The 57,671-nt window shown below is 56.9% G+C and carries 44 protein-coding genes and 2 pseudogenes (2 of these 46 running past the window's edge); 22 read left to right on the forward strand and 24 right to left on the reverse strand.

Features of this window, described 5'->3' with window-relative positions:
• Together ACYQ07_RS03450 and ACYQ07_RS03455 are read right to left on the reverse strand one after the other, a co-directional pair.
• On the reverse strand, positions 1-1,572 hold the 5' portion of the coding sequence (locus ACYQ07_RS03450; protein WP_459877396.1) for a type B DNA-directed DNA polymerase. It extends 630 nt beyond the left edge of the window; the window shows 1,572 of its 2,202 coding nt (coding positions 1-1,572); the start codon lies at positions 1,570-1,572; the stop codon falls past the left edge of the window.
• A 188-nt stretch (positions 1,573-1,760) separates the two neighbouring features.
• A pseudogene (locus ACYQ07_RS03455) lies at positions 1,761-2,924 on the reverse strand (ISH3 family transposase).
• Between the two features lie 387 nt (positions 2,925-3,311).
• Here ACYQ07_RS03455 and ACYQ07_RS03460 point away from each other — a divergent pair.
• Entirely contained in the window at positions 3,312-3,686 is a 375-nt protein-coding gene (locus ACYQ07_RS03460) for a hypothetical protein (RefSeq protein WP_459877399.1), read from the forward strand.
• Between the two features lie 446 nt (positions 3,687-4,132).
• On the opposite strand, the gene ACYQ07_RS03465 is transcribed toward ACYQ07_RS03460, so the two are convergent.
• Together ACYQ07_RS03465 and ACYQ07_RS03470 are read right to left on the reverse strand one after the other, a co-directional pair.
• Entirely contained in the window at positions 4,133-4,954 is an 822-nt protein-coding gene (locus ACYQ07_RS03465) for an IS5 family transposase (protein WP_459877402.1), read from the reverse strand.
• Between the two features lie 235 nt (positions 4,955-5,189).
• Positions 5,190-6,062: a hypothetical protein gene (locus ACYQ07_RS03470; RefSeq protein ID WP_459877405.1), complete on the reverse strand. Its 873-nt coding sequence runs from the start codon at positions 6,060-6,062 to the stop codon at positions 5,190-5,192.
• Between the two features lie 230 nt (positions 6,063-6,292).
• Between ACYQ07_RS03470 and ACYQ07_RS03475 the strand changes: the two genes are divergently transcribed.
• On the forward strand, positions 6,293-6,463 hold the full coding sequence (locus ACYQ07_RS03475) for a hypothetical protein (protein WP_459877408.1): 171 nt from the start codon (positions 6,293-6,295) through the stop codon (positions 6,461-6,463).
• A 230-nt stretch (positions 6,464-6,693) separates the two neighbouring features.
• On the opposite strand, the gene ACYQ07_RS03480 is transcribed toward ACYQ07_RS03475, so the two are convergent.
• Together ACYQ07_RS03480 and ACYQ07_RS03485 are read right to left on the reverse strand one after the other, a co-directional pair.
• A complete protein-coding gene (locus ACYQ07_RS03480) occupies positions 6,694-6,957 on the reverse strand; it encodes a DUF8156 family protein (protein WP_459877411.1) in 264 nt (87 codons plus the stop codon).
• Positions 6,957-7,652, reverse strand: coding sequence for a P-loop NTPase family protein (locus ACYQ07_RS03485; RefSeq protein WP_459877414.1), 696 nt, complete (start codon positions 7,650-7,652; stop codon positions 6,957-6,959). Before ACYQ07_RS03485 ends, ACYQ07_RS03480 begins: the two co-directional genes overlap by 1 nt.
• An 848-nt stretch (positions 7,653-8,500) precedes the next feature.
• Between ACYQ07_RS03485 and ACYQ07_RS03490 the strand changes: the two are divergent.
• Positions 8,501-9,129, forward strand: a pseudogene (locus tag ACYQ07_RS03490) (transposase domain-containing protein).
• A 31-nt stretch (positions 9,130-9,160) separates the two neighbouring features.
• On the opposite strand, the gene ACYQ07_RS03495 reads toward ACYQ07_RS03490, so the two are convergent.
• Entirely contained in the window at positions 9,161-10,525 is a 1,365-nt protein-coding gene (locus ACYQ07_RS03495) for an aminotransferase family protein (protein WP_459877417.1), read from the reverse strand.
• A 209-nt stretch (positions 10,526-10,734) separates the two neighbouring features.
• Between ACYQ07_RS03495 and icd the strand changes: the two genes are divergently transcribed.
• The 3 genes from icd (at position 10,735) to ACYQ07_RS03510 (ending at position 12,863) form a co-directional block, all read left to right on the forward strand.
• Positions 10,735-11,997, forward strand: a complete 1,263-nt coding sequence (gene icd, locus ACYQ07_RS03500; protein ID WP_459877420.1) for an isocitrate dehydrogenase (NADP(+)) — start codon at positions 10,735-10,737, stop codon at positions 11,995-11,997.
• Between the two features lie 141 nt (positions 11,998-12,138).
• Positions 12,139-12,537, forward strand: a complete 399-nt coding sequence (locus tag ACYQ07_RS03505) for a cupin domain-containing protein (RefSeq protein WP_459877423.1) — start codon at positions 12,139-12,141, stop codon at positions 12,535-12,537.
• A 143-nt stretch (positions 12,538-12,680) separates the two neighbouring features.
• Positions 12,681-12,863, forward strand: a complete 183-nt coding sequence (locus ACYQ07_RS03510) for a Rossmann-fold NAD(P)-binding domain-containing protein (protein ID WP_459877425.1) — start codon at positions 12,681-12,683, stop codon at positions 12,861-12,863.
• A 414-nt stretch (positions 12,864-13,277) separates the two neighbouring features.
• Here the strand turns inward: ACYQ07_RS03510 and ACYQ07_RS03515 are convergent, their stop codons facing one another.
• From ACYQ07_RS03515 to ACYQ07_RS03530, 4 genes are all read right to left on the reverse strand, one after another.
• Positions 13,278-14,075 (reverse strand): SDR family oxidoreductase, encoded by a 798-nt coding sequence (locus tag ACYQ07_RS03515; protein WP_459877428.1) that lies wholly within the window; start codon positions 14,073-14,075, stop codon positions 13,278-13,280.
• A 112-nt stretch (positions 14,076-14,187) separates the two neighbouring features.
• Positions 14,188-14,682 carry a redoxin domain-containing protein gene (locus ACYQ07_RS03520; protein ID WP_459877431.1) on the reverse strand — a complete coding sequence of 165 codons (495 nt, stop codon included), beginning with the start codon at positions 14,680-14,682 and terminating at the stop codon, positions 14,188-14,190.
• A gap of 424 nt (positions 14,683-15,106) precedes the next feature.
• Positions 15,107-16,075, reverse strand: coding sequence for an NAD(P)-dependent oxidoreductase (locus tag ACYQ07_RS03525; protein WP_459877434.1), 969 nt, complete (start codon positions 16,073-16,075; stop codon positions 15,107-15,109).
• On the reverse strand, positions 16,072-16,509 hold the full coding sequence (locus ACYQ07_RS03530; protein ID WP_459877437.1) for a universal stress protein: 438 nt from the start codon (positions 16,507-16,509) through the stop codon (positions 16,072-16,074). Before ACYQ07_RS03530 ends, ACYQ07_RS03525 begins: the two co-directional genes overlap by 4 nt.
• Before the next feature lie 152 nt (positions 16,510-16,661).
• On the opposite strand from ACYQ07_RS03530, the gene ACYQ07_RS03535 reads away from it, so the two are divergent.
• From ACYQ07_RS03535 to ACYQ07_RS03550, 4 genes are all read left to right on the forward strand, one after another.
• Positions 16,662-18,107 (forward strand): SLC13 family permease, encoded by a 1,446-nt coding sequence (locus ACYQ07_RS03535; RefSeq protein WP_459877440.1) that lies wholly within the window; start codon positions 16,662-16,664, stop codon positions 18,105-18,107.
• A gap of 172 nt (positions 18,108-18,279) precedes the next feature.
• The gene (locus ACYQ07_RS03540) at positions 18,280-19,362 is read left to right on the forward strand and encodes a Bug family tripartite tricarboxylate transporter substrate binding protein (protein ID WP_459877443.1); all 1,083 of its coding nucleotides are present in this window, start codon (positions 18,280-18,282) and stop codon (positions 19,360-19,362) included.
• A gap of 50 nt (positions 19,363-19,412) precedes the next feature.
• Positions 19,413-19,982, forward strand: coding sequence for a tripartite tricarboxylate transporter TctB family protein (locus ACYQ07_RS03545; protein ID WP_459877446.1), 570 nt, complete (start codon positions 19,413-19,415; stop codon positions 19,980-19,982).
• Positions 19,979-21,475, forward strand: a complete 1,497-nt coding sequence (locus ACYQ07_RS03550; RefSeq protein ID WP_459877449.1) for a tripartite tricarboxylate transporter permease — start codon at positions 19,979-19,981, stop codon at positions 21,473-21,475. Before ACYQ07_RS03545 ends, ACYQ07_RS03550 begins: the two co-directional genes overlap by 4 nt.
• Positions 21,476-21,770: 295 nt before the next feature.
• On the opposite strand, the gene ACYQ07_RS03555 is transcribed toward ACYQ07_RS03550, so the two are convergent.
• Positions 21,771-21,896 carry a hypothetical protein gene (locus ACYQ07_RS03555; RefSeq protein WP_459877451.1) on the reverse strand — a complete coding sequence of 42 codons (126 nt, stop codon included), beginning with the start codon at positions 21,894-21,896 and terminating at the stop codon, positions 21,771-21,773.
• A 481-nt stretch (positions 21,897-22,377) separates the two neighbouring features.
• Positions 22,378-23,355, reverse strand: a complete 978-nt coding sequence (locus ACYQ07_RS03560) for an aminopeptidase (RefSeq protein ID WP_459877454.1) — start codon at positions 23,353-23,355, stop codon at positions 22,378-22,380.
• Between the two features lie 219 nt (positions 23,356-23,574).
• Here ACYQ07_RS03560 and ACYQ07_RS03565 point away from each other — a divergent pair, with 219 nt between their 5' ends.
• Complete coding sequence (locus tag ACYQ07_RS03565) at positions 23,575-24,549, forward strand: aminopeptidase (protein WP_459877457.1); 975 nt, start codon at positions 23,575-23,577, stop codon at positions 24,547-24,549.
• Positions 24,550-25,313: 764 nt separating this feature from the next.
• Here the strand turns inward: ACYQ07_RS03565 and ACYQ07_RS03570 are convergent.
• Complete coding sequence (locus ACYQ07_RS03570; protein ID WP_459877459.1) at positions 25,314-26,423, reverse strand: zinc-dependent alcohol dehydrogenase; 1,110 nt, start codon at positions 26,421-26,423, stop codon at positions 25,314-25,316.
• Positions 26,424-26,546: 123 nt separating this feature from the next.
• Here ACYQ07_RS03570 and tcuA point away from each other — a divergent pair, with 123 nt between their 5' ends.
• The 6 genes from tcuA (at position 26,547) to ACYQ07_RS03600 (ending at position 34,111) form a co-directional block, all read left to right on the forward strand.
• Complete coding sequence (gene tcuA, locus ACYQ07_RS03575) at positions 26,547-27,992, forward strand: FAD-dependent tricarballylate dehydrogenase TcuA (RefSeq protein ID WP_459877462.1); 1,446 nt, start codon at positions 26,547-26,549, stop codon at positions 27,990-27,992.
• Positions 27,989-29,128 carry a 2-methylaconitate cis-trans isomerase PrpF family protein gene (locus tag ACYQ07_RS03580; RefSeq protein WP_459877465.1) on the forward strand — a complete coding sequence of 380 codons (1,140 nt, stop codon included), beginning with the start codon at positions 27,989-27,991 and terminating at the stop codon, positions 29,126-29,128. The genes tcuA and ACYQ07_RS03580 overlap by 4 nt, the downstream gene beginning before the upstream one ends.
• A gap of 51 nt (positions 29,129-29,179) precedes the next feature.
• Positions 29,180-29,932, forward strand: a complete 753-nt coding sequence (locus ACYQ07_RS03585) for an IclR family transcriptional regulator (RefSeq protein WP_459877468.1) — start codon at positions 29,180-29,182, stop codon at positions 29,930-29,932.
• 612 nt (positions 29,933-30,544) lie between these two features.
• A complete protein-coding gene (locus ACYQ07_RS03590; RefSeq protein ID WP_459877471.1) occupies positions 30,545-31,864 on the forward strand; it encodes a site-specific recombinase in 1,320 nt (439 codons plus the stop codon).
• Positions 31,865-32,753: 889 nt separating this feature from the next.
• Positions 32,754-33,635, forward strand: coding sequence for a ParA family protein (locus tag ACYQ07_RS03595; protein WP_459877474.1), 882 nt, complete (start codon positions 32,754-32,756; stop codon positions 33,633-33,635).
• A complete protein-coding gene (locus tag ACYQ07_RS03600; protein WP_459877477.1) occupies positions 33,635-34,111 on the forward strand; it encodes a DUF7970 domain-containing protein in 477 nt (158 codons plus the stop codon). Before ACYQ07_RS03595 ends, ACYQ07_RS03600 begins: the two co-directional genes overlap by 1 nt.
• A gap of 15 nt (positions 34,112-34,126) precedes the next feature.
• Here the strand turns inward: ACYQ07_RS03600 and ACYQ07_RS03605 are convergent, their stop codons facing one another.
• Both ACYQ07_RS03605 and ACYQ07_RS03610 read right to left on the reverse strand, forming a co-directional pair.
• Positions 34,127-35,518, reverse strand: a complete 1,392-nt coding sequence (locus tag ACYQ07_RS03605; RefSeq protein WP_459877479.1) for an ATP-binding protein — start codon at positions 35,516-35,518, stop codon at positions 34,127-34,129.
• A 116-nt stretch (positions 35,519-35,634) separates the two neighbouring features.
• Entirely contained in the window at positions 35,635-36,387 is a 753-nt protein-coding gene (locus ACYQ07_RS03610) for an aldehyde dehydrogenase family protein (RefSeq protein WP_459877482.1), read from the reverse strand.
• Between the two features lie 519 nt (positions 36,388-36,906).
• Here ACYQ07_RS03610 and ACYQ07_RS03615 point away from each other — a divergent pair.
• The 5 genes from ACYQ07_RS03615 to ACYQ07_RS03635 all read left to right on the forward strand — a co-directional run bounded on the left by ACYQ07_RS03615 (position 36,907) and on the right by ACYQ07_RS03635 (position 44,091).
• Positions 36,907-38,025: a hypothetical protein gene (locus ACYQ07_RS03615; RefSeq protein WP_459877484.1), complete on the forward strand. Its 1,119-nt coding sequence runs from the start codon at positions 36,907-36,909 to the stop codon at positions 38,023-38,025.
• A gap of 1 nt (position 38,026) precedes the next feature.
• Entirely contained in the window at positions 38,027-39,049 is a 1,023-nt protein-coding gene (locus ACYQ07_RS03620; RefSeq protein WP_459877487.1) for a hypothetical protein, read from the forward strand.
• A gap of 52 nt (positions 39,050-39,101) precedes the next feature.
• Positions 39,102-39,728, forward strand: coding sequence for a hypothetical protein (locus ACYQ07_RS03625; RefSeq protein WP_459877490.1), 627 nt, complete (start codon positions 39,102-39,104; stop codon positions 39,726-39,728).
• A gap of 155 nt (positions 39,729-39,883) precedes the next feature.
• Positions 39,884-41,344: an ATP-binding protein gene (locus ACYQ07_RS03630; RefSeq protein ID WP_459877493.1), complete on the forward strand. Its 1,461-nt coding sequence runs from the start codon at positions 39,884-39,886 to the stop codon at positions 41,342-41,344.
• Positions 41,341-44,091 carry an outer membrane protein assembly factor BamB family protein gene (locus ACYQ07_RS03635; RefSeq protein ID WP_459877496.1) on the forward strand — a complete coding sequence of 917 codons (2,751 nt, stop codon included), beginning with the start codon at positions 41,341-41,343 and terminating at the stop codon, positions 44,089-44,091. The genes ACYQ07_RS03630 and ACYQ07_RS03635 overlap by 4 nt, the downstream gene beginning before the upstream one ends.
• Positions 44,092-44,101: 10 nt before the next feature.
• Here ACYQ07_RS03635 and ACYQ07_RS03640 read toward each other — a convergent pair whose 3' ends face one another.
• From ACYQ07_RS03640 to ACYQ07_RS03675, 8 genes are all read right to left on the reverse strand, one after another.
• Positions 44,102-46,798, reverse strand: coding sequence for a COG1361 family protein (locus ACYQ07_RS03640; RefSeq protein WP_459877499.1), 2,697 nt, complete (start codon positions 46,796-46,798; stop codon positions 44,102-44,104).
• The gene (locus ACYQ07_RS03645; RefSeq protein ID WP_459877502.1) at positions 46,791-47,750 is read right to left on the reverse strand and encodes a hypothetical protein; all 960 of its coding nucleotides are present in this window, start codon (positions 47,748-47,750) and stop codon (positions 46,791-46,793) included. The genes ACYQ07_RS03640 and ACYQ07_RS03645 overlap by 8 nt, the downstream gene beginning before the upstream one ends.
• Before the next feature lie 20 nt (positions 47,751-47,770).
• Positions 47,771-50,440, reverse strand: a complete 2,670-nt coding sequence (locus ACYQ07_RS03650; protein ID WP_459877505.1) for a carboxypeptidase-like regulatory domain-containing protein — start codon at positions 50,438-50,440, stop codon at positions 47,771-47,773.
• A 56-nt stretch (positions 50,441-50,496) separates the two neighbouring features.
• The gene (locus ACYQ07_RS03655) at positions 50,497-51,717 is read right to left on the reverse strand and encodes an FtsZ/tubulin family protein (protein ID WP_459877508.1); all 1,221 of its coding nucleotides are present in this window, start codon (positions 51,715-51,717) and stop codon (positions 50,497-50,499) included.
• Position 51,718: 1 nt separating this feature from the next.
• Positions 51,719-53,788, reverse strand: a complete 2,070-nt coding sequence (locus ACYQ07_RS03660; RefSeq protein ID WP_459877511.1) for a hypothetical protein — start codon at positions 53,786-53,788, stop codon at positions 51,719-51,721.
• Positions 53,785-54,810 carry a hypothetical protein gene (locus ACYQ07_RS03665; RefSeq protein ID WP_459877514.1) on the reverse strand — a complete coding sequence of 342 codons (1,026 nt, stop codon included), beginning with the start codon at positions 54,808-54,810 and terminating at the stop codon, positions 53,785-53,787. The genes ACYQ07_RS03660 and ACYQ07_RS03665 overlap by 4 nt, the downstream gene beginning before the upstream one ends.
• A 246-nt stretch (positions 54,811-55,056) precedes the next feature.
• The gene (locus ACYQ07_RS03670; protein ID WP_459877516.1) at positions 55,057-56,229 is read right to left on the reverse strand and encodes an FtsZ/tubulin family protein; all 1,173 of its coding nucleotides are present in this window, start codon (positions 56,227-56,229) and stop codon (positions 55,057-55,059) included.
• A gap of 83 nt (positions 56,230-56,312) precedes the next feature.
• Positions 56,313-57,671 carry the 3' portion of a hypothetical protein gene (locus tag ACYQ07_RS03675; protein ID WP_459877519.1) on the reverse strand. Its footprint extends 9 nt past the window's final position, so the window shows 1,359 of its 1,368 coding nt (coding positions 10-1,368); its start codon lies off the right edge, out of view — the gene reads right to left on this strand; the stop codon is at positions 56,313-56,315.

A 57,671-nucleotide genomic window follows, 5' to 3' on the forward strand; every position in this document is an offset into this window, starting at 1 on the left:
CTCCAGTTCGATGCCGGCCGCAGCAGTAATCTCGGCGGCCACCTCCTCAAGTGGGCGCTGGTCACAACCGGGTGCCGGCGTCACCCAAATAGAGTCGACGATGCCGTGGACGACCCGCCACCCGGCGTCTTCGAGCGCTGCCTTCGCGTCGAGCAGCAGCTTCCGAGCAAAGGCGTTGATCGCCTCGTGACACTCGATCCGCCCGTATTTGGCGTTCGAGAAGCCCTGATAGCCGAAACACGACACGAGGATCCACTTGATGGCCGACGACGCAGCTTCGAGGCGCTCACGTTCGGCGTCGTCCTCGGTCGTCGCAATCTCCGCTTTGATGTCGCTCCGGGCGTCGATGAGCGGGCCGAGCACGTCGGGCAGATAGCCGTCTTCCTCACAGATCGTGTAGCCGAGCCCCGGCACGGCTTCATTCTCACAACACCCGCACCGAACGGTCTCGGGCGAGATGTTCCGCGTCCGAATAATGTTCGGATACAGGGAGGCAAAGTCGAGCTCGTGAACCTCCTCGTGGACGCCCACGTCGGGGGCGAACGTCGTCCCGCCACGGTCGGCGTCATCCAGCACGGCGGCGGGTTTGAAGAACTCCGGGCGCCACGCGTTCCAGGGGACGAGTACTCCCCGGGAGCGCGCCTCCCGGATCTGCATGGCCGTGAGCACGCGCCCGATAGAGGCCCATCCGAGTTCTTGGAGCGGGAGGCCGGCGCGCTCAACGAGGTCGAGACACCCCTCCAGCCCGGATTCGTGATAGAAGAAGGAGTTGGACTCGTCGATGATGACGCGCCCCGGGACCGAGTAGCGGGCAGGGGAGTGGCCCACCTGCCCGTACGACTCGTAGGTGGACTCGCCGGCCAGCTTGGTGTAGCCGGGCTCACGACCGAGTTGGAGTGAGACGCCGTACGCGTCGGCGGCCTCGTACAGCAACGGGATCAGGTCGGCACTTGACACCACGAGTACGTCCGGATCGCGCTCTTCGACGGTGGAGGCGACCGCCTCGACCACCTCGCGGGGCGTGGCTCCAACGCGGTCGCCGTCGACGGCGAGTTGTGGCAAGGAGTCGACACCCGACTCGTGACTCGGGAACTCCAACTGTAGCGTTCGGAGGTCACGCACCGACCGGTCGGGGCCGGCAGGCGTGTCTGTTTCGAGGCAAAAGCGGAGTTCTCTGGTCAGGTCGACGTTGTAGCAGGTGTACGCGTCGGGTGGCCCGAACGGCTGGACGCGCTTTGCGACCGAGTGGACGGCCTCGATGCTCGTCGCATTGACGCGGAGGACGGGCCGTGGCGACGTGCGGAACGTCTGGCGGTGATCCTCGACGCCGAGCGCGGCGACCGCCTCCTGCCCGTCGAGGAAGTCGCGGAGCTCGACGAGGACATCGGAGAGGGTCGGGCGGCTGGGTGGTTCGGGTGTTGGGCCGCCGTGCCGCCCGTAGAGGTCGCCGGCGGCGTCACCGACGTACAGTGTGGGCGTGTAGTCGTCGTGCGTGCTTCTGGTGGCGCCGTCCGGCGTGATCTGCCACGTGGAAACGCGCCCGTCGTCGAGATAGTCGACCGTGAGGGCCATGCTCAGTACCTCACAAAGTATCCTCGGCTAGCTGTTTCTGCGGTCTGAGTTCTGTGTCGAAGCGGTTGTACTGACGGTCTCGACGAGAGAATCACAGACGGATCGATGGAGAGCTGTCGCTGTCGGCGGCGGTTAGCCGCCGACGCGACAGCGTCGCCACTCACTCCGCTGGCTTGCTCGGTCGGTGGTTAGCGGTGGAATCGGTCGTCAGGTGGCCGATTCGCGGGGACGGCCCGACGCACCGCGAGGGCCGTCCACGCAGCTCGTCGAATCATATTGACGAACTCCTTGTACGGCCACTACCAGAGGCGACGCCCGCCTCGGCGGGGCGTCGCCACATATTCGTAGTGGAGGTACCGCCAGACGTTCTGTAAGATCAGGCTCACCACGACGTACAGCAGCCTTACCGTTGGATCTCGTGTTGTTGTCGCTATCGCTTGCTCAAACAAGCGATAGCTCGACTCGATACCGAACCGCTTGCTGTAGTGGTATCGTGCGTCTCGTGGTGAGTCGATGAACGGCGCGTCAGCGGCGTAGCCGTGACGCGCCACCCCGTTCTCGTCATACTTCCCGTTTAGGTACGTACAGTCGATGTAGACGGGAAACTCGACGGTCCAGTTGTGACTGTCGAGTTTCCCTGTCAGATCGTGCTGAATGACTCGGCTCCACCCTTTCGAGAGCTCTTGCTGAATCGTCTCACCCCACCGGATGATCGGGATCACGTACGCGTAATCGTGCGCTTGAAGCAGCGTGAGGCACTTACTGTCGTAGAATCCACGATCAAGGTAGACGGCCTTGACCTTGGTGTCAAGGCCGTCAAGGACACCGAGGAACTCAGCGAGGACGCTGCTGGCGGTATCGCCGTCTTCGAGACGGCGTACCGCCAGCGTGTAGCGTTTGTTCTTCACACGCGCGTAGAGTGTGGCGTAGGCGTGGAACGCGGTGGTTCCACGCTTTGCGACCGAATGATAGAGGCCGCCTGTGTCGTCTTCGTCACCGTAGTAGGGTCGCAGGTGGAGGTCTACGCAGACCTCCACCTGCTCGGGAAGTAGTTCATCGAGGTCCTTCCGAAGAAGCGTATTAGCGACTCGTTCGAGCCGATCCGGCTCGAACTTCGTCCGGAGATGGTAGAGGATCGTGTTCGCAGCGGGTGTGTTCTGGCTCGACGCACAGAGCGTAGAGACAGAGGTCCCGTCGGCGCACGCGCCGACGAGGACCTCATAGATGTCCTCAGCAGTGATTTCAGCATTATTCGCTAAGGAGAGCGGAACTTCCTCGTCAAGCCGGTTGACGAGAAAGTTAAGAAGCTGGTCCTCGTGGACCACACCGTCTGCTTGCTTGTTGGAGTGCACATCCTCAGCAAGCAGACGTTCTAACTAACCGGCTTTGTGAAGTACTGATGCTTGCTCTCGGATTCGGACGACGGAGTAAAGGGCGTGAGCCATGCGTGTACGGTGGAAGTGTTCCCCATGTTAATCACTTCCAGAAATAATGCAACGGGCTCTGTTGAAATCCCCCGAAAATGACAAGTTCTGCTCCGGCTGCAGTCTACACAGGATACCGATCTAACGCTGGCCACGCCAAACTATCACTAATTGGTAAGACTCTCGTGCAAGATATAGAGGATTCATCTATCACAATCCCATTTTTATTATCCACTTCCAGACTTCGCTACACAGATTATCGGAGATAACATTGGGAAAAGAATATCAACTTCCCTGACCTTGTGACAACAACTCATGGTTCTAGACAACTTGTTTGGCAAGAGTAGCCCTGAAGAGCTAACTGAGGATGAAATACTCGATAAGATCGCGGGAGAAGTATTTCCTCCCCTGAGTGACAATAAGAATGGCTCTTGGTACAGACGACTAGTTATAAAACGATTCAGAGACCTTGAGGGAATGCCACCAAAGCGGAAAGACGGGGAGGAATACCGAACTGAAGACCAGAGCAGGCTTGATGTAGCTCTGACGCAGGTAGCCGAAGCTAATGAGCGCTCTGAAATGAACATCCGCGCTCTGTGTATCCATGACGTATATGAAGGGGAAGACCAGACCGGGCAATTCTTAGAAGACCTCCTAGAAATTGAGCGTCGATTCAACGAAGTAGAATAGTTGAGTGATAATATAAACATCGTGACGGCTCTGTTGAAATCCTATTCTTCAGATATATTCTCGTCTGAAACAGCCGGTCGATGGGACCTGCGAACTGTGCGTTACTGACATCAGCTCTTGAGAAAAATATATGCTAAAATAGGTAGAATTTGACTACATGGCGTCAGGTCATGCACAAAGATTGCCGTCGTTGATAATTCCCGGTATAGTCTATTGTGTTTCCGCCCTAGCAATTGGTCTTCCCGTGTACATCGTTGTTTCCGTGATTTTTGTAGGATTACTCAATCTCTTTCAACTCAACTGGCTTGTTACCTCTGCCAACGGAATCATCGTCTATGCTGCAGCATTTCTAATCGCTGTGTGGGTCGCTGCGGAAGTCGCCGAACCTGTCGTCAACGTCCTCTCCTAAACAGCCCAACGATATGTACTTCCCCTGTATAGACCGATCAGAGCGACCGGTCGAGATTATGAACGAGACAGGCGATAGTGAGTTCACGGAACTGTTTCCACCAGCGTCGTGATCGGATGAACGCTCCGTACTTTCGCTTAAGCGTTGAGTTGACCGTCTCAGATTGACTCCGTTGGCCGTAGAGATCAGTGTCTAAGCGCGCGTTCCATGCTTTGTGGAGCGATGTGAACTCACGGTGTTTGATTAGTGGCCGAACCTCGTGTTGCCGGGCGAGTCGTCTGATTTTCTGATCGTCGTATCCTTTGTCACCGAGCAGAATATCGATGCTCTCGGGATTGCGTTTAATCAACGACGGTGCGATCTGGCTATCGTGTTTTCGTGTCGTCGTCACGTGTAGATCGAGGATTGCGTTTACCTTCGCATCGACCAATAGTCTCACTTTGAGCTGCTGAATCGTGAGTTCAGCTCGTTTCGTGTAGTGTTTTGAGGCATGACTGCGGTCGAACCCCGAAGCATCGACTCCAACGATTCCACTCGTCGGAAGGAGCGTCGCTGAGAGAGTCAATATAATACGCCATACAGCCATATCGAGCCGATTGAACGCCTTACAGAGCGTTGATGGCGTAGGAAGTTCGACTAAACCAAGAGCACGACGAATGCGTGGCATCTCGATCAACTCGTCGAGCAAACCACGGTAGGTAGTGTTCTTCCGAACTTTGAGACAGAGCAGAACGACGTGTTGCGGGAGTGTGTAGCGGTGTTTAGAGAACTTTGAAGAGTATCGAGAGACGGCTCGACGTGCCAGATGGATCGCCTTCTCAGTAAACCGGAGAATCTGTGACTTTGGGAGGGACTTCATCTCCGGGAATTACAGGACGAACATGTAACTCTCTGAGGATTTCAACAAAGCCATCGTGACCTATACGTGCCCTGCATCTTGCACCACACTCAGAACACGTCCTGAAACTGATAGCACACTCACGGTCAATTTGCAGTTCTCATCGACCGACTGTTTCAGACAGATATCTGTCTGAATATTAGGATTTCAACAGAGCCATGCAACGTAAACGGACTAGACAATTACACAGGCTAAATTAGTCCTCACACACCTCTACCTCTTCTGTGTAGTTTCGTTCAATTAGCACGTCCACATCTGTACCCTCAATCAGATCGCTAACACGGGTAAACTCCCACCTCCAATTTCCAGAAGTTATGTTTGCAGTGTTCACCCATCTAAAGTAATACTCGCCAGTCTCTGGTGCAGTGAATTTTCCATCAATAGTACTAGATACTGGTTCTTCTCTCATCACCGTTCCCCCTTCGTTCTCAATATATAATTTCGGTCGTGCGCCATCACCGAGTTGTCGGATGAAATATTCAACTGAATTCCCTTCTCGAAGTTCCAGCCAGCCATAATGGTAGCCACCCGCACCGACTTCACCATTATCTGACCAGAGCTCTGATTTGACTTCTCGTGTTGTTTCTGCTGCACTAGTTATACGAACGCTACTTCTCCCTGATTCTGTAATCTGGAACTCCCGACTTATTGAACGCGATTCCTCCGTAAAGATAGTTTCACCACCCGGAGATAGGAATTCTACATCGATTCCTTGCTGATTTGATGTGGACATCTCAATATTAATTGCATCGCCTTCTTCAACGGTGAATTCAGGGCCTTTTATAGGATTAACATATGGTCCAGGTTCGGATTGATCTGGAAAACTAATTTCTGTATCTCTGACCACCTCTTCTTTATCTCTCATTTCTTTTTCACACTGTTCTTCTGTTTGATTTTCTGACGGATCTGCTGTCTGGCTCTGGTCTTCGGTGTTATCGTCATTTTCCGACTGGCTACTAGACGTATCCCCAGTGGGTTCTTGCCCATCCTCGTCGAAATTCATTGATGTACATCCTGATAGTGCAATAGCTCCACTAACCCCAAACATCACGTCTCGACGTTTAACCATGTGCTATCTTGTGAGTATGAATGAATTATAAGTTCTGGTTCATCTATCACTCTTGATATCCAAACATGCAAATTTTATGTGGTTATTGAGGCTGTATCGAATATATTCTTTAGTGGCTTTGTTGAAATCCTATTCTTCAAATATATTATCGTCTGAAACAGCCGGTCGGTGGGGACTGTATATCAATTGGAGGAGGAACAGCTATACCAATTTAGAGGGACCGTTAATTGATGTTCATGTCTCTGCTAACGGTCTTCGCCTACAGTTTCGTTGCTGCTACTGCCGTCCTCCTCACTGCCAGCTTCCTTAGTGACCGTATTTCGGTGAAATACGCACTATTGACGGGAGCTGTTGTTGCGGCTGGTGTGGTGGTTGGGAACATAGCGCGGGGGACAGTGTGAGCAGGTACGCAGGTTAAATAGACCGTCTGTATCCACCGCACACCCGATCAGAACCTATCACTTTCTGAGGATTTCAACAGAGCCTCTTTAGTTACAATTAGGCAGACAGCCAAACATAGTCTGACTTTGTCCAATAAGTGGATCAACATATCCTGGTTTGCAACTCACGACCTCATTTTCGACTGAAATGGGATTAGAATATGTTTTGTAGCCAATCTCCAGATCATTCTTTAATCGGCAAGTTCTTTCTCACCCACCATCAGCTCCTCCAACTCCGCGATCCGTTTCTCTTGCTCCAAGCAGATCGACATGAGGATCGGTGCGAGTCGGTCTTCGTGGTTGAGCATTCCGGCGGCGTCGGCGTGGTCGCGTGCATGGACGAACAGGCGCTCGAAGTGCAGTTGGTCCTCGTGCCGGAGCACGCACCGGTAGTCGTCCCAGCGCTCCTCCTCGCTCCGTAACAAGTCCCTGAACGCCGGGTTCGTCCGCCCCATCACTGCACCCCGACGACACCAACAGTGCGTTCGAGCGTCGCGTCGTCGTGCATCCGGACACGGTGTTCGAGCACCTCACGCCAGTAGGCGAGCGTCGTCTGCATCCACCCGTCACCCGTGTGGTAGACGAGCGTCTCCGTCTCGCCGGCGTCATCCTCGAACCGCGGCCCGAAGGGCGTCTTTCGACACCGGAGGTGTGTCGCCGCAGCGTTCGCGAGCGGCGCAGAGAAGTCGTCTTCGCGACTCCGGGTGACGATGACGGGCAGGTCGTGGACACGGGCGATACGCGCGAGTGAGGTGAGTGCGCGTACCTGCATCGTCTCGGCCTCCTCTTGGGAGAGGTTGCCGTCGCGATACAGCCGGTCGACGCCGGTCGCCACGACGACAGCGGCGTCGTCGAGCGTGCTGTTCACCCGGTCGATCAGCGACGTGTGCTGGTAGGGCGTGAACCCGCGGGCGACGTGGATCCGCTCAAGCACGCGCTGGTCGGGCACGAGCTCGCGAAGGCGAGTGGTGCGGGCGGCGCCGACGGCATCCACCCAGTAGGCGTCGCCCTCGTTTCCGAGCACTTGGTCGATAAGCAACGCCTGGACGGGCGTGACGCCGAGGTCGTCGTCCACGTCGAGCAGCGTGACGCCGGCGCCGAACTCCGGCAGGCCGGCCGTCGGTCGCGATCTGGTCGGTCGAGGGTGCATGGACGGGTAGAGTGCGTCTCGGGATAAGGGCCTGAGCCATACCCCCAGAGCGGAACTAAAAGTGGTTCTGGGCTAAGAAAACGCTAAGTGACAGTCGGATGATGCCGACGTGTGCCAGCATCACAGGAGGTTTGGATTAGCGATTGAGTAACGGCAACTGTAGCTCCGAAAAATCCTCCTGATCCCGTTTATTGGAGCTACGACACCCCCACATTTGAGGTCACTATCTCTGTATCGGAAGATGCGGAATACAGTGTTGAGGAGGAGAGTTCGGTAAAACTCGTAGTTTTAGTGGATGATGCGTATAGCACAGAGAAATCAGTTGCATTCGGTGAAATTGATAGGGGCAAGCAAGAGACTGTAGAAATCACGTGCGACCCACTTACTTATAAGGGCCATGCAGTATGCGGGTTATCAACGGGACCTAATCGGGTAGAGGGAAATAAAATAACCGCTCTTGGGTAGAGGATTGTTGATGAGGACCCGTCAGTTCAGGTCAGTCCGAAGAAGCCACGGTTTAGCCGGGATCACGTCAGTTCTCGAAGAGTGGTGCAGGTGAGTTGGACTTTGTAAAACCGCAGGACGGCTCGCCACCAACAATCTACGCCACAAGAGCGTAAAATGACAATACGGGTAGGAGACTCACTCGATTATTCGCCGGCGTACTCGTTTAGCGTGTGGGACGAGTCACACTACGAGTCGAGTGTTCGGCGTCCGAAACACCTCCAATACGCACTTATCTTCACCTCACTCGTGCTAATCGCATTCGCAGGATACCAAATACACCTCTGCCTGTAGAAGTGGCGATGTTAACTTAAGCACGAGGCAGTTGGTAGTTCGAATGGTCTATGCCCGAACCCAACCGCCTCAATGGCTGTTCTGGATGGGTAGACTTGGAGTTTGTGGAGCGAGAGCGGACACCCCGTGAGGTCATTGAAGTGGGCATTCAGCTCCATCTTGCTGGACTATCACTTTCGAATACCAAGTAGGACCTTGATAGATCGGGTGTCAATCGGAGTCGAACAGCGACACATAACTGGTTCAGAAAATCTTATTTACAGTCATCTGGAGGCGCAAACACGAATTGCGTCGCGGTTGACGAGACGGCGATTCAGATAGACCCAGATCGACAATGCTGCTGTCGATTCGAAAAGGGACCAAGTTTTCCATGTAGACGTGTTTCTCGTACAGAATCAAGAATTCACTCTGGTGATTCTCCGTGGTCTTAGAGAGAAACACCGAGTCAAGGACGCGACCTTACTCGTTGATGCAGGTGGCCATTTCAGAGCTGCACTCTCGTGGACGGACCTCCGATTTCAAATCACTCGTCATGGAAATGAGAATACTGTCGAACGTATCTTTAGAGAGTAAAATGACGAATTCTTCTTTTTCAAATACGTTTAGAATCGCGGAGCTAACAGCGGCAGAAAGATGGCTCCGAGCCTTCGTTGCCTGCTGGAACCGATGCTTGAGTTAACATGACCTGCTACTACCTCTCACGACTTTGCTCATCGTTGAAATTTGCCTTCAATTGCTAGGCTATCTGCGACTTCCTTAACCGAATCAACTACTACCTCACCGATTGTATCAATTGATTCTTCACTGATTGTCAGTGGCGGCGTGAGCATTAGATGGTCGCCGGCGACGCCCTTAACTGAACCTGAGCCGGGGTAAGTGTAGACTCCTCGCCTCATCGCCTGTTCGTAGATTCGTTTATAAACATTCAAGTCGGGATCGAACGGCTCTTTGGTTTCCTTGTCCGCGACGAACTCTAGACCGATCATGGCGCCGGCTCGGCGAAAATCACCAACCATCGGGTGATCGCATAGGGGCTCGAGTGCTTCGGCTAGCTGTTTGCCCCGGTTGCGGCCTGTCTCGAGGACCTCGTTGGTATACTGCTTGAGGACATGCGAAGCGATCGCTGCCGACAGAGGATTGCCGCTGAACGTGTGGCCGTGGGCGAACGATGCGTTTTTGTCGGCTGCAAACATGTCCGCGATCTCTTCGTGGACTAGTGCCGCACTAATCGGTGTGTAACCTGCCGACATCCCTTTACCGACAGTCAACACATCCGGAACAACATTATATCGTTCCATAGCGAACAGGGGACCGGTTCGGCCGAACCCTGTCATAATCTCGTCGGCAATAAAAAGGACATTGTATTCATCGCAAATCTCCCGAATTTCTTGATAATAAACAGAATGCGGGTGGGCGGCCGGAATGCTTGACCCCGATACTGGTTCGGCGATGAACGCGGCAACCGTTTCCGCGCCCGCTTGTCTGATGGCAGTCTCGAGCTCGCGTGCGGCTGCAACCGCCTGTTCTTCGGGGGTTCCGTCGTATGTCCAGCGGTAAGGATAGGCTGGGGGTATGTGGTTCCAATCGTGGAGTAGCGGCTCGTAAGTCGTTCGGCGGGAGATGTTCCCGGAGGCCGACAATGCACCCAGCGTCGCGCCGTGATAGGATTGCCAACGGCCGATAATTTTGTACTTGTGCGGATCTCCTCGCTCGCGGTGGTACGCCCGAGCTAGTTTGATAGCGGACTCATTGGCTTCACTTCCCGAATTGGTGAGAAATGCGGCGTTTAGATTCCCAGGTGCCCGATCCGTAAGCTGCCTGGCGAGTTGTCGGGTTGCGTCGCTAGTAAAGTGTGAGGTGCTGATGTACGCGACATCGTCTAACTGGTCAGCGACGACTTTCTCGAGTCCAGGGACAGAGTGGCCAAGGTTGACGACGGCCGCACCTGCAGCGGCGTCGATCAGTTCTCGTCCGTCAGCAGTGACGAGGAACTCGTCGTACGCCCGGTCGATATCGGGAAGTTTGGGATCAATGCCGCTACCCCATTTGTAGAATACGTTGTCACTGGTTTCCATGCAAATGGGTGATTTTATCTAATTATAAAGACATCGGAACGTCAACTTCTCCACCTCTATATCTCCAAGATCTCCTGAGATTTACGGGGCTTAATGCCATTTTCATCTTGGACGAATATGTGAACCTATCCAGGCACCGCTACTATATTTTTGTCCTACAGCCGAACGAGCAACCTTTTTAGTACCCCGATTGGATATTCCAGCCGTTCATGAGCTACGACAAAGTCGAAGTCCCCGAGGATGGCGAGGCGATTACGCTTGCCAACGAGGAGACTGGGGAGCTGAACGTCCCGTCTAACCCGATCATCCCGATCATTCACGGCGATGGGATCGGCACGGATGTCGGTCCTGCTGCCCAGCAGGTGCTTGACGCCGCTGCCGAAGCGACGGATCGGTCCATCGCTTGGATGCGCGTGTACGCCGGATCGTCTGCCCGTGACAAATACGACGAGAATCTTCCCGATGACACTGTTTCAGCGATCCGCAACCACCGCGTTGCGATCAAGGGGCCGCTGACGACGCCCGTGGGATCTGGCTTCCGATCACTAAACGTTGCACTCCGCAAAACTCTCGATCTGTACGCAAACGTCCGGCCGACCTACCACCTTGATGGCGTCCCGTCACCCGTCAAGAATCCCGAAAAAATGGACATGGTCACCTTCCGAGAGAATACGGAAGACGTCTACGCCGGTATCGAGTGGGAAGCCGAAACCGATGAGTCGGAGAAGGTCCGCGAATTCGTTGAGTCCGAAATGGGGATCGATGATATCATTCACGACGGGCCTGTCGGAATCGGGATCAAACCGATCAGCGAATATGGTTCCAAGCGGCTCATCCGCGAAGCAATCAACTACGCACTCGAAAACGATCGCGACTCCGTCACCCTCGTGCACAAAGGGAATATCATGAAGTTCACTGAGGGGGCCTTCCGTGATTGGGGCTACGAGCTGGCTGACGACGAATACGGCGACGAGGTTCTCGGTGAGGACGAGCTGTGGGAGGAGCATGATGGCGACCAGCCAGAAGGGACCGTTGTCGTCAAGGACCGAATCGCCGACAATATGCTCCAGCAAGTGCTGACTCGGACTGACGAGTACGATGTCGTCGCGACGATGAACCTGAACGGCGACTACTTCTCAGACGCCGCCGGTGCACAGATCGGTGGTCTCGGTATCGCTCCCGGAATCAACCGCGGGCACGGTCGTGCACTGGCCGAGCCGGTTCACGGCTCCGCACCCAAATACGCCGGCGAGGACAAGGTGAATCCCACCGCGATGATCCTCTCGGGCCGCGAAATGCTCGATTACCTCGGCTGGTCCGACGCCGCCGACCTCGTGCGTGACGCCGTCGAGGAGACGATCTCCTCCGGCAAGGTCACCTACGATCTCCACCGGCAGATCGAGGGAGGCGAGAAGCTCGCCACGAGCGAGTTCGCCGACGCCGTCGTCGAGAACGTCGAAAAACTGTCGTAGACAGTTTTTCGTGCCTCTGGAAATGGTGATTTTTGGAAATATTGTGAAGCTCTCATAGAGAGGTTCGTTTGATTGACGTTTTGGTTGAGGGTCATCTATATCGACCTACGATTTTAAGCCGCTATCGTCGAATAGTTCGATGTGGTACGTAATTACAACGCATCTGAGATACCGTCGGTGTACAATCTCGACGAGGTGCCAGTCGCCAAGAAAGGAGTCGGATTCGAGCAGGTGGTTTTCCGCGGAATCGACCAGATGGTTGGGATGACCACCATCAGACCTGATAGGGAAGATAACCCTCCGCACACACATCCGTGGGAGCAGACAAACGTGGTAATGGATGGAGAGGTTGATTTCATTGTGGGAGATGAGCGCGTTTCGCTTTCCAGACACGACGCGCTGACGATTCCGCCGGAGGTACCACACACTTCACGTGCAGTGTCGGACGAACCGGCCACTCTGCTCGCATTTTGGCCGCTTCGGGAGGATCGCCTCGATTCAACTGACTACCAGACGGAGTTCAATGACTACCGACGGTGACTTCGATAATCTTGGCGGAAGTCCGCGCTCGACATCGGGTCAAGCCGAAACATCGGACGGGCGACTTCGATTCGTCTCGCGGGGTCGGGCGCGGATGTCACGCTCACTGCTAGGGGAGAGGAGGGTTGTGGCGAGTCATCGTGATGAGTCCGAGAGACAGAGAGAAGGCCGAAATCAAGCTTGGCGACACCGGTGACCCAGACAACATCAACGAATTGGTCGAGACGGTACGCGATCGACTTCGATCGACCGGCGTGCTCGTCACCCACACGACGTCTCGTCCCTCGAAGCCGTTTCTCGGAACCGAGCCCGATGTCATTTTCTGAGGAGTACTCTTCACGGCGCAGGCCGTCGTTTCTGATATGTGCGAGCGAAGCACACGATTGTGAATCAGATCGGCACGATGATGTACTTCGGCAAACACGGGCAATCACACTCCTACGGTTCGAAGTCGGTCTTGAGGACCACATTTGATAGCTGTCGGTGGGTACGTATTAACGGTGTTTCTCTCGGGATCATTGATATCAACCGCACTTGAGCCGGAGAGTGAGAGCGGAGCCAGCAGGAGGTAATCCGATCGATTTCCCTTAGACGGCTCGGCGTGGTGAAAGGGATCCGGATGCGTGTTTATTTTTCGTGCCGGATGTGTCGTTGTTCGTTACTGGACAGGTGCTCCACGTCAACAGGGTAACTATCCGACACCGACGCTGGTGCCGGGAGAGTAGACGATGTTGTGGATTTTATAACAGTCGGTCACTCCAGCCCCCATCAACTGGGAGAACTGACCCTGTAATGTAGGATGCAGCGGGCGAGGAGACGAACGCAACAGCCTTCCCAAACTCTTCTGTCGTTCCCATTTCGGGGACCGGAAGTTCCTCAACACGGAGCTCACGGACTCTTTCTTCCGTTAATCCCTCTCTTTCGGCACGTGCAGTAATCTTCGATTCAATGCGGTCTGAGAGCACACCACGCGGCGCGACACAATTTGAACGGACTTCATTTTCTCCTTCTTCGTTGGCTAGCGTCTTCGACAGAGCGTAGATTCCAGGCCGGAACACGTTCCCAACCGTACCGTGGAGATTGGGTTCTGCTGCCGATGCAGCTACGAGGTGAGTAATCGCGCCGCCACCATCTCTCAGCGCCGGTAGTGCTGCTTTACACTGGACCACGGTGCTACGGAGCACATTATTATACCCCTCATCGAACGCCGAAAGAGAGGTATCTTCGAAGGCTGCATTGTTTGGCCCGCCGTGATTGGTAACGAGAACGTCAAGACCGCCGAAAGCTTCGACAGCTTCCTTGACGCCTTCTTCAATATCTGCTTGGTTCTCCAGATCCATCTTCACGGTCAGCACTGCATCCTCGGTGCAACTGGTTTTGTTCAGTATTGATTGGCGGGCGTTCTCAAGATTTTCAGCACTTCGAGAAGCAATCGTTACGTTTGCCCCCTCCGCTGCGAATTGTGTGGCTGCGCCTAGGCCGAGTCCCTTACTCGCCGCGGATACAAATACTGACTGACCGCTGAGTCCAAGCTCCATGTAACATTAATTATGTGGATGGATCATAATGGTTCTGGTCGCGGCACGCAGGACCAGTTTATGAGACGGCCAAGCGGCACGGCACCATTGATTGTGTCTGATACAAAGACTGCTATCGGCATGCCTCCTCGACTCGGAGTTGTAGGTCAGAAACAAACGCGTCAAAATCAGGATTATCGTTCTCTCGAACCCAACGGTGAGTCACGATCCCTTCATCATCAATGACAAACACGCTTCGTTCGGCAGACGTGATCGACCCGTACATATTGTTGTACACGACATCGTATGCGTGGATCAGTTCGTGATTCCAGTCAGAGAGCATCGGAATATCAAATCCTGCTTCTTGGATCCAAACATTCTGTGCGAACGGAAGATCAACGCTTACTCCGTATACTGAGGCACCATATGCTTCGAACTCATCTAGTTCGCGACCAAGTGTGGTCATTTCTTCGGTACAGCCACCTGTAAATGCACCAGGAACGAACGCAAGAACCACGGGTCCGTTGCCGATCGTGTCTGAAAGAGTAAATTCGGAGACATCGTCATATCCGTCGCCACCGGCCAGGGGTACCGTGAAATCAGGTGCCATCTCTCCTTCAGAGAGCATGAAAGTTACTTGCTCGTCACCGACGTAATACTATCGACAACAGGACCTTTCCAAACTTGGTTATCTGGCACTATAAGTAGTTCAATAAATGCCTGTGAATGAGTAATCCCCCACGGCGCGTGGCTGTGAACCACGTTAGTGCGCCGCTGGGCCAGGGGTAAGGGGAGCGCCGGGAATTTCGTGTACCGTAAGCGCTGATGGTTGGCTGTTAGATGGTGACGTGGCCCACCTTGACATGTAACCACTACAAAGTTAAAGTTTCACGTACATGCAAATCATTCTTGTGAATGTAGATATACTAACCCAGCGGTACGGTACCTCGGGAACCTTCTCCTCTCAAGACGGGGAGGATATCAATAGTTGGATGACCTTGCTGAGCGTCACAAAGTTAGAATGGAGATGCGTGACGTATCCCGCTCTGTCACTAACTGACAGCAACGAACCTCTCGGGCGGTCTGTCACCGTCAAGGACCGTGAACGTGCAGTCGACAAGTGTCTCAATAATTGCTGAACGCGCGCGGACAGAGGATGCTGCAATGTGTGGCGTTGTAACGACATTCTCGAAGTCATGGAGGGGTGAATTAGATGGTAGGGGCTCGGTCTCGAATACATCGAGACCTGCACCCGCGATCTTCTCTTTCCGGATCGCGTCGACCAACGCATCCGTGTCAACGATAGGTCCACGTGCTGTATTGACGAGCACTGCATTATCGTCCATCATTGCTAGCGCCTCGGCGTCAATCATCCCTCTTGTTTCGGCGGTGTGTTCGGCAGTGACGATGACCGATTCGGGCGTTGAGAGGGTTGTTTCGAGATCGGTTAATGTTGCTCCTGTGATCTCAGTGTCGATCTCGTGGATGTACGGGTCGTACGCGTAGACATCCACGTTGAACCCATCGAGAAGGCCGGCAAGTCGAGTTCCGACATTGCCAAACCCGATGATTCCTACTGATGTGCCCGCAACAGGCGTTGCATTTGGTACTTCGTCTCGCCACTTTCCGTTATGGAGCGCCTGTTGACCAATGGATACGTTTCGCTTAACGCTCAAGAGCAGCGTTAGTGCATGTTCAGCGACCGAAAGTGCGTTCAATCCAGGCGTGTATACAACTGTCACTCCGTTCTCGGCTGCAGCATCAAGATCTATCGTGTCAATTCCCGTGCCAACCTTCGCAACTAACCGAAGCGAATCGACCGACTCGATTACATTACGAGAGACAGGAGCTCGAGAGGTAGTAAAGAGAATTTCCTTACCCTTGAGTCTGTGAATTAGCGCGTCTTCGGTCGGCTCAAAGCCCACGTCGAGTGAAATCTGGCCATCAACGCTTTGTTCTAACACGCCGCGAGGTTTGACATCTTGGTCGACGAGGGCAGTCGGTACTTGTTCTTCACTCATTTCTTGGCTGGCCGAACATGAGTCACGACAGGACAGTTCGACTCCAGCAAGACGTCCTGTGTTACGCTCCCAAACAGTGCCTTTCCGACTGCCGACCGACGGCGTCCCCCGACACAGATATAGCTCGCATTGTGGGAATCTGCGTACTTGATGATTTCGTCCGCAGCGCTGCCGACAAGACCAACCGCTTCGAAGTCATCCGTCGTTCGGCTCGCGACGTCTGCAGCTTTCTTTCTTGCGAACGATCGGATATCGTCGACTGGTACAGTTTTCCCCGTCTCTCGCAAGCTATCCTGTTCGAGGTCCCGGAATTCTGATTGGCTCACTACATGCACGACGTGAAGATCCTCGTCGAACGCTTCCGCGTGTTTTGCACCTTGGACGACCGCAGGACTTTCGCCCTCGATTCGTTCTACACCAGCGATGATGGTCATAGTGACCGCATCTGCGTACCGAACGCTATTATAAGTGCTGCTACTTCTGAGTGAACTTGATATTCTCTCATACCATGTTGATGGTTCTCAATTGTCCGGATATTGCTGCTTGCTCCGTCGATATTTTATACTGACCCAGTGTGAACGGAGATATGATTGGCTCTCGGAGCTCCCCGTCCATTTTTAGCCGCATTCCTACCCCAAACCCACGAGGTGTCGGACTATTGGTCTCACTAGCTGTTTTAATCGTTGCCGTGTTCTCTCCTACAGCTAGTGGTCTAGAACGTGACATGCAGTTGGTTCTCGGGGTGTTCGGAGCCACGCTCGTTTTGTGGCTAACGGAGGCGATTCCATATGTCGTTTCCAGCACGCTTGCAGTCGTGTTGCTGTACGCGCTCGATCTTGTCGATAGTTTTGGAGCTGCTGTACAGGGTTTTGCGGAGACACTTGTGTTCTTTTTATTGTTGTTGTTGTTGCTCGGAGGAGCTATCAGTAAGGTGGGGCTTGGTAAAGTGGTTGCTGGTCGAATGCTTTCGACGCAGAGCACTCCGCGAAGTACTATTCGCTCTCTCGGAGCTCATATGGTCGCACTCGCATTGTTGATGCCGTCTGCAGTTGCACGTGCGGTGACATTTATACCAGTAGTTAACCGGATGACTGATGCTTATGGACTCGACCGAGATAGTCCATTCCGCCGGGCTTCGTTCATCGTTCTCGGTCACATCAATCCGATCGGCTCGATGATGTTGATGACTGGAGGGGGAATGGCGATTATCACCGCACAACTGATCGATGACACGGTTCGGCCGATCACGTGGGTCCAATGGGCGGTTTATATGATTCCACCAATGCTGCTCCTGTTTGCGCTATCGACTGTCAGCGTGATGTACCTCTACCGGCTCGACGGCGACCGTACAATCGACGCCTCAAGGCTCGACGATTCGATGACAGCTGCCGTCGAGAGTGAAAACGGAACGCTCAATCGAAATCAGTCGATCGTTGGTGCGGTGATGCTCGGTGCGGTTGTCGCGTGGATCGTCGGCTCATTTCTGGGCATCCCGACTATTGTTCCCGCTGCTGTCGCCGTCGCTATCCTTGCAGTGCCAGGAGTCGACATCGTTGACCGAGAATTGATCAGTGAGGTGAGTTGGGGGATTCTCTTCCTCATCGGTGCAATGTTCTCAATCTTGGAGGTTATGGAGGCTACGGGAACGCTGGATCTGCTTATCGGCGTGCTCATTAACACGATTCCATTTGAGGCGATGGCCCCGTGGCTCATTGTCAGCACGTTACTAGCAATCGCAGTGTCTATTCGCCTGTGGTTTTCAACGGCGTCAGCAGCGATCGTTATTACCTTGCCAATTATCATGGAATTCGGAGTGGTGCTCGGAATCGATGGAATGTTCCTAGCACTATCCGTGCTCATTATCGTCGGTTCAACGACGTTCTTTCCGTTTAATACCACTTCTGTGCTACTCTCGTATGACCGAGGACCACTCACTCTTCGTGAGGTGCTCGGATTCGGATTGGTGACTATGGTCCACGGTGCAGTCGTCATTGCATTCTCGTGGTTATTCTACTGGCCACTCGTCGTGTGACGCTAAAATTTCTAGGTGCATTGGCGATGACCTACGATGAATATTGGACATATAAATAAAAATATAGTAATATAGAATAAGATTTTTATATCCCTTATGAAAACATATATTCCTTGAGTATATTGTTAACGATCATAACCTATAATACGGTTGAATAACATCTTCAGGTGGGATGAGACCCGATAACACCAAGCAGAGTCTGGATAGGCGAAAGTTCCTCAAATACACGGGTGCAGCTTCTGCAGTCGGTATGACCGGATTCGCTGGTTGTACCGACGAGGATGACCCCGATTCGAATGGAGGTGGCAGCGGTAACGGCGGCGATGCAGGAGGGGAAGACGAATTCCCTACGGATGACATTCGTTACATCATTCCCTTCGGCGAGGGAGGTGGTACGGATACATACGCTCGAGAGATGGTCCCGTTGATGGACGATAGGATGGACGTCAACATCGCAATCGAGAATATCTCGGGGGCTGCGTCGCTACGGGGTACTGGAGAAGCATTCCACTCGGATCCCGATGGCCACACAATGTGTGCATTCAATCCGCCGTCTACGCCAGTGTCTGAGATGGTCAACCCGCAGGACTTCGATCTCACCGATATGGAGGGTGTCTGTACGTATGCACGGACACCGTTTGTCATCGTTGCGAATTCAGAACACGAAATCGAGGGATACGATGACCTCATGGATCGATATGAGGACGGTGACCTCGAAGTGTTCAGTGGAAAGGAACGTGGTGGCGTCGACCACGTGATGGCGCTGTTAATGCAGGAGCTCCACGGCTTCCAGTGGGACCGCTATGTGGGGTACGATGGTACTGGTCCGGCGGTCCAGGCAACAATCTCGGGAGAAGTTCCGGCCTGCATCTCGACCGACACCGGGGCGGAGGCCGGCGTTGAGTCCGGGGATTTGGATATTGTCACCAGCTTGGTAAGTGACGAAGGAGGTGGAACGGACGTGTTCCCGGAACTTGAGGACATCACTGAGCTCGGTTACGAGAGTATTGACTTCATCTCGAACCTTACTCGTGGTATTTACGCACCACCAGGTACGCCTGCCGAAAGAACCGAAGAGATTGCGGATGTCGTTGAAGAAGTTCTTGCGACCGATCACATGCAAGAGTGGTCGGATGACACCGGGAATGTCGTTGAGTTTGGCGACGGCGAATTCGCCGCAAATGCGGTGCAGGACGCCTACGATATCATCCCGGAAAACGTCGACCTCGAGGAAGTTCGCGAAGCCGCGAACTAAACACCGAAGTCGGCACTTTTATTAATAACATCATAATCAATACACATATTATGGACGTACAGAGAGTGTATCTCAGAATCATTGACCGGGTTAACCTGGAGCATATCGTCCTTCTGACGATGCTCATAACGTCGGCGTACATGATCTGGGATTCGTATTCCTTCGGGATTGATTCAGCGGCGACGTTTCCACGGCTCACGGGAGGAGTTGTGTTGTTCACAACCGTGCTACTGATCTTCCGGTCGTATCTTCCCGAACCACTCCACTCGATCGTTTCGGATTCGGCAGATCTCATCGATGTTGACGACGAATTCACTGGCGAGGATTCCGAAGACTCCAGCGAATCCGACGATTCACAGGTATCGGTTGTCGACCGACCGATACACGATTCACTCATGGTTGGTAGCCTGATTGCTGGCTACGGCGTATTGTCCTACACGATTGGGATCTTGTGGGCCAGCCCGATTTTCGTGCTAGTATACGGGATCTGGTTTAAGATCTCTTGGAGAACAATCCTGCTATTAGCTGGTCTATCACTCCTTATCGGATTTGGGTTCTATGAGGCGTTGGGACTCCGAATTGATAGAGGCGAAATATTCCTCACGGAGGGAGTATTATGAGCGCAATTCAAGCAGTCACTGAGGCGGCAGTGACACTGTTTTCGTGGCCAACAATTGGTTGGGTAGTCGTCGGAATCCTCCTCGGAGTAATTGCCGGCGCCCTCCCTGGTGTGGGGAGCTCAATGGGTATGGCCATTGTATTACCCCTAACTCTTCCACTGGGATCGATTAACGCCATCGTCCTTCTCGTGAGCATGTACAGTGGGGCGATGTACGGTGGGTCGATCGCTGCGATCTTGGTGAATGTTCCAGGTACCGGCGGCGCGGCAGCTACTACCCTTGACGGTTATCCGATGACAAAGAAAGGGGAGGCTGTAAAAGCCCTCGCAATGTCTGCGACTGCGTCAGCTACCGCCGGATTCTTCACCGTGCTGACGCTGCTGCTGTTCTCGCCGATCCTGATCGAGGTCGTGTTGCTGTTCGGATCACCGGAATTCTTCCTCATGGCGGCGTTCGGCATTGCGATGATCACCGTTGTCGTTCAGGGTTCGATAGTGAAAGGGATCGCTGCCGGCGCGTTTGGGCTACTGCTCACTACAATTGGCATTGCCCCGAATGCACCGGAACTTCGTTACACGTTCGGGTCACTTGCGGTGTATGATGGTCTGGATTTCATTGCGGCATTGATCGGAATGTTCGCGATCGCAGAGATGCTCAAACTCGCCGCGAAGGAGGGGGGAATCGCGGACAAGGCCCTCGATCTATCGGGTAGCGTGACCGAGGGTGTCTGGGAGACATTCCGTCACCCAGTGACGGTTATCAAGTCCGGATACATGGGAATGCTCATTGGCGCTATCCCTGGTGCGGGTGCGACAGTCGCCAACTTCTTCGCGTACGGAGAAGCAATGCGGGCGAGCGACGACCCAAGTGGATTCGGTAAAGGTGACCCAGAAGGCGTTATCGCGGCAGAGTCGTCGAATAATGGAACAATCGGTGGATCGCTCATCCCGACTATCTCCTTCGGAATTCCGGGGAGCGGATCGACAGCTGTACTACTTGGCGGTCTGCTCATGCATGGTCTTCGTCCCGGACCAGAGCTATTTGGTGCGGAGTTGGCGACGACGTACACGTTCCTCCTTGCGTTGATGGTTGGGAATGTGTTTATTATCCTTGCAGGGGTGTTTCTCGTCACCCGAATGGGCCGAATCACACAGGTCGACACTCACGTTATTATTCCGTTGATCGTCGTGCTATCCGTAGTTGGCGGCTACTCACTACGTACCAACTGGGTCGACGTAGTCACCGTCATCGCACTTGGTGTGCTAGGATACATGATGGTGAAACACGACTATTCTATTATCGCATTCGTACTTGGCGTCGTGCTTGGGCCAATTGCCGAGGAGAATCTTATGCGCTCGCTGCAATTATCGGATGGATCGTTCCTGATTTTTGTCACCCGTCCGATTTCGCTTCTAATCGTCCTACTGATCATCGCGGTGCTGGTCGGGCCGTACCTCAAACCGTGGCTGGCCGAACGGCGGAGTGGCTCCTAGAAGCCGACAGCCATCATTGCAGTTGGGGAAATTTTTCAAGCAGAAGATAACGAAGTGATGTAGAGCACCTGTTAGACGACTTCGGCTCAGTTGAAATCCTATTCTTCAGATACACTCTCACCTAAAACGGTTGGTCAATGAGAGCTGCGTATTGAGTGGCGAGAGTTTCACCAGACTCGATAGGCGTTCCGATGGACGTGTGAGAAACACTGCGCGTGTCGGTCAGGAGAAGGTGACCTCACTTGGGGAGTCAGGTTGGGAACCACAGTAGCCAGATTGATTGGGCAGCTGGCGGCTACGGCTCGAACGATGCTCCGACTTCGTCAGCAATCGATTGGAGATCTGACTTCCGGAAGGTGGAGTCGTCGGCCGCCTCCAGCGACTCTGCGATGCCGACGTGCGCCCGGATGAGTTGGCGCATTTTCGATGCTGACGGTCGCCCCGCCCCGTCGACCTCGGCTCCGAGTGTCTCACAAATCGCTTGTAGCTCCTCCTTCGTGAACGACGCCTTGACTTCCCGCTCAAAGCGCCCTGTCGCCACTCGAATCGCGTTTCGAAGTTCCTGGACGGTAGGATTCATCGTTCTCCACTCTCCTCTTATCACCCTCAAAGTTCCTACTCGTTGCGGTGAGACGTTTCCAGAGATTCGGACTTACGACTCTTGTCTATTCCTGAACACAGCCTCTGTGTCTCGCAAGACGTTGCTAACAGAAGTCGGTGAAATGTAGACCGCATCTGATCTGTGGGTCCCGTGTGTACTGACCGCAGGGGGCCAAACATGTTATACTCTAAGGATTTCAACAGAGCCACCACTTCGGGATCCCAATGGCCTCTTTTTCGAACTTCGCCCTTCTATCCTATGTGCCAAGACACGATAAATATAGAAAGTCGTCCGCGTAACGTTAGAAGAACGTAAACTCGCCGTCCTTGACGACGATTTCACCGTCGAGCTCGAGCGTCGGCTCTGCCATCATCGCGTCGAAGTGAACTGGTGCACGGGTGGTTCCCCCGAGATTACTGCTGGTTCCGATACCGAAATGGACGTTGCCGTAGCGCCCGTGGTCATTTGAGAACCATCCGTTGAATTCTGGGCATTCTGGATTCATTCCAACTGCGAGTTGGGCGATGTTGTACACGGCGGGATCGTCGTGTTCGGCCCAGACGCGTTCGATCGTCTTTGCCTCCTTCCCTCCCTCAACCGAGGTGACTGCACCGTCCTCAATCTCCATCCGGACTGGTTCCTCCAACACACCAATGTCGAGGTTGGGGATGGCACCGTCAAAAACAACGGTTCCGTCGGTGCCGCCCTCGACGGGGGCGATGTTCGCTTCAATATGAACGAGCGCCGTGAATTCGCCGGGTTCGTCCGCGATACCTGGGTGAGCGTTGCCGTCTCGCCCTTCCAAGTCGACGGTGACATCGGTTCCCTGTGGAGAGGTGACACGTGCTTCACTCGCTTCGGTGAATTTACGGGCCATCTCCACACAGTGCGGACGCATTCCCTCGTAGTCCGCGTAGAGTCCACCTTTGACGAGCTGTTCGTCAGTGAACTTCACCATGCTGATCACGCGGGCACCGTTCTCCTTCGCCTCTGCAGTCGCGCTGGAGTGAGTGATCGATCGGTGAACTGGCGTGATGATGACATCTGCTTCCATCATGGCGGCTGCGACGGTGTCTTCGGGCTCGTTACCGTCGTATTCGCGTGGATCCATCATCGCCATTGTTACGTTCGCGTCGCGTTCGTTAGCTGCGGCGGCAACGCGCTCAGCGACATCGGAAACCTCCCAGTCAGTGACGATGAGTACGTCCTCGCCAGGTTGGACAGCTGCACAGGTATCAACCACGATGCTCGCGCCTTTCATCTCCTGAATGGAGTCCATGGGGGCACATGGGATACCGGCTACAAATACGTTCCTGAAACAGTCTTCTACGATCGTTTAGAATTGGTTGCCGGTGCGAGGTTGTAGCTGGCGTGTTCGTGGTTCAGTAACTGGCTGGTACTGACGTGAATACCCTCACCTTGACCAGATGAGAATAATTCGTGTGAATCACACCTACCGGTGTATTTATGTCATTCCCAACGATCGATTGAATTGATCATGTTAGATGTCGAAATGGCAGCGGCAGCACGTGGTATCGTTGAGGACTGTCTCAACGTGCAACCCGGAGAAGAGGTCCTCGTTATTGCGGATGCAAAGAAAGAACGGGTTGCCCGCAGCATTGCGCGGGCGGCGTCCGCCGCCGGTGCGGAGGCAATTATCACAACGATGCCGCTTTTAGAGAGCCACGGCAACGAGCCACCAGAGACAGTCGCAGAGGCGATGGCGTCTGCAGATGTCGCATTCACTTGCACGACACACGCAATCACGCACACGCGGTCTCGGTTGGCAGCCGCAGAGGCAGGCACGCGGTTCGGTATCCTTCGGAGCGTTACCGAGGAGATGATGGTTGAAGGTGGAATGAGTGTCAATTTCGAGGAACTTCGACGGCGAACGGAGGCAGTCCGAGATGTTCTAGACGCAGCCTCCGAGGCACACGTCACCAGTAACGAGGGAACAGACATCACGTTCAGCCTCGAAGGCTGCTCTGCCTTCTCGCTTGACGGATACTACCACGAGAACTACGGATTCGCGACGCTACCACCTGGAGAATCCCCGACCCATCCTGCAGAGGGCACTGCGAACGGTGAGATTGTGATCGATGTTTCGATGGATAATATCGGACAGGTTGATGCGCCGATCACTCTCGTGTTAGAAGATGGTTTTGTCACTGAGGTTCGTGGAGGGGAGTCAGCCGATGAACTTCGCCGGATCATTGAAGAGAACGACGAGAATGCGGGCAACCTAGCAGAATTCGCCATTGGAACCAATCCGAAGGCGAAACTCATCGGGAATCTTGCAGAGGATAAAAAACGCGCTGGAACCGTTCACTTTGCGGTTGGAGACAACGAATCACTCGGAGGTACTCTCAAAAGCGATATTCACCTCGACGGAGTCGTCCGAACTCCAACGGTTAAACTCGACGGCGAGCTGGTTGTCAAGGATGGCACACTCGTCGACGAAATATTTGAGTAGTGGCTTGCCACCGGCACTTTCACAATCGATCCAGTGCCGAGCGCACCCAGCACCACTCATCAACAATCAGGTTGTTCGATCGGCCGATACGGCCACGAGACTTCCATTGGCGGATCTCCGCCTTTCGGGATCGACTCCCAGTTCTCGTTCGGCAACAACCCGAATCATGATTTTTGGATGTCTGCTCTGCACTGTTTTGTCGGTTTAACGGACCGAGTTAAGGATCGTGTTCAGCAAGCGCGGCGCAGCGGCAAGACATATCGCGCCGGTGGTAGCGCAGTGGAGACGCCCGGTTGATTCTATCTGAGTGAAAAGGTCAATATCATCGACTGCAATCCGATCCCTGCCAAATATCTCATATCTCCGTGGTGACGGGACGACCGCAATGTATGATATCGTCTGGAGCTGCCTGCTTGCGGCGTGGTTGACACCGGATCGGACTTGTTCGTCGAAACGGGTCCCCACCTGCTCCGAGGGATCAGAACCCATCGTCAACCGGAACTTCAACGGCGAGCCGGACGGCATCTTCGCTCTGGATGGCCACTGGGAGAGCAATTGCCTCTCCCTGCATTTTTGAGAGAGAAGAGCTACTTCTGTACATTTTCCCGTGCACTCTCGATCATGAGAAGCTCTTAACCCGGTGTGAGACGGCGAGGTTGGCAACTGGCGACTGCGCAAGAGAATCCCCCTCGTTTCGCTGCGCTCTACGACCCGTTTAACACTAAAACGTCGTCGAGAGCGAGATTGGTAGGAGTGTGTGCTGATTAGATTTTTATTTGAGCAGGGCCGAGCGCGTCGTACTTGTCTTTCTCCAGTGTGACATCAACCGCCTTGCCTATGGAGTTGAGCCCATCAAACTCGTGAGTGACGTACTTTTCGATGGGTACCGTGCCGTCCGCAACCAATTCACCAGCCAGATTACCAGTATCCGTTCCTGGACGAATATTAGCAACCCCCTTTCGTGGATTTTCCCAGCGAATCCCCTTTGAGCGCGCGGCCCGCGGCGTCATTGAGACATCTCCTGAGACGTGACCGACTTGCAGTATCGTGCCACCACGACGAACTGCACGGAAGGACTGAGCTATTGGGTCATCGCCTGTAGTCACATGTGATTGATTACCACCGACAGCGGGAAACGCAATATCCACCCCTAATTTGTCTGTTTCTTCACGGACTTTTGAGACTGGATCGACTTTGGTTGAGTCGATCGGTGTGACGCCGGACTGCTCAGCGAGCGCTAGCGGACGTTCCCGCACGTCGGCAGCGTACACTGTATCTGCTCCAAACCGTTTCGCGAGCAGTGCACACTGAAATCCCATGACACCGGCGCCGACCACGAGTACGTCGTCACCTGGTTCGATCTCCGCGTCGGCAACACAGAGCACGGAACTGGCGAGTGGCTGGAGCGCCGCACCCTGAACGTCGGAGACACCATCAGGCAATCGCCGCAATGGTTCGGCCGGTAGAGCCACGTACTCAGCAAGTGCACCTGGCCGATCGTATCCGATTCCCTCGGTATTTGAGCAGTAATTGTGATATCCAGAGCGGCAGTACGCACAGTCACCACAGTGGATCTTTCCTGGTGCGTACACGCGGTCTCCGACTGAGAATTCACCATCATCTACTTCATTCCCTTTCTCGACGACTGTTCCCACGAACTCGTGTCCAAACAAGCGAGCGCCGGGATCCTCATCCCGCATGCGGCGGACTGCGGCGTCGTAATGAGCTACTTCTTCGCCCCGATAGAGAAGACACTCGGTAACACTGAGTTGTACCCGAGACACCTCAACGACAACCTCATCCGGATTTGGATCCGGACGGGGGGCATCAATTACGTCGAACGACTCAAATTCGTCAATGACCACTGCATCCATACATCGCCTATCAACGTCGCTATGGATATAACCTCGGACAAGAGTTATTCCATGTTATTTCAGCAGAAAATCTGCCGCGTGACGAAACGCCTATGTTGATGGTCACTCACATGATTGTTGAGGATGCAAATCGTTACTGATCAGGATGTCGTTGTGGTAGGCTGTGGAATTGCCGGATTGAGCGCAGCCAATCGTGCAGTTGAGCACGGACTCGATGTCACCGTATTGGAGAAATCCCCAAAAGAGAAACGAGGGGGACACACTCGACACAGCGAATCGTTCCGTGTTGCCTCTTCCGAGTCAGATCTGGAATCGTACGGGTATGAGTACAATATTGACGACTACACGCCCGACGACTTTTACACCGACATCATGAAGCAGACAAACGGCAAGGCTGACGACAACCTTGCCCGAACAATCGTCGAGGAGATCGGTCCAACGATCGACTGGCTCACCGAAAGGGGAGTTACGTGGGACATGGAGCCTCTCAACGTAGGGTACACTGTTGCACGAACGTTTTTCGATGGAGAGGAGCTTGTCGCAGACTTGATCGAAGCAGCCGAAGAGGAAGGAGCAACCTTCGAGTACCGGACAGAGGCTCGTGAGATCCTCTTTGAAGACGGAGAAGTTTCCGGCTTAAAAGCTCGGAACGACGACGGGGATATTGAGTACCGGGCAGACGCGGTGATCGTTGCTGCCGGTGGATACGAATCCAGCGAGGAGAAGCGAACTCGATATTACGGCTCTGACTACGACGCGATGCCAGTACGTGGGAGCCGGTACAACACCGGTGAGGGGATCGAAATGGTTCTCAATGCCGGCGGTCGCGCGACTGGACAGTGGGGTGGTGCACACATGGCACTCATCGATAGTGAGGCACCACCGTATGAGGGTGGTGCAAACCGTGTTGACGGGTACCAGTACGGTGTGTTGATCAACAATAATGGCGAACGCTTCTTCGACGAGGGTGAGGATGCACGGGCACACACCTATGCCAAGCTTGGTCGGATTATCTTCGAGGAACCCGACCACGAGGCGTTTATTGTCATCGATGATCCACTCAAAGAGCACATGCGTGCGACGGGCCCGGGCGATTGGGTCACTGCCGACTCGCTCGTGGAGCTGCTCGAAAAGCTGGGATGTGATGAACCGGAGGAGGGGGTAGCAACAATCAAGGAATTCAACAGTGCTACCGATCCTGGGGAATTCGACCCTGACGAACTCGATGGGAATGCCACTGAGGGGCTCAAGTTGGAGAAATCGAACTGGGCACTCCCAATTGATGAACCACCTTATCACGGCTACCGCGTGACTGGTGGCATTACTTTCGGATTTGGAGGTGCCGCCACGGATGACCGCGCCCGCGCGCTTGACTCTATTGGTCGCTGGATTTCAGGCCTGTATGTCGCTGGGAACACGACTGGTGGCCTTTTCTTCGACAATTATCCGGGGGGAACCGGATTAGCAAACGGGGCCGTATTCGGGCGAATTGCCGCCGAAGAGGCGGCAAAATACGTCGGGAAAGAACCTGTTGACGCACTCACTGCTGACGGAGGTGATGGAGAATGATCGGTGACCAGGAGACCATTGACTGTGCGCTCGTTCGAGGGGGAACGAGCAAGGGTGTGTTTATTCCACGCTCAAAATTACCGGATGAGGGGAAAGATGATGCCATCCTTTCGCTTTTTGGTAGTCCAGACGATCGACAGATTGACGGGCTCGGTGGCGCCACCTCGACCACCTCAAAGCTAATGATAGTTTCACCGAGTGACCGTGAAGGAATTGATATCGATTATACGTTCGGACAAGTGGCTGTCAACGAGGCAGTTATTGACTATGGAGGTAATTGCGGTAATCTCACCTGCGCAATCGGCTCGTTCGCAGTCGATGAAGGTATGGTATCGGTCAGCCCGGACGCGATGGAGACAACGATCGAACTGTACAACACGAACACTGATTCAAAAATATCCCAGACAGTACCGCTTGTTGATGGACGGGCGGCGAGTGTCGGCGACTTTAAGATCCACGGTGTGCCCGGAACTGGCGCTCGGATCGACACGACATTCCACGACCCAGCGGGGGCGATGACGGATGCATTGTTTCCTCTAGGCGGACCAACGATCGATCTTGAGGTCGACGGTGAGCCGGAGCCGCTTGAGATGACAGTGCTTGACGTGACTACTCCCATCGCCTTTGTCCGTGCGACAGATCTCGGTCTCACAGCAACTGAAGGCCGAGCAGAAATCGACTCGAATGATGAGTTGCTGGAGCGTCTAGAACGGATTCGCGGCACAGTTGCGGTCGAACTCGGGTTTGTCGACGACCCAAATGAGGCATCAACAGAAACACCGGGATACCCGAAACTCGTGTTTGTAGCGCCGCCAACCGACTATACCACGCCAGAGGGAGGTGACGTTGCAGCTGAAGACATCGATCTTGCTGCTCGGTATATGAGCATGGGGAAACTTCATCCGGTATACGCAGTAACTGGAGTTTCCTGTACTGCTGCTGCTGCGCAAATCTCCGGTACAATTCCTAATGAAGTTTCTGATGATCCGGGGGACACGGTAACCCTCGGCCATCCAAAAGGAACGATGGCCGCCACCGCCGAAGTGAATCGAGATGCGCAGGCGGTTGATGCCGTTACTGTCTACCGAACTCAGCGCCGATTGATGGAGGGTACGGGCTTTTACCGTCCGAACTAGTCTATCCCGTAATGCGGGAGAATTAAGGTAGTCGGCTGCCTCCTGTCGCCCATGAAAGATACGACAGGTCACGAACGAGTCAAGGCAGTCGACACAACTTTTGACGTCATTCAGTATCTTCACGACGCAGAATCGGCAACACTCAAAGAAATTTCTGAATCGGTTGGTATCGGTACGAGTACGGCACACCGGCACCTTACGACCCTCCATGACCGGGGTTACGTCATCGTGAAAGACAATGAGTACGCCCTGAGTCTGAAGTTTCTCACTCACGGTGGTCGACGCCGCCAGGCGTTGCCTGCTGATGAGCTCATACATCGGAAGGTACGCCAATTAAGCGAAAAGACTGCAGAGCGAGCCCAATTCATTACTGAAGAGCATGGTGAGCGAGTATACGTGTATACACACGCCGGAAATGATGCAGTAAAAACGGATGCAGCTATCGGTAAGCGAGGTCCGCTACACGTTAGTGCTGCCGGAAAGGCGATATTGTCAAATATTTCTATGGAGCGACGCGAACAGACTCTTGACCGCGTGTTTGAGAAGGGTGATCCCGAACGTGAGGAGCTGGAGTCGGAATTAGCGAAGATCCGAGAACAAGGATATGCGTTCAACGATGAGGAGTCGACATCAGGACTTCGTGCAGTCGGCGTCCCGATCCGATGTGGGGAAGGAACAGTACTAGGGGCTATCAGCGTGTCCGGTCCCGCAAATCGCCTAACTGGCGAATATTTCCGAGAGGAGATCCCGTCTCTTCTCCTTGGAACGGTCAACGAAATTGAGTTGAATATTGAGTATTTATAACGCGAGAAATGATCTGAACCCACATCCCGGATCACGGGATGAGTTATATTGATGATCTGAGACCCCGCAAAGATATTACTGAAAATAACAATGTCTGAGAGGATATAATATAGTTCACTCACAAGTCTCCGAAGGTGAACTTCAACTAGCCAATTGACAGTGATTTTCAACTAGAACATCCCATAATGCGGGATGAAGATCGTCATAACTGAAATCAAATTAAGTATTATCTAAATTGACGATTACATATCTAGGGACGTAATACAAATCTAGTACTAGCTGATGCACATGTATGAACCCGTAGAATAGACCCGAGGGCGCGAGCGACGTTTAATATAGCGATATAAGATTTATTACATCGCCATACTAGGATTGACCTCCTGAGAACGCCACCAATAAGAAATTCATCCCCCAATCTCCAGAAATTAACAAACATCGATTACTCGTTCTTAGTTGAGTAAGACAGGGTAAACTCTTAGTGACCCCCACCCGTGGACCAAAACGAGGCAGATCGAGAACTATGCGTATCGCGTCCATTCCACAGCGAACTGGCCGAATAGCCCCGCGAAGAGACCGGTCCTCGGCCTCCAACTCCCACCCCTCAGAGGCACAATGAGTGGTCGACGGTCGGTCGAGACGCCAATCGGCGACACGTTCCCGAAATATCTCACCGACAAGGGGAAAGGCGACTCTGGAGACCAGGGCGCGTACCGGAAAGATGCCAAGCGCGAGCTCAACCAGTTCGAGGAGTGGTGTCTCGGCAAGAAGGTCGACAGTGCGAACGCGTCGCCGCCGGAATCGTGGATGGGCGTCGTCGACGAAGCGCCCGTTACGTTCGCAGACCTCGACACCACGGTGTTCTCCGACTACGCTCGGTACCTCACGTCGAAGGGGTACGCTGCCGGGACCGTGCTCACCTACTACGCGCACGTGGCGTCATGGTGTGGATGGGCGAACGCGCAGGGCTACCTCCCGCGCCACTACGCTCGGGAGTCGGATGCCGAAGACCCGCTGCCGGAGAACGACGGCCGGCGCCCGGGCGACCAGCAGGCGTGGGAGCCCGTTCACCGAGACCTGATCACGCGGTTCGTCGACCGACGCGTCTCCGAGGCGTTCGACGAGCTCGGCGTCATCGAGGTCCCCCACGGCGAGCGCGGCGACCCCGACAGCGAGGCGTACCAGCAGAAGGTCGCCGCCCGGTTCGAGGCGTACAAACGGTGTCGCGAGCAGGCACTCGTGTACGTGTTGGCGTACACCGGGCTGCGTGGATCGGAGTTCCTCTCGGCGCCGAAAGAAGATCGGCCGGGACGCAACGGCGTCCGGTGGACGGACCTCTCGTTCGAGGACAGCAGCGTGACGGTGTTCCGGAAGAATCGCGAGTGGAAGGAGGCGTCACTTCCCGACCCCGTGATTGGCCCACTGCGCCGGTATTACAACTTGCTCGAACCGCCGGAGGAGTGGCCCGTCTTCACGACCTTGCACCGACAGTCGCTGTCCAAACATGTCCAAGATGAGCTCGCCGACGCCGACTTCACCGAGGCGGAGATCGCCGCCGAGCGCGAGGTGCGCCCTGACCTGCTTGTCGCGGCCGAACACGACCTCCCGGCGCCGAAACCGCTGACCACCGACGGCGCTCGGTACGTGATGAAGCGACTGTGGAACAACGAAGCGATTCAGGAACGGTGTGAGGAACTCGACGTGGCGCTCGACGGCGACTACCTCGAACTCCACGGCGGCCGGCGGGGAATGGGAGAGGTGCTCGTCCGCCAGTTTGGGTACGCGGCCGCCGCACGCTATCTCGACAACAGCGAGGAACAGGTCCGAGAGGCGTATCAGCACATTGAAGCCGCCGAGCGTGCCGATATGGCGACCGAGGCGTTGTCAGAGACGGATCAGCGGGTTAACGACCGCCCGTCGGAACCACACAGCTGACAGACCGGCCACCGTGTTCGGCACTGACCGGGAGGAAGTGGGAGTCGAAGAAGACCACGATGGCGAGGAACAGACTCTGCTGATGCGGACGTTATCTGGGAATAGAGGGCCTTAAACGGCTTTTTGGGGACAATACGGTATCCAAGTGGCGGTGTGGTTTCTTAGATTATGGTCTAAGATTTCTGGCAAGGAGCTCCATGTGGTTCCTTTTGAGGTCTCTGATACCCACGTCAGCATTCCCCGTGAGAGCACTTTCTACAGGTGAGCAGGCCGAGTGCCTCGGGGCTTGACCCCGAGGGTGAAGACCATACGAAATCCGTACTTTTAATTGGAATAGTCCCATATTTTTGACACAGTCAGAATCAACCCTCAAAGTAGGTGATTGAAGACCTCAATCGCTTTGCTGACCGTTGTCTGATGGGAATGTGGCTCCTCTCAAAATCCGCCACTGGCGGTGCGACGGGAGTTTCAACGGGTCGTGTGGAGCGACCGACCCTCACGGACACGCAGTGTGTTCGGGTGTTAATCCAGCCGACCCATTCTGGGAAGGTCGGGGGGAATTAAATTCACCTGCGGGTGCGGTGCTGACCCAAGACGGTGAAGCCTCGGGGCTTGTCCCCGAGGTACTTCACGCGACGTACCATAGACACCGTTCTTTGAGTGTCAACTCCGACAGCACAGGGATCCAACAGAGTGATCCTCCTCTGTTACCGATCAGTCTTAGAGAACAATCTCGGCCGAGGAACATAGCGAACAAACACAGCCACCTAATATATGTATGTATCTAAGATATCTTTCTTAGTCAACTAACATAGGCACATGACTTATCTGGCTGTCTTAGGTAAGTGTCTGACATAGATTGATTAGGTATCGGAGTGATCCGTCATACATGCTCTCATACACGGTCTACAGTGAAGCAGGTGGGGTCGGCAAGACCTCACTCACCGCGAACATCGCGAAAGCACACGAAAGGGCTGGACTGGATGTCCTCGTCGTGCCCTTAGACCCGCAGGACGGGAACTTCAGCCGACTGTTCGACGTTGACGACGATCGAACCGACTCGTCGGCAGATAGTCTCGTCCGCCATCTCGTCGGCAACCCCGCTGGCGAATTTGAGGATCTCATCCGCACAGCAGAGGGGATCGACATCATTCCCGAACACAACACCCTCTCGGACCTTTCAGACCATCTCGCGCGTGAAAAGAGCCGTGCCGAGGACTTCGGCGATGCGTACAACATCTACGCTCAGCTTCGTCGTGTCCTCGGGGAAAACGGCGTCCCGGAGAAGTACGACGTGCTCATTTGTGACCCGCCGGCGACCGAGTCCGACCACCTCTATAACGCTATTTACGCCACTCGGAACCTGCTCATCCCGTTCGAGCCGTCCGCAAAGGGAGAGGCGTCCGTGGAGGGGCTTGAGGAGCTCGCAACGAACTTCGCCGACCAACTGAACATCGACGTGGGCGTGCTCGGCGCCGTGCCGATCGGCTACAAAGGCACGAAAGACCAGAAGGAGATCCTCAAGCGGGTTCCCTTCGAGGTGCCGGAGGTCATCGGCGACCGAACCTCGATGATGGAGGGCTGCTGGCGCCAACAGTGCAGTGCCTTCGAGTTCGTCCGCAATCACCGGAGCAAGCGCCGCGACTATGAGGTCGAGACGCTCGCGGAATTCGACCGCATCGCCCGCTTCATCGAAACACAGGGTGGGATCGAGGCACCGAACCCGCCGGAACCCGGGTTCGTCGAGGAACGTGAGGAGGTGACCCTCTAATGGGGGGATTCAAGGAAGGCTCCGTCAGTGGCTGGGACACGGAAGAGGAGGACGACGGCGAAGAACCCACCGATGAATCAAATGATGATATACCATCTTCGGATGCCGTCAACACGAACACTTCGGTCGAGTCGGCCGAAGGAGCATCCGAATCCGAAACGGCCGCATCCACAACAGAGTCGTCAACCGAGAGCTCGCCGGCGGGCGCCACAGCCGGGACGGGAAGCTTCGAGACGGCCGATATCCCGTGGATCCTCCGGCGGAGTAGCATTACGGATGGGCGAGAGCAAACCGTCCAGCTCCACCTCCAGGAGAGCACGCTCAAACTCCAACGCGAGCAGAAGACGGAGATTGAGGCGCAACTCGGTGAGAGCGTCCGCAAAGCCGATTTACGGGAGGCGGCGCTGCTCGTCGGGCTCCAGCAGACTGACGACGTGATCGGCGTGCTGCGCGAGTGGGGCTACGCGCTGGAGTGACCGCGGCGCCAACGCCTACTCTCGAAGCGCGTCGACGACATCCACAAGTTCGAAGAGCCGTAGGTCGTCGCGCTCGGCGGCGGTCTCACGCAAGCTTTCGGTGAAGCTGGCCCGCGAGAACAGCGCGTATTCGACATGTCGGGGTCCACCGCTCGGTGGCGACCAACGAAGCTCCTCCACGTGCGACTCTAGGGAGTGGAGTGCGTTGTGACCGGTCCGTGACGAGCGATACTTGCACTCGCCGACGACGAGCGTCTCCGCGTCGGTGAGGCCGACGACGTCGATCTCGTGGTCCTGATACCACCACTGCCCGACATCGACGAGTGGAGTCCCGCCGTATAGTGTCCACAGGGCTCGACAACAGAGATCCTCGAACGCCGGCGCGATGAAATCAGCCATCTCCGGCTTGACCAGCCGGTCGTACGCGTTCTCGCCGAACTGGTCGTACCGGTCCGTGCTCCCGTACAGAAAGCGGAACCAGAACCGGAAGAGCGGGTCGCGGAGTCGATACTGGCTGCGTTTGGATCGTTCGGGCTTCTCGGTGACTGGAACGTGCCGTTCGATGAGCCGAAGTCGCGAGAGCCGGTCGAGATACATCGACAGCTGGTTGTATTCGATACCCGTGGTGCCGGCAATCTCGTTGCGGCTGGTCGCTCCGCCGGCGATCGCTTCCAGTATCGAGAAGTATCGGGTCGGCTCCGTCAGTTCCATTCGGAGGACGTACTCCGGCTCGTTTCGGAGCGAGCCATGACGGTTGAGAATCAGATGCTGGACGTTGTCTCCAAGTGAGCGGTCGTCGTCCAGTTCTTCGAGGTAATACGGAACACCGCCGAACACGCTCCACGCACGCACGGTCTCGTCTGCCGATGCATCCTCCGGGAGGAACGCTGAGACGGACCCGAACGAGAGTTGACGGATATCGAGTTTCATCGATGTCCGTCCGTATAGGGGGCTGTCGCCAAGGAGCGTCGCCTCCTCCATCATGCTGATCGAGGATCCCACGAGGACGAACGTGGGACTCGCAGAATCGAACTCGTGGTCGAACAGTGCCTGGAGTACGGATGGGAGACTCTCATCCTGCTCGATCAAATACGGAAACTCGTCGAGGACGACGGTCGCATCGCGCTTGCCCAAGTAGGTGAGCAACGGTTCCCAGTCGCGGCGGATAGCCTCGATACCCGGAAACGCGTCGCTTGCCGCCTCGACGAACTGCTCGATCTGGAGTTCGGCCGTCTTTTGCCGTGCTTGATAGAAGACTGCGTCGTCGGTGTCTTCGAGCGCCTTCTTGACGAGCCGGGTTTTGCCGAGTCGTCGCCGTCCGTACACCACGCCGAGTTCGGCGCGATCCGACTCGAACAGTTCGTGAAGACAGGCGAGTTCCTGCGAACGGTTCACGAAAGCAGTCATGACGCCCAATCGTGCGGCCGGAGATAAAAATATTCTGAATAATCAAATTCCAAAATATCATATTCTCAGATATTGTGGAGGACCTGGCCCGCTGTTTCATCTTCTTTTGCTGACGCTCACCGTCGTGTGTCAGTTCGGGCTGCAGCGCTCTCACACCATCGCCGCATCGTCGTCGAGATCAGACTGGTCGAGTGCGCTAGCGTACGTCTTGAACGGTGAACTGCGATGCCGCTTCCCGCCAGTGTACGACGAGTTTTCGGACATGCGTAGCGCGTTTGGTGGTCGAGGTAGTCCAGCGTGTCGGCGTCGACATCGACGCCGACGCGCTCCAGTAGCCCCACCGAGAGACGGGCAAAGCGCTTGGAGGTGGGAAGCGTCACCGTTCGACGCGCTCTCGGTCGTCGGTGATCGTGGCTGCTCGCTGGCGGGCCGTGTCGAGATACCGCGGCTGGACGAGACACGTAGTAGGTCCATCTCCGCGGGCCAGAATCCGCGCGAGTAGCGCTGACCTCGGAAATCCGGAAAAGCCCGTCAGAAACACTGTCGGACCGCTCATCGTCGCTACTGTCGGATGCCGCTTGACACCCGTCAACCTGCTCAGAGCCCGGTGCACCCACGCATCGGAATCCGGGATGGAAACGTGAGCGGCCCCACACTGGACGTTGCAACCGTCGGGACGCGAGAAACCGCAAAAAGCCCTCGGGGCCGTGTCGGCGCCCCAGTCCGGAGTCACCCATCCCGCCCATCGGCGCGTCGATGTCCGACCAGCCGGCGACGAACGCGTCGTTGACGCAGACGGTGCCGCAGTCGATGCGACGGGCGATCCCGCGACCGCGGTCGCGGTGGGCCTCGTCGATGAGTGATCCCACCTCCGGACTCCAGTCGAAGGCGTGGCCCAGCTCTAGTGACCGTCTGCTTGTTGGAGTGCACATCCTCAGCAAGCAGACGTTCTAACTAACCAGCTTTGTGAAGTACTAAATTTGGGCCGATCACGGTATCGAATCTCCCGACGTTCTCATCGAGACTGCCGGCGATTACGCCGACCGCATGAATGAGGTGTCGAGACCAGCGTCGTTCGCCGGCGAGCACTTTTAAGCGCGAGCGCCAGTAACCTGGTTTTACGACGTTCCAGGAAATCCGGCAATCGGCGTCCGCTACTGACAAGCCGTAACGTAAGCACGTCGCTGCACACTAGTTGCTGATCAGCTAGTCTCCCTCGGCAAGTAAACCCTTCCGGTTCACCACCCACTCGGCGGAAGGGAGCGTCTCATGCGAGTTCCGTAACGGTGAACTAACTATTCGAACAAGCTGTTTCCAACTCCGAAGTCAAGGCGTGTTGACGCGATGATGGCAGTAACTTTACTATGCTGAACGTTTTTTGACACACTATGAGTCTGAGGCCGGTTGACACGGATACGTTGGGTGAGATCTCGATAGAGGTCGCCAAGGAGAATTTCGGCTTCCTTTATGTAGATCGAGTTGCCAACGAGATTCGGGAACGCTACGAATCGTCGGATACACCGCTCATGAAGGCTGGGAACCTTTCACGGAGCGACGTAAAGGAAGCCCTGCAAAATATCGCAAGTGAGGACTGGGAGAACATTGAACGAATCCGCTCCGGCGTCTTCTACTACGCCGTATTTAGTACGGGACCCCCGGAACGCGTGTTGAACCGACTGCGCGACCTGTTCATGTCGACACAACAGGTCGTCACGGCGGAACAGCTCCGCGAAGAATTCAACCTCGCTATCGAGGACACCGAGTTCTTCGCCGAAAAACTCGTGTCGAACGGCCTGTTGTCACGGATCGCGACCGGCTCTCGAGAGTACTACTCGGTCGGACCCAAACTGAAAGAGAAAACTGGACAGAACCAGCTGAAGGATGAACTAATCAAACAGTCACGAAACGGGACCCCGGTCGGAGTACTATCCCACGAAGAGCTCGAACAGATCATCTCCGTTAACGCCACATCGGACGTAATCCATTACCTCGAAGGGCAGCTCGGCCTTCTCTCTGATCTCGATGGTGAGTACCTTGTATGGGGCTCAATCGAACAGTACGGCGAGTGGATGGCCGAAGAGATCGCCGAGGATGTGGCCGATGAGTTCGAATCGACGGGCTACGCGATGCCAAAACAGGAGTATCGCGAGGTTGTTCGGGCCCGGATCGAGGCTCGATCGAGCATCCTCAAACAGCTGAGCCGGCAGAAACGCACCGAGGCCGTCGACGCCGTTCAGGAGGGGCTCACGACGATCGCCGAGATACACATAAACGGACCAGTAGCTGTTCACGAAGCACCACTGGAAGACGAGATTGCAGCTCACGCGGAGAAGATAGTCGACCCGATTCTCGCGGACGGCTCGGGTGCCGCGATGGCAACATTAAAACAGGAAGCAAAAGAGGAGGTAGCTGACCTCCACCTCGCTGATGACGAGAAGGCAAACAAACACCTCCGAAGTCGCGTACAGGATCGTACAGAAACACTGATCGAAGAGGAGGGATTCTAACATGCGCAACAAGTTCAGCGAATTCGAAGAATCGGAACGAAATGAAACGACGTTTATTACGGCCAGACCGCGGAGCAGCGCCGACGATCCGGTACGATTCGACGGAAGTATCGCTAAGACGGGCTCCAGTGATGAACTGGAAGCAAACTGGGAAGAGATCATCTCAACGCTGGCACAGGCGCATCTTGGTGAACAGCTCGCCATCGACGACGGGCAGGGCGTCATGGGCCGAGAAGAGGCCGCAAAGGCACTGGCGGAGTCGGATTCCGACCACGCCAAAAGTGACCACGCCGCACACGCCATAATCGAATACCTCGCCGAGGAAGATGTGCTTAAACTCGACGGGGAAAAGGTGATCATCCTGATGACCGGCGACGATATTCAGGAGTCCGGGACATCCGCGATGATGAACAACTGGGCGGCGACTCTCGATGCATGCGTCGACCGGATCGAGACGGCGATCGAACGCGTCGAAGAGAACCGCAAGACCCTCGAAAAACATATCGAAAAGCTGGAAGACACGAGATCTGTGGAGACGGACTTCGAGCAGAAACAGCGCGAGCTCGAGCAGGAAATGAAGGCGCTTTTGGCCGGTCGCAAGCCCTCCAAACTCGATTCGGACGAACGTTCGGAATTTAAGCGGCTCCGCGAACGGTATCACCGGTACGAGGCGCTCGAAGACGGCGTAACGGGTAACGACGGTGCAGGGCCCGAGATTGAGAGCCCCCAACGTCTCCACGATCTCATCGAGGATCTGCAGTCGATCAAAGAAGCAATGATACAGCAGGGGATCGACTACCGCCGGACCGCGCTGATCGACGATCTGGAACACAGTGGGGCTCGTGACATGGTCGAGAACTTCACCAATGTCGTCGCCAAAATCGGCGCCGCAACCGATCCGAGCGAGAAAATGGAAGAAACGTCGGACGACGAGTTCATGGAGCAGATCTCCGGAGTCGGGGAGGCCGCTCAGGAGACACAGATAGCGACCGACGAAACGGCAACGACCGTTCGGGACACCTAACGCAGTGCACACTGTCTCGATCCTCGGAACACTCAGCGAGGTTCGTGACACCGTGAGCGACCGGCGTACCGCTCGAACGGTCGCCGGCGATGATGGGGTGGCGGTCCATCACTGTACCGAGTGGGTGTGTCACCTCGTGGACCTGTGTGTCGTCGGGATTCCGCTCCCACCGCTCGACCGTGCGCCGCCGTCGGAGGCCGACCGGGAGATCGCCGTCGAGATGGAGGAACTGTACGGCTGGACCGACGGGAAACGACGACTCTCGGACGGAGGCTGGAATCGACTGGAAGCGGACCTGCTCGACAGTGACGAACCAGTGTCCTACCAAGCTGACGATCGCCTTGATGATGTCGCCGGCGAGCGCGTGATCCCGCTTGCATGCGAGGGATCAGCGGCGGCCAACTGGTACGTGCTTTTCGACCTCCTTCCGACATATCTCACCGCCGTCGCAGCGGACTGTCGGACCCTTGCCGAGCGACATCGGATCGATGGTTCGTCGTCGATCGCTACGGAGTGGGAGGATGTCGGCGACCTGCTTACGGATCTCGGGTCGGTCATCGAGTACCAAACGTCGGTCGCCAAGTGGATTCATGTCCCCGATAGGGATGCCGTCGAGACGGCGAGACGAACTCAATCATTGGCTGACGGGTTGCAAAACGAAACGAGGAATTTGAGATGACACGTGTCAATCTAAAACCGATCACGAAAACGGATCGACCCACGTCGCACGTTCGCGTCGGGCGAAGCAAGATCGGCGGCAATACTGGTATTGTCAAGATCTCTCATGCCGACCGGAAGGCGTTTTTCCATGTCGACTCGGCGGACGACCGCGTCATGAGCGACATCGGAAGCAAGGCGTACATCCACGAGAACGTCGCCGACTTGTTCGGCGGGATCAGCTATGACAAACCGTTCGTCGTCGACGCAAGCGCCGATATCGCGTCAATGCCGTCCTGTGACGAAGCCGAGATCTACGTTCAGGGAGTGGACTCTTCGTCACTTGAAGAGCACCTCCGTTCGTCGGAGTACCTGCTCCACCGGATCGAAGAAATCACGGAGGTTGGAGGATCGTTCGTTCGGTTCTCCGTCGGTGAAATGAGCCCGAGCACGTACTCGACGCTACGGGTCACGGAAGAGACGGATCTCGAGTTCGTCGACGAACCGGTCGATCCCGCACCCGCCACGAGTGCGGGGACGGGTCACCGGAGTGGATCCGGTTCCTCTGCCGGGGGGCACCCCGGCGAGGACGGTGAAGAGGGTGCAACGGTTTCCATCGACCCAACTGTTCCGCAGGTGAGCTTCGAGGAGGACGTGGCCGGTCTCTCCGAGGTGAAAGAAACGGCACGGATGCTTCTGGCCCTGTTCGACACCGATATCCGGCAGACGATCGTCGACAAGTACGGTGAGGAGTTCGCGGATCGGGGTGGGAGCATGCTGCTGTACGGGCCTCCCGGTTGTGGGAAGACTCACGTCTCCGAAGCGATCGCCTACGAGGCGAAGGAGAACACTGATATCGAAGACCAGTACGGCAAGGTGACGTTCCTCGAGGTCCGCGGCAGCGACATCCAGTCGAAGTACGCCGGCGAGTCGGAAAAGAACGTGAGTGCAGTGTTCGAGCAGGCCCACTCGATCGCACAGGAAGACGGCTTTGCCGTCCTATTTTTCGACGAGATCGAGACGCTGATCCCGGACCGGAGCGACGACAACTTACAGCGGCACGAACGCGCCGTCACGAACGCGTTCTTACAGGAAATGAACGATGTCGAGGACAACCTGTTCGTTATCGGTGCGACGAATATGCCGTTTACGATCGATCCAGCTGCGACACGGCGGTTCCCCGTCCAGCAGTTCATCGAACAGCCGGGGGCGGAGGTAATGGCTGAAGTGTGGGAAAAACAGCTCGATTCGCTCCCGAACGCGGACCGGATCGAATTCGAGCGACTCGGCGAGAAGACCGTCGGTTACACACCGGCGGAGGTCGCCGACCGAATCCTCGGAACTGACTTTCAGCGCGAACTGATCCGGAGTGTCATTGATGGCGAGCCGCGTGAAATCACGACGGAGTACCTGTTAGAACAGATCGAAGAGACGGAGCCGAAAACGGTGCGACAGTTCGTAACGAGCGTCAGAGAGCAGGTCGACGAGCTGGAGGGCTATCCGCGGATGAAACAGTACGTCACCCGCGAAGCCGAGCGGCTCGGGATCCGGATGAACACCGGCGGGGAGTCGTTGACGGACCTGCTCGCGGATGAGTCGATGTCCGACGGAGATGAACCGGAGGACACAGTGCAATGACCAACTCCGACGCGTCAGAGGGAGAAAAGACCGATCCGGAGTTCCAGCTGGTCCGACGGAGTTCCTTCAAGATCGGTAACCTCGATGACTGGGCCGTTACCGACGACGCCGTCGCATTATTGAGCGGGTCGACGGTATCGCTCGTGAGCACCGACCGAGACGAGATCATCCTAGAGGAGCCAGGGCAGAACGTCGCGATAAATGACCATCTGTTCGTGTTGTTTGACGGAGAACTCGCAGCGTACGGGCGATCTGGGACTCGCCTCTGGGTCGCGGACGTGCCCGGCGCCGAGCGGATTGCCGCCCCGGACGAAACGGAGTTCGTTGTCGTTCTCACCGATGACGATCGGATCGTGGGAATCGACGCCACCACGGGCGGAATTCGCTTCGAGCAGGACCGTCCCGACGCGGACGTGGCAGCGACGCCCGAGCTCGTTAGCACCACCTCCGACCTCGTGCTCGCGTCGTGGTCGTTCCTGACGGTGTTAGAACCCGACGGAGAGACCCGGATGCGGACGAACCTCGACGGCGCAATAAGCGATCTCGGCGTCGTCGACGACGTAGTGGTCTGTGTGATGAAGGACGACCGCTGTGTCGGCGTGGACCTCGCTTCGGGCGACCAACTATGGGAACACGACTGGGCCGTTGATAGGATCGACCCGCACGGCAGCGGGGAACTGTTCGTTCAGACGACTGATAGCGTCAGGGCCGTCGAACCGAGCGGCGACTGGCGGTCGCTCTCACTCCAGGGTGGGATGCCGGTGGCCGCGGTCTCGGGAAAGGTGGTGTGTTCCGTCGATGGCTCCGTAGTCAACGTGTTCGAGGCCGTTGATCCATCGCAGGTTGAAATAGACGCCGCAGTCGGCGCCGATGAAATCAGTGTCACGGCCCAATCGCTCCCGGTCGTCATCGAGAACGTTGGCGAGACGGTCGCGACGGTGAGAGTCGCGGTCGAGATTGAGGGAGCGACCACGATCACTGGCGAGGAGCGACTCTCGCTGGATCCGGGCGAAAACGAAGGGCTTCGGGTCGGGCTGGGGTCGATCAGTCGAGACCAGCTTGATGTTCGAGTACAGATTGACGGTGAGCTCGTACTGAACGACACTGTGGACGTGCTGGGTGGAGTCGACGCTGTGGAGACATCGGCGACCCCAGTCCACGCGGACGACGGCTGGAACGTGTCTCTGGAGTTGCGGAACCCGGAACCGGTCCCGTTACACGACATTCGAATCGAACCCAGCGGTCGAACGATACCGACGCTGGAAAGCGGTGAGAGCTGCTCGATGGAGGTCGACCTCCCGGAGTCTCGCCGGATCAGGATTCGCGCGGCGGGTGAAACGCAAAAGATCGACATGGCAGTCCCCGAACGGCCGATAGCGGTGAACGCTGCAGTCAATGACGGACTCGTCGTCGTTTCGCTGTGGAACGACGGCGATGTCAGCGTTGACGACGAGATTTCCGTTACGTCCTCGGCGTTACCCCAGCCGCTGACGGTTCCGATCGACGCCGACGTACCGCGGACGGTCGTCGCCTTCCCGCCGGGTGAGAGCGGGAGCGTCACCGTCCGTGCCGACGGCGAATTTCTGGACCACGAAACGACCGTCGAGGTACCGGATGAGGCGGTTCTTCACGGGCGCGATGCCGCTCCGGATCGACCCGTACGGTCCCAAGGGTCGGTCGTCGATGCGACCGCCGCAGCCGGCGGCGGCCCATCCCGAAGATCGGGAAATAGCGGTGGTCCGGACCCGGACGCAGCGAGCGACGATCGGCTCGAGCTTTCGAGAGAGTTCGAGCCGGAGCAGCCACTCGTTGGCAGTTTGGTGTTCGAGTACGTCGAGGTGACGAACGCCAGCTCCGATACAGTCAGCGTCGGCGTCCACCCGACTGATGACGATGAGACTGTGGGGAGCGTTCCCGCCGGCGAGACTCGTCGGTTCGTACGGGTACACACGTTTACTGACTGTGAAGCGACGGTGCCGGCCGTGTCCGTGGAGACATCGGCCGGGCGGCGCGATGCGGGAGAACACCCGATGCGCATCGACCGCCCGGAGGCGTACTGTTTCGCGAGTGGTCACCCACGCCAGGATGCTCTCCGACTCCACGCCGTCAACAACTCTCAGTCTCGAACCACCATCTCCGACTTGTCGCTTCGAAACGGTACTCTGCTCGATGCTCCCGCAGAGATGCAGGTGGCTCCACGGTCGGAAAAAACGGAGACTATCTCGACCGACGAACTCGATCCTTCGACCGAAGCGGAACTGTTGTCATTTTCAATTGCTCCCGATGTCGTCGACGACGTGGATCGGGACCACCGCCAGACGCTCGTTCACGTCGAAGGCGGAGAGGTTTCGGGAATCGAGGACCTAACTCTCGAAATCGACGACGAAACCGTCGTGGACGACGGCAGCGGGACGGTCGTCGTTACGGTAATGAACGACGGACCGGACCCAATCGACGGTATTTCGATCGAGGCAGGTGGCGAACAGCTTCGACCGATTCTCTACGATCCGCTGGAGGACATGTCGCTCGATCCCGGTGAAACTACATCTCACTACGTTGATGTCGAAGGCGTCGCGGACCGTGTGAAGGTCCCGTTGACGCTGGCCGTCGACGGTGACGAGACCCGGGCAGAGGTTGTCGGCGATCCGTCGAATGTCGGGGCGCTTGCGATTGAACGGGAATCGACGGACAGTGTGGGGTTCCCGCTTCGTATATCGAGCCCGGTCGAACTCGTTCCGGATCAGTGAAGCGCCCGCATTATCGAAGGAACCCTCCGGTCTCTGCCATCCGCGCCTCCCTTACGTACAGCCGAGCGTTCAGGAGCTGCCGGATCACCACGTAGAGGAACACCACACCGAAGCCAGCCCCGGCACCAAGGAGCGTGTACTGGGTGATCTGCAGCTGCAACGCCGCTTGGGAGGCCTCGGCGTCCGTTGCCTCGGCTTCGGCCGTAGCACCTGCATTCTCGAAGTTTGTCGCTGCGTCGTCGTAGTTCTCCAGTATCGAATCGCTGGATGACGCCACTTCGTCGTACCGCGTGGGGTTCAACACGAGCGGCTGACCAAGCACCGTTAGTGTCGCTTCATCCTCTAGGTCTCGTAGAGTGGACCTTGCGGACTGCCGGTGTTCGACGCCGTCCTCAACGTGGATCTGGTACGACGAGAACCGCTCCTCGCCGATCTCCTCGTGGTCAGCGGCCGCAGCGTCGTCACCCTGCAAGGCGTAGACCGACTCGAGACTGGTGCTGGCCTGATACTGTGCGAGTGCGCTCGCGTCATCGTCTTCGAGGATCGCCTGATAGTGGCTCTCCTGTTCTGCGACGATCTCCTCAAGCGGTTCCGCAGACTCTTCAAGGGCAACTTCCAGATCCGACGCGGTTTCCTGGTCGGTGATCTCCGACACCGAATCGTCGATTAGCTCCCGTGCAACGAGCGCGCTGACGACGTTCGGCTGGGCCGCCTCGTAGTCGTCCTCAGCCTGAAGTTCCCCCGCGGCACCGACACGGTCAATCAGCACGATCGTCGTCTGTGCGACGGTGAGTGACCGCTGAATATCACCATCGTCCACCGATTCACCCTCGCGGAGACGCGTTTCGAGGTCGGTGAGCCCCTCCGTGACGCCATCCGCGGCGTCGGCCTGCCAGCCTCCCTCTCCGCCGGATGCTTCGAGACCGGTGACGATATCCTCCACAGAGAGGAGACGGGCGGTTGCCACAACCTCAACCTCCTCGGAATCAACGCCATCGGCATCGACTTCGAACGTCCACACATACTGCTGGTAGGCTTCGGCCTCGGTGTCGAACAGCAGATCCATCCGGAGCTCAGAGGAGTCGCCTGCACGGACCGTCGATGTCGGTTCACCACTCGCTTCGAGCCAGTCATCGGGGCCGTCGACGAGCGTTACCTCAACGTTCTCCAGATCGTTGTAACCGAGCCGTTCCGATACGTCGACGGAGCGAGTGACGCTCTCGGTTATCGTCACTTCGCCCAGACGGACCTCACTCGAGGAAACGGCCAGTTCGGTCTCGTGTTCGACATCGAAATCTCGGGTGATGGTCTCCGATCCGGCGTCGTCAGTCTCAACTGCAATCTCCAGCTCGTAGGTCTCCTCCGAAACGCTGGGATCGGCTTCAATGACCACCTCCGCATCCCGAGACTCCTGACCGTCGACGAACCCGGGAGCGTCGACGACCGTCGCACTGATGCCCGGCTGTGAGACGCTCGCATCGACGGAGTCGACCTCCATCTCAAGATCGCCGTCGTTCGGGATATCAACCGTCGTTGTGTGGGTCTGTGAACTCACCTCGTCACGCGGTTCATCGAATGAGAACGTTCCGGGTGTGCTCCGGACATTTCCGAGCGTCGCCGGGAATATTACCCGAGCGTTGACAGTCACGTCCCGATCCGGACTCTCGTCGTCGGTGCCGCTGATCAACGCGTCGACTTCGATATCGTCGTGTTGTGATGCGTCGTCGCTCACGTCGACGGTGACCGTCGCCTCGCCGGACCCGCCGGGCGATGTCCCGAACGAGAACGGAATGTCGAACCCGATATCGGCGTTCGGGTCGGCGGACACGGTTTCTATGTCAAGCCCGTCTAACCCTTCGTTGCCGCCGAGTTCGTCGACGGTGAACTCCACGTCTTCGGAGGTGCCGACCAGCACGTCACCGACATCGATCTCGTCGCCGGAAACCCCGGCGACAGGCGGTTTTTGCACCTCGAGCGACACGGTGAACGTCTCACTGTTCCCGAGGTTGTCCGAGACGGTCACCCCCACGGAGTACGACCCTGCGTCGACCGAGTCGTCGACGGCGATCTCGGTCGTCAGGTCGCCGTTGGAGTTTCCGTCGATGAGATCGGACCGGGAGTCCACGCTGGCGTCGACGCCGTCGTGTTCCTCGAACACCACATCGGTCACGTCCATCACGCCGTCCCCGACGTTCGGCATGTCGACCTCGACAGTCGTCGTTGCGGAATCGTCGTCGACAAACACCACTTCCGTGGACTGATCGTTGATAGTGCCGAACGCCGGCTCGACGTAATCAACCGCGAGACTTAGCGTCTCGGATGCCTCCGTCGTTCCGTCGTCATGTTCGACGCCGACGGACTCGCTGTGTGTCGTCTCCGACGCGCCGCTCTCGGCGGTCGCCGTGTATTCGACGGTGTACTGTTCGCCCTCTTCGACGGACCACGAAGTTGACGTGCCGCTGGAACCGCCGCCGGACCAGCTCGAGAAGACGAACTCGACATCCCCCCCGCTGGTCGTACGGGTATCAGTGGCGCTCACCGTCCCGTCCTCGCTCGCCGTAAACGTGAACGACAACGTCTCCGATTCGGACTGGTCATCCAGCGCTTCGTCAAGCTCGACGTTACCCGAGGTGGCAGCCGCCGTCGCCACGGCAGCACCGAGAAGCACTGACAAAGCGATCAGCACGACAATCCACCGGTTACGCATCGTCTACCTCCAGTGGCGTCACGATCCGGTCACTGGCCGCAGTTTTGATATCACGGCCCCACTTCGAGATTCGCCAGAACGCCACGGCACCGACGGCACCGAGAATCACTGTGTAAACGACTCCCAATACGACGCTCGATATCGCAGTGGTGACTAACGCGTCGAACGACGCTTCACGCTGAGTGGCCGCGTCGCTCGACGTGTCGGCGACGCCGTGCTCCGCGGCGACCCGTTCGGCTTCGGCAGCCGACTCGTGGGCATCGAAAGCGCCTTCGTAGGCTCCGAAGCTCGAGAACGGGTCCTCAGTCATCATCGCTCCGACGTCCTCGCAAGCAGTGTCACAGCCGTCGAGATACGCATCCGTTTCGTCGAGAAGGGAATCATGTCGTTCCATGTCGTCGTCGTACTCCGTCCGGAGGTTGTCGCGTTCGACCTGAATTTCGGCGTACCGCTCGGAGCCGCCGGACTGCTCGTACGCGTGCACCGACGAGGAGAGCATGTCGATGCGTTCGGGCGTCTCATCGATCTCCTGTGAGCGGTCGTAGATTCGCTCTCCCTGAAGCTCGTAGAATCGTTCGAGCGCGACGTAACCAAACGCGGCGTACGTCCCTTCGCCCGCCTCGTCAAGTTGCTCTATCGCCGCGAACGCCTCATCAGCGTCATCGAGGCTCGCAACTGGATCGGACTGGGATATCTCGTAGGCGCGTTCGAACGCGAGAAGAGCAGTCAACAGGAGATCAGCTCGCTGTCGATCAGCGTCGGTAAACGTCTCACCCTGCTGAATCTCGACGACTATTTGGCTGCGAGCGATGTCGAGTTCGGGATACTCGCTCAACGCCTCGCTGTCCCGGAGATCGTTCAGTTCGATAACGAAATCCTCCGGTGACTCCTGTGCTCCTACAGCGCCGCTTGCGCCGAGTGCAAGCAGTCCAGTCACGACGAGAACCGCCACGAAGATGCGTCCATCCATTTTCAAAACACCGTTTCCTCCAATCTGTCGACGATCTCCCGTTCATCAAACAGCTGCTCCAGCGCGTCGAGCATCTGTAGCCCGACGAAGAAGTGGGCACGCTGTGTTGCGGAGTCGGTCCCCGAAAGTGCCGTGGCGTGACTTTGAATCTCCCCATGGAGATCACGTACTGGGGAGATAGTCGATACTTCACTGCGTTTCTCGCGGATGAGTTCGTCCGTCTCCTCCAGGTGGTCGATGAGCGCCCGCCGATGATTGGCCTTGCTGTCGCAGGCGAACTCGATGAGTCGATCCGCTTCCACGTCCTGATCCCACGTGATCCTAACTTCGCGTAACCCGCTACACGCGCTGAACAGGTCGACGGTCTCCTTCTGTGTCATGGCGGTTCGCGTGTACGCCACCGCGTCGTCGACGGCATCCAGCACCGCGTCGGTGACGGCGACCGGATCGGCGTCGTTACGCAGGAACGTCACCCCACGGTTCGGGAATTCCTCTTCCACGGTTGTAAGCACCGTCGTGAGAACGCTCCCGAAGTAGTATGGGATCGCTCCGTCCCTGTTTGATGGAGTGAGATCGGAAATGTTCCGGTGGAGATTCCTAATACGTTCCTTGCGCTCATCGTCGATGGCGAAGGTGAACGTAGCGTCGATCCGTTCGCTGACCGATTCGTCGCGACGAACGGTCACGTCGACTGGTTCGGCTTCAACCACTCCCTCTCCGTCAAGGTTCAACGTTGCCGTGTACGCGCCCACGGGAAGCTCTTCGAAGCGAACTGTGCCGTCTTCAGCGGTGTCACCCGATTTGTCGTCGACGTGGCGGCGCGTAAATTCGTCGTCGGGCATGAGTCGAACGTCGATATCCGGAGCAGTCGTGCCGTCGATACTGGTAACTACCTCCGCGTTTCCTGTCTGTGGCAAGAGAGTGACCTCCGGCACCAAACTCCCCGATTTGCGCTGATAGCGGTCGGCCTCGACGGTGAGCGTACAGTCAGACTCGTGCAGACTTGACGGCACTTCGAACTCGAAGGTGCCGTCTTGGTCCGTCGTCCCGCCGGCGACCGTTTCGTTCGGTCCCGACACCGTCACTGACGCGTTCGCGATCGGGGTACTAGATTCGTCCCGAACACGAACTTTCCTCTCGTTTGGGGGGAGTTCCAGCACCACCGTCTCCGAATCAGGGCGTACTCGAGCGGAGACCTGTCCTTTCGTAAGTCGTGCTCTGTACGTTTCGTATGGGAGACGTACGGGCGCTTGGCCGCTTATCTGCTTGGTGATAATGTCCTGCTGGCCGGCAGTCGATCGGGTCGGGACGAACTTCACCCGCTGTGTCGTGTCGACGACCTCGCCGGTGCGCTCGTCGACGATCTTCGTTTGTACCTCGATAGACGATGCGGCGCCTCCGGCGCCGTCGGATCCGCGGGTGACGTAGACGGCGAGGCCGCCGGCCAATAAGGCAAGGCCCGCGATCACGAGACCCCACACGCCGAAGAGCCCCGGTGGCACGTATGACGTGAGCGTTGCGAACATCCCGTCATCGGAGACGGTAGTCACTCCGGGGTCGTCGGGACCGCCCGCGAGCTCCGCGACGACCGGTTCGTCGTCGGGTACGAAAAGGAGGTCGTACGACGCGTTGGCGAGTTCGTATCCCGCCTCGCCGAACTTGATTTCGCCGTCCTCATAGGGGACTTCGTTTATTTCGATGGTCTCTTCCTCGCCTGAGAACCGAATGTGCGCGGTGAGCGTGTCATTCTCGCCGCCGTCGAGACCGGCATCGTCGAGGATGACAGTTTCACCGTCATGCAAAAGTTCGGCCTCGTGCGTTTCGTCACTCGGATCCACAGCAGTCTCTCGCTCAAATCCACTGTCGTGGACGACGCGAACGGTTGCATCGTCATCGATGGGCGCACCGAGGCTGGTCCGGAGCGTTCCATCATCAGCAGTCGCCCGTGTCGTCCAGTAAACCGGGTCTCCATCAGACCCACCAGTTACCGAGACGACGTACTCTTCCTCGTCGAAGAGGAACGGGTGTTCCAGCGTTATCGTCCCATCCATCGTTTCCGCAGTGAAGTCGACTGCTTCGTCTTCCTGAACGGTGATCGTCTCGCCGAGCAACCCGATATTGTCATTGGTGAGCAGCAGTTGCTGGACCCCCTGGTCAGTCCGGTTGAGTACGATGTCACTGTCGCCGTTCGGCTCTAACGTCACCGTCTCTTCTTCGTCCCCAGCGCTGGCCGTCACTTCCCAGCCGTCACTGATTCCGACGACCGTCGCTGCGTTGATCTTAACATTTCCTGATGCCTCCATCACAATCCACTCCCCGGGTTCGGGCTCGACATACCGGAGGTCGTGTTCCTCCGTAGCCTCCATCTCCGGCGTCGTGACGGTCACGTTCGCTTCGGAGAGGTCGTCATCGTCGGAGAATTCGTCCGCGTATCCGACCGTGAAGACGTACTCGCCGTCTTGAGGATCGTCCGGATCGTCAGCGGGTTCGTTCTCAGCGATACGCACATCATTGACTTCTACGTCAATCTCCGCGTCGGCATCCCCGAAGGCGCTCTCGTCGACGGTGATCTCAATGTCTGTCCCATCCTGATCGACCGCGATTTCGTGGGGTTCGGCGCCGGCGTCGCCCGCCAGCCCCCCGACGAGGAGCAGCGAGGCGACCGTGAGCACGGCGAGACACGCCGGAAGGAGCGATTGACGTGAACGGGGTGTCGGTGTCGACATCCTCACTCCTCCAGGAATCTCATGTACTCTTTTAGGTTGTCTTCGATCCGCTGCATCTGCTCGGCGGAGATCGAGGTGTTACCGAGCCGGCGACCGCGGTCGAGCCGTCCCTTGTGAGTCTCGTAGTCGCTCCACGACTGGTCGAGCAACGGGTCGAGGTCGAACCCGCCCAAGAGGATCAGTACGTCAACCTGATTGCGGCTGCCGTCCTTGATCGACACCGTCGACATTCCCGGAGCGTCGATCCCTTTTTTCCGTTTCCAGGACTCGAACACACTGTTGACCTCACTTTCCGTGTACTCGTCCTCGTCCATAGTCCGCGGGACACGAACGATGGCGTAGGCCGCCTTCGTGGTCCCCACGTCAAGTGGGACAAACGCGTTCTCGGCGGCCATATCGAACATGTACTCCAGATCGTACACGTTTGCGTTCATCTCCGTCGCCACGGCTGGCGTGAAGTGATAGGCTCCGATCTGGGACGGCACGCTGATGTAGTCCTGAACGTCGATCACACCCCGCGTTTCTCGTCCCGCGCTGATCATCAGGTCGAACGCCTCGATCAGCCGTTCGTTGACCGCATCGTTTGGCCGCCCGTTCGCTTCGTCCTGTTCTTCAAGCTGTGCGATGTGGCTGTTTGCGCCGAGCAGCACCATATCGGCGTTCTGCGTCCCGTCTGGCCGCCGCAGCAGTCTGGAGAGCCCACACACGGCGTTGAACTGCTGTTGAGGGGGCTCGTCCTCGTACGGCCAAACGCCCATCGCGGCGTGAATAACGTCGTTCATCCAGTCTTCGTACTCGGGACTGTCAACCCCCTCGTTGAGTTTCCTGATGACGTACGGGATCGACCCGTTACCGGTGCCTCCCCCCAACGTCGCGACGTGCATGAACGCGTCACCGGTTTCGACGATGTTGTTGATGCTCCCGATGATCTTATCGAAGTCACCGCGAGCGAGGTCCTCGCCGTCGGCGAACACGTTGCCCGCACCCTCGTCGTCGCCGAAGGTCACGACATGGTCCTCGAACGACGCGTTACCGAGCTTCCCCTCCAGCCGCTGGATGGTGTTTCCGATGTCGGTTCGATTCGTGTTCATCACGACGATGCGCTCCTCGACGCCAGGGTTCTCCCGACGGCTGAAAAACCGTGAGGCGATGCGGCCGCCACCCTCTCCGGAGGCGATCACTGCCCATCGCGTGAATCGATTGGTGTGGTTCTGTCCAGACATGTTATCGCTTGATAAGTTCGTCATCTCCGTATTCGATCTCCGATCCGATGTCCGATTCCCGAAGCGTCTCGATGATCAGGTTGACCGACGCTGGGACTGCGAGATACCGGTTCCGAACGTCCGTGTACGTGATCGACTCACCGGCCGAAAGGTTGTGGTCGACGATGTTCTGCAGTCGGTTCTGGAACTGCTCGCCGTCGTACACCAGCACGCTCCCATCGACCTCACGAACGGTGAGCCCCTGACGTTCCGCCCAAAGAGCGAGCATGCAGGGCACATACTCGGCGGTCATCGGGAAGTCCATCGAGTCGGAGAGGTACTCCGACTCCTCGTACTCATCCGAGAACAGCGACTCCGCGTCGTCGAGCGCCGCTTCGGCCTCCTCCTCGATACCCTCACACACCGACTCGCGGATCGTCACTTCCGGCAGCGTCACCTCAACCTCCTCGTCATCATCGAGCGTCACCGTCCGTTCCTCGTCGGCGTACCCGTCCTCAGGCGTCGTCACCGAAATCGTGTATTCACCGTACGGGAGCTCCTCAAACTCGGCGATATCGAGAAGATGAGTTTCGAACGACCGGGTGTCGTCCTCTGGGCCGTTGAGGTCGATATCGATACCTCGCTTCGGCCCTCCCTCGGGGAACCCCGCCTGTACGGTCAGCGCGTAGGCCTCACCGGCGCCGTCGGTGGTCAATGCCGGGGGGTTCGACCGGAAGGTCGCATCCTGATGGTCTGCGGCGTACAGTTCGAGGAACTCCTCGGCTTGCTTCACTTTCAGATCGTCAGGCTCGACACGACCGCGGGCACGAAGCACCTCCTCAATGTCGTCACGGACGGTCGGATACGCTTCGGCGACCGACGCCTTCATTTCGACGGCGTCGATGGCCTCAGAGAGCTCTCCGACGGCGGTCAACCACGTTCTCCGATACTCGTTCAAGTCGCCGGCCGTTCGGAGATCTGAATCGTACGTCTCGTCGTTCACTGATTGGTACTCGTAGTAATCTTCCGGGACGCTCGCTGTCGACAGTGTCGCTAGGTGCTCATCCAACTCGTCGGCCATCTCCGTGACCATCTTTGTACAGACCTTTCTCGTCTGTTCGCTGAGTGCTTCGAGGTCGGCGTGCTCCAACGCCGAGTCGATCCCATCAAGCTCGCGTTCGATCTCATCCAATTCGTCTCTCAGCGCGGGGTCGACATACTCGGAAGCGATCGAGGATTTCACCGTCTCCAGAACCGATTCGAGTGTCTTACGCTCCGATTCGAACGTCGTCGCGAGGTCTCCCTCCATCCGGTCCCGCGTCTCGACCAGGGCGCCGGCTGCGGCCGCATACTCGCCCCGTTCGATCGACGATCGCGCGTTACCGGCTCCACGCTCTACCTGATCGGCGGGCCGGTCGTTCCGCTCCGCAAGCGTCTGAAGCGTCTCCACCGCGTCATCGACCGCCGCCTCGATCTTAGTGTCGAAGGCTGCCATTGCGGAGAGAATGGCGTCCGGATCACCGACGGGAACGTCGTCCGGCTCCCGGACGCGGTCGATGAGCCCCTCCGTTCGAAGCCGCTCTTGTGCCTCGATACAGGTCTCTCGTTCCTGGGTCACGTGACGGTGTGCGCTCTCGGCAAGTTCGGTGCGGAGCTCGTCGACCTGAGTGTCGAGCCGTTCGATCTCGCGGAGGTCGCCCCCGCCCCGAATCTGAAACCGGTTTGTCGAGCGATCGAACTCGACGCCGGCATCATCGAATCGGTCAACGACATACGAGATCTCGTCGTGGGTCTCGCCGCCGTCCCAGTCATCAAGGCGGTCGAGAAGGCGGTCGTACTCCACGAGCAACGACCGCATGCGTTCTCCGACCTGCTGGGCCTTGTCCTCGAAGTACCGCGTCGTCTTCTGCCCGCCGCTGGGCTTCGAACGCTGCACATACGCTATCGTGCCTCCGACGATAACGGTCGGAATACCGAGTAAAAGTACGTACACGCCGATCTGCGATCCGACGTAGAGGAACATCCCTAGCCCGATCGCCATCGTCGCCAGCGCTGACCCGCCGATTGCAAGTGTGAATTTTCTGTCGTTCATAGTAGCACCTCGATGATCGGACCGTGTATTCCCGTGACGGCAAGGACACCGATCGCGGTAACGACCGCGAGGACCGACCCAACGATGGCGCGAGCCAGGTTGAACGGTCCGTATTCCACGTTCGCGTCCCGGCGACGCTGCCGGCGAACCGTTTCGAGTTTGGAACGAGTCAGCCTGCGGCCGCCGCCGACTCCGAGTATCGTTCCGAGGAGAACGGGACCCAGGAACGCTCCGACGAGGAGGAGTCTATCGTCACTCGCCTCGTCTTCCGTCTGTTCGACGTAGCCATCCGCAATGGTCGACAGTTCGTCCGTCATCGCTTCTTGATCGTCAATCTGTGCCGAGTACGCTGCGTACGCGCCGGGGACGCCGTCGAACGCTTCTGTGAGCAGTTCGTCCTCAATCTCCTTGCTTGCCTCAGTCAGCCGGATCTCCTGATCTTCGTAGTCCGCAATCGGATCCCCGCTCACATCGCCGTCTTCGAACGCCTCGATGAGATCGTCAGTCTCGTTCTGTGCTGTCTCATAGTCGTCGACCGCTTCCGTGAAGCCGTCCGGCGCCTCGTCGAAATCGACCGTCTCGTCAAGGTGTGACACCGTGACGCCGGGATTTTCGACAGCGAGCGTGATGGAGGCGTCCTCACCGTCCACGGACAACTCCACTTCCTCCGTGCCGGTGACTTCCTCCGTCTCGAGTCGGTACGCGTACTCCTCGTCTTCCCCGGCGTTCTCCTCGATTCCATCGACTTCATCCGGACCGTGGAGTTCCCAGTCGTCTGTGGAAACCGCATCCCCGCTCTCACAGTAGACGACGGAGATTGGAGTACCCGACACAACTCGGAGGTGATCCGGCTCAGTCGTGCCGTCGTCCAGGACTGCGTTGAGCCCGGAGCCTTCACAGGTGGCTTCCGGGGCGCTCGCGACACCCGCACTGCTGGCGGCGACGGCCGTACTGCCGGCGGCGATGACGACCGAGATCATGATGACGACGGCGACGACCTGTGAAATTCGTCGTCGGTTCATCGTGAAGACACCTCCCGATGATACGCCCATAGGCCACCGACCACTAGTCCAACACCTATCCCGAGAAACAGGGCGCTTGCAGCGAGAGAAACCACGCTGTCAGCGACCGAGAGCGTCGCCTGAGCACCGGCGTATCGCGAGGCGAGATCGCCGCCGCGCACCGACGCAAGGTTGACGCTCATCAGGGCCGCGACCCCACCGAAGAGGAGTGCCGACACCGCCCCGGCCGTGAAATGGAACGGTATATTAGGTGCTTGCATAGGCCTCTGCGATGGACTCGATCTGCTGGAGCCGGTCGAGGTCTTCTCGTTCAAACGTGTACAGCGTCGTACACGACACCAGATTCCGTTTCGACGGAACCATTCCGAGGTTCACCTCGGAGGTGTGTTCTCTCAGCCGTCGTCGGATCTCGGAGACGTTGATCTGGTATTCACCCTCCGTGATGTACGATTCTGGCGCTCGGACGTTTGCGAGCGCCTTGTCCGCATCGGCGAACGTGAGGTCTTCGACGCTCTGTTTGGCCTGAGCCAGATACGCCATCTCCGCGGCGTCGATCTCCTGTTGGCCGACCATCGGGAGGAAATACCCTGGTAAAGACTTCGTCATCTGTACCGTCCGTCCGAACGTTCCATACCCGGCGCGGCGTGCTCCTTCGTCGCCAAAGCTGAGTGACGTGACGATGTCCTGGACGTCGATGATCGGCGCATCGATGTTCTCGTAATCTCCCGGGTCGATCCGCTCAATGACCGGTCCCGCAACGAGATCGACTATCGAGCCGGCGATGTACTCGTTGTACTCGGAGAATCGCCCCTCTGCGGCGTCTTCGTATCCGAGCCGTTGGTTATCAACGAGGAGTATTCCGTCGGAGGTGTCCTCAATACGGTTGAGACCGTACGTCGCGTTCGCCGCCTGCCGGCCAGCACTCACTTCGTCGTCGGAGTCCTCGTGAACCGGGTCCTGAGTGTTCGGGAGCACGGCGACAGTGATGACCTTCACGTCGCCGGCGGCGTACCCACGAATCGCCTCAATGACATGTGGGGCGATCCCGCAACCGGTACCGCCGCCGACCCCGACGAACACGAACGCGAACGGGACGTTCCCTTCCTCGCCGAACCGTTCCTCCAGCATCGAAACGAGGTCACTCCGGTGGTTTTCGATAACGTCGTTCGCTCGCTCAGGGCGTCTACCGAACCCTCCAGTTACGCGTTCCTCAAACCCTGCCTCGGTTCCCGGGACTAACCCATCGGTCTCGGAGACACCGATCCAGTTCGTGTCCCTGATGTTGCTAAGATTCTCGAGGTCCCTCACCGTCGAGTTGATCGCCAACGGCGATGCTTCGATGCGGATCCCGTCGTGGGCGAACACGTCGTCGACGATTGCGCTACCCGCCTGACCTGTCCCCACAAATAGATAAACCATGACGTAAGTTCAGTCGGATTTCAGTAATCAGGGACTTATAACTGTCGAGCCATCTCTATGCGAACGGAGATGATTTCACGAGATTACCCCCTGAGACTTCGGAGCATAACGCTGTACTGGTTCCGCTCGTACAGCCCCTCGACGTGATCGAGGAGGTCTTCCGTTACTGAAAGGGCCCCGTCAGCTTCCGCGGAGTTTCCAGCGTCGAGATGGGTTTCGGCGTCTTCGAGCGACGTATCGACCAGCGAGAGGAAGTACAACGGGATACTGTGGTTGTGGTCCGACCGCTCCTCCACGTAGTTTGTCTGCACGCGATCTCGTCGGTTTCGGAGCTCGTCGACGGTCGAGCGGAGTGCTACGGCGTCCCCGTCAACGGCCGGATCGGCCGTGCCAGCATCGATCGACTCTATCAGGTGATCCTGATAGAACGTAAGTTCCTCGCGGACGGCGAAGGGAACGACCCGGTTCGATCCGTCGATCCGCTGGAGTCGCTTCCTCAGTTCCGTCACGCGATCGCCGAGGGTTTCGGCGACCGCTCCGTCGTGAGAAGCGATAGTCGATTCGACCTCCGTGGCCATCGTCTCGACATCGTTGGGGTCGATACCCCCTGTCAGCGACTCCGTCGTCGCCGCTCGGTCGAGTCGCTCGGCGGCGTCGACCAATGCGTTGGTGGCCTCGTCCGTGGCGCCCGCCTCGACGGTCTCATAGAGCTCGCGCGCCTGCCGGCTACGTGGTGTGTGTTCGCTCCGTGCTCCGCTGACGGCCGCTCCCAGTCCGCCGTCTCCGTTCGAAGCGTCGCAGTCACGGAGTTCGCGGGTCGCCCGTCGGACGGCTCGTGTGAGATCGTTGTCGTCTCCCTCACGCTCTATGTCGAGTTCGTCGAGCAACCGATCGACCGCATCGGTGAGTTGCTCCCGCTTCTCGTCAGAGCGTCTGTGGTCTTCGGTTCGGTCACGGTACGCACTCGCGGGCTCGGAGACGGAATCAGGCCCGTCAAGTCGCTCCAGTTCACTTTGAGCCTGTTCGTGCTCGTCGAGCTTTTCAACAACGGTACTGAGTGTCTCCTCGATATTGGAGCCTCGCACGCCCGCCAACTGGTCGAGAAGACGCTGTCCGGTTACCGACTGGGGTTGTACTTCGTCACGGAGGTTCACGGCCGCCGTTCGAGCCGCGGTTCCGCCGTCGGCACTTCGACTAGACTGGACGGCCGTACGGATAGCATCGACTTTTGACTTAGGACCGGCGTCGGCGGCGACTCGTTGCGGTGGATCGAGGTCGCGTTTCGCGGACGAGTACGTTTCGTCGATCCGTTCGGCGAGACGCTCTACTTCCCGCTGTACCGCCGATCCTGACTCTTCCGCCTCCAACACTGCAGCCAACTCCGCGACGGTGCTCTCGTCATCGTCGTTCTTCCACAGTGCGAACATGAACAGTGGCGCATA

The sequence above is a fragment of the Halorubrum gandharaense genome (assembly GCF_054654575.1).

Bases quoted from the DNA above. Each gene is read 5' to 3' on its own strand.
- ACYQ07_RS03460 (WP_459877399.1), top strand. From the start codon at position 3,312: ATGGTTCTAGACAACTTGTTTGGCAAGAGTAGCCCTGAAGAGCTAACT.
- ACYQ07_RS03465 (WP_459877402.1), bottom strand. From the start codon at position 4,954: ATGAAGTCCCTCCCAAAGTCACAGATTCTCCGGTTTACTGAGAAGGCG.
- ACYQ07_RS03470 (WP_459877405.1), bottom strand. From the start codon at position 6,062: ATGGTTAAACGTCGAGACGTGATGTTTGGGGTTAGTGGAGCTATTGCA.
- ACYQ07_RS03475 (WP_459877408.1), top strand. From the start codon at position 6,293: ATGTTCATGTCTCTGCTAACGGTCTTCGCCTACAGTTTCGTTGCTGCT.
- ACYQ07_RS03480 (WP_459877411.1), bottom strand. From the start codon at position 6,957: ATGGGGCGGACGAACCCGGCGTTCAGGGACTTGTTACGGAGCGAGGAG.
- ACYQ07_RS03485 (WP_459877414.1), bottom strand. From the start codon at position 7,652: ATGCACCCTCGACCGACCAGATCGCGACCGACGGCCGGCCTGCCGGAG.
- ACYQ07_RS03495 (WP_459877417.1), bottom strand. From the start codon at position 10,525: ATGGAAACCAGTGACAACGTATTCTACAAATGGGGTAGCGGCATTGAT.
- icd (WP_459877420.1), top strand. From the start codon at position 10,735: ATGAGCTACGACAAAGTCGAAGTCCCCGAGGATGGCGAGGCGATTACG.
- ACYQ07_RS03510 (WP_459877425.1), top strand. From the start codon at position 12,681: ATGAGTCCGAGAGACAGAGAGAAGGCCGAAATCAAGCTTGGCGACACC.
- ACYQ07_RS03515 (WP_459877428.1), bottom strand. From the start codon at position 14,075: ATGGAGCTTGGACTCAGCGGTCAGTCAGTATTTGTATCCGCGGCGAGT.
- ACYQ07_RS03520 (WP_459877431.1), bottom strand. From the start codon at position 14,682: ATGCTCTCTGAAGGAGAGATGGCACCTGATTTCACGGTACCCCTGGCC.
- ACYQ07_RS03525 (WP_459877434.1), bottom strand. From the start codon at position 16,075: ATGAGTGAAGAACAAGTACCGACTGCCCTCGTCGACCAAGATGTCAAA.
- ACYQ07_RS03530 (WP_459877437.1), bottom strand. From the start codon at position 16,509: ATGACCATCATCGCTGGTGTAGAACGAATCGAGGGCGAAAGTCCTGCG.
- ACYQ07_RS03535 (WP_459877440.1), top strand. From the start codon at position 16,662: ATGATTGGCTCTCGGAGCTCCCCGTCCATTTTTAGCCGCATTCCTACC.
- ACYQ07_RS03540 (WP_459877443.1), top strand. From the start codon at position 18,280: ATGAGACCCGATAACACCAAGCAGAGTCTGGATAGGCGAAAGTTCCTC.
- ACYQ07_RS03545 (WP_459877446.1), top strand. From the start codon at position 19,413: ATGGACGTACAGAGAGTGTATCTCAGAATCATTGACCGGGTTAACCTG.
- ACYQ07_RS03550 (WP_459877449.1), top strand. From the start codon at position 19,979: ATGAGCGCAATTCAAGCAGTCACTGAGGCGGCAGTGACACTGTTTTCG.
- ACYQ07_RS03555 (WP_459877451.1), bottom strand. From the start codon at position 21,896: ATGCGCCAACTCATCCGGGCGCACGTCGGCATCGCAGAGTCGCTGGAG.
- ACYQ07_RS03560 (WP_459877454.1), bottom strand. From the start codon at position 23,355: ATGGACTCCATTCAGGAGATGAAAGGCGCGAGCATCGTGGTTGATACC.
- ACYQ07_RS03565 (WP_459877457.1), top strand. From the start codon at position 23,575: ATGTTAGATGTCGAAATGGCAGCGGCAGCACGTGGTATCGTTGAGGAC.
- ACYQ07_RS03570 (WP_459877459.1), bottom strand. From the start codon at position 26,423: ATGGATGCAGTGGTCATTGACGAATTTGAGTCGTTCGACGTAATTGAT.
- tcuA (WP_459877462.1), top strand. From the start codon at position 26,547: ATGCAAATCGTTACTGATCAGGATGTCGTTGTGGTAGGCTGTGGAATT.
- ACYQ07_RS03580 (WP_459877465.1), top strand. From the start codon at position 27,989: ATGATCGGTGACCAGGAGACCATTGACTGTGCGCTCGTTCGAGGGGGA.
- ACYQ07_RS03585 (WP_459877468.1), top strand. From the start codon at position 29,180: ATGAAAGATACGACAGGTCACGAACGAGTCAAGGCAGTCGACACAACT.
- ACYQ07_RS03590 (WP_459877471.1), top strand. From the start codon at position 30,545: ATGAGTGGTCGACGGTCGGTCGAGACGCCAATCGGCGACACGTTCCCG.
- ACYQ07_RS03595 (WP_459877474.1), top strand. From the start codon at position 32,754: ATGCTCTCATACACGGTCTACAGTGAAGCAGGTGGGGTCGGCAAGACC.
- ACYQ07_RS03600 (WP_459877477.1), top strand. From the start codon at position 33,635: ATGGGGGGATTCAAGGAAGGCTCCGTCAGTGGCTGGGACACGGAAGAG.
- ACYQ07_RS03605 (WP_459877479.1), bottom strand. From the start codon at position 35,518: ATGACTGCTTTCGTGAACCGTTCGCAGGAACTCGCCTGTCTTCACGAA.
- ACYQ07_RS03615 (WP_459877484.1), top strand. From the start codon at position 36,907: ATGAGTCTGAGGCCGGTTGACACGGATACGTTGGGTGAGATCTCGATA.
- ACYQ07_RS03620 (WP_459877487.1), top strand. From the start codon at position 38,027: ATGCGCAACAAGTTCAGCGAATTCGAAGAATCGGAACGAAATGAAACG.
- ACYQ07_RS03630 (WP_459877493.1), top strand. From the start codon at position 39,884: ATGAGCGACATCGGAAGCAAGGCGTACATCCACGAGAACGTCGCCGAC.
- ACYQ07_RS03635 (WP_459877496.1), top strand. From the start codon at position 41,341: ATGACCAACTCCGACGCGTCAGAGGGAGAAAAGACCGATCCGGAGTTC.
- ACYQ07_RS03640 (WP_459877499.1), bottom strand. From the start codon at position 46,798: ATGCGTAACCGGTGGATTGTCGTGCTGATCGCTTTGTCAGTGCTTCTC.
- ACYQ07_RS03655 (WP_459877508.1), bottom strand. From the start codon at position 51,717: ATGTCTGGACAGAACCACACCAATCGATTCACGCGATGGGCAGTGATC.
- ACYQ07_RS03660 (WP_459877511.1), bottom strand. From the start codon at position 53,788: ATGAACGACAGAAAATTCACACTTGCAATCGGCGGGTCAGCGCTGGCG.
- ACYQ07_RS03665 (WP_459877514.1), bottom strand. From the start codon at position 54,810: ATGAACCGACGACGAATTTCACAGGTCGTCGCCGTCGTCATCATGATC.
- ACYQ07_RS03670 (WP_459877516.1), bottom strand. From the start codon at position 56,229: ATGGTTTATCTATTTGTGGGGACAGGTCAGGCGGGTAGCGCAATCGTC.